This window comes from Kutzneria sp. NPDC052558 (assembly GCF_044547355.1).
Taxonomy (GTDB): domain Bacteria; phylum Actinomycetota; class Actinomycetes; order Mycobacteriales; family Pseudonocardiaceae; genus Kutzneria.
The window spans coordinates 1-56,649 of the sequence record NZ_JBIUAG010000032.1 but is presented as its reverse complement, the minus strand read 5'-3'; the positions used below and the strand labels follow the sequence as shown (position 1 = coordinate 56,649).

Sequence of the window (56,649 nt, the reverse complement as noted above, 5' to 3'; positions counted from 1 at the left end):
CGCCGGAGTTGTTCTTGGTCGTGCCGCCGCAACCGGCCACCAGCAGGGCGGCGGACAACAGCACAATCACCCGCTTCATGGTGTCGCACCTCTCAGACGCTTGGTCACGGCCGGCGCGAACACGCTGGCCAGCAACAGGATTCCGGTCACGAGCTTGACCACCTCGTTGGCGACGTCGTCCAGGATCAGCGCGTCGGTCAGGCCGCCGAGCACGAGCGCCGCCAGGATCACGCCGACGATGCTGCCGCGGCCGCCGAAGATGGACACGCCGCCCAGCAGCACGGCGGTCACCACGTCCAGCTCCAGCCCGGTGCCGTTGTCGGCGCGGGCACTGGCGTACCGCAGGGTGTAGACGATGCCGGCCAGTGCGGCGACCGCGCCGGTCAGCACAAAAAGAACGAACTTGACCCGTCTGACCCGGATGCCGGAGAACCGGGCCGCCTCCTCGTTGGCCCCGATGGCGAACACGGCCCGGCCGAACGTGGTGGCGTGCAACAACAATCCGAACACGACGGCCAGCACCGCGAAAAGCACGATGGAGTACGGGATCCAGGTGCCAGGCACCGGCGTGGTGCCGAACTGCGTGTAGCTGTCCGGGAAATCGGCCACGGCCTGGTCGCCCAGCACCACGAACGCCAGCCCCCGGTACAGCGCCAGCGACCCGATCGTCACGGCCAGCGACGGCAAGCCCAGCCTGGTGACCAGGAATCCGTTGATCGCCCCGCACACCGCCCCGACGACGATCACGAACGGCAGGATGGCCTCCAGCGGCCAGCCCTCGTTCCACAGCGTGCCGATCAGCGCGCTGGACAGGCCCAGCACCGAGGCCACCGACAGGTCGATCTCGGCCGCCACCACCACCAGCGTCAGCGGCATCGCGATCAGCGCCACCACGGCCAGGTCGCTGCCCACGTTGAACACGCCCCGGCCGGTGAGGAACGCGCCGCCGGTGGCCGCCGAGCCGATCACGGCGACCAGCACCAACAGTGCGAACAGCACGCTCTCCCAGCGCAACAACGACTTCACGCGCTGACTCCCCTCGACTGGCGGCGCAACCGGGCCGCCACTCGCAGCGCCACCCCGCGGTCCAGGGCGATGGCCGCGATCAGCAGCGCGCCGGTGATCGCCTGCTGCCAGAACTGCGCGATGTGCACGACCTCCAGCGCGCTGCCGATCGTCGACAGCAGCAACGCCCCGAGCGCCGCCCCGGCCACGGTCCCGCTGCCGCCGAAGATCGCCACGCCGCCGACCACCACCGCCGAGATCACCTGGAGCTCCAGCCCGGTGCCGACCGTCGCGTCCACCGTGCCGTAGCGGGCAACGGCCAGCACACCGGCCAGCCCGGCGACCGTGCCCGACACCAGGAATGCCGTGAACACCCTGCGCCCCACCGGAATGCCGGCCAGCACCGCCGCCTCGGGGTTGGAGCCGATGGCGTACAGCTCGCGCCCGCTGCGGTAACTGCCCAGGTGCAGCGCGGCGATCCCGAGCACCACCACCGTGATGAGCACCAGGTACGGCACGCCGAGCACGCTGCCGCTGCCCAGGTCCAGAAATCCTTCTGGCAGGTTGGCCGCGTTGATCTGCCGGCCGTGCGCCCACATGAAGTCCAGGCCGCGGAACACGCTCAGCGTGCCCAGGGTGACGACCAGGCTCGGCACCTTGCCCAGCCCCACCAGCGCCCCGTTGACCAGCCCGCACAGCGCGCCGACCACGATGCCCACCACGATCGCCAGCGCCGGGTTGACCGCGAACGTGTCGGCGGTGATGAACGCCGACAGCCCCAGCACCGAGCCGACCGACAGGTCCACGTTGCGGGTGATCACCACCATCGTCTGCCCCACGGTCAGCAGCGCCACCAGGCAGGCGTTCAGCAGCAGATCCCGAATCCCCTGCCCGCTCAGGAACAGCGGATTGACGACCGCCGTCACCGCGACCACCACCGCCAAGGCGATCAGAATCCCCAGTTCCCGGATCACACTCACCGCCCCTCCCCCCACCGATGCCAGGAAAGGCCCGATACTGGCGCTGGGTGCAGTGAAAGGGCCTTTCCTGGCATGAACGGCGCCCCCACCCGCCTCGGCACTGACCGTTCGGAAGGCGGCTTTCCTCCACTCGGAGTGGAGGAAAGCCGCCTTCCCGCGAACGGCGCTCTCATCCCGCCGCCACCCCCGTCGCCGCCAGCACGATGCGTTCCTCGTCGGCCTCGGCCCGGTCGAACTCGCCGACCACCCGGCCCTCACGGACGACCAGCACCCGGTCGGCCATGCCGAGCACCTCCGGCAGCTCCGAGGAGATCATCAGCACCGCCACGCCCTGCCCGGCCAGCTCCGACAGCAGGCGGTGCACCTCGGCCTTGGTGCCGACGTCGATGCCGCGCGTCGGCTCGTCCACGATCAGCACCCGCGGCTGCCGGGACAGCCACTTGGCCAGCACGACCTTCTGCTGGTTGCCGCCGGACAGCACGCCGACCGGGTCGGTGAGCCTGGCGAACTTCAGCTGGAGCTTGACCGCCCAGTCCCGGGCCAGCGACCGCTCGGCCGAGCTGCGCAGGAAACCGAAGCGGGACAAGCGGTCCAGCGAGGCCAGGGCGGCGTTGCGTTCGATGGACGCCTCCAGCACCAGCCCCTGCTGCCGCCGGTCCTCGGGCACGAAGCCGATGCCGGCGCTCATCGCCGCCCCCGGCGAGCCGGGGCGGATCCGCTTGCCCCGCACCAGAATCTCGCCGGCGTCGGGCTTGTCCACGCCGAACACCGCCCGGGCGATCTCGCTGCGCCCGGCCCCGACCAGCCCGGCCAGGGCCAGGATCTCGCCGGCCCGGACGTCGAAGGAGACGTCGGTGAAGACGCCTTCACGGGTGAGCCGGCGCACCGACAGAACGGTGTCGCCCGCCTCGACCTCCTGTTTGGGGAACAGGGCGTCGAGGGAGCGGCCGACCATCAGCCGCACCACGGAGTCCGGGGTCTGCTCGGTCAGCGGCCCCGACCACACGAACCCGCCGTCCCGCAGCACGGTCGCGTCCTGGCACAGCTCGAAGACCTCGTCGATACGGTGCGACACGAACAGCACCGCCGCCCCGTGCTCGCGCAGGGCCCCGACCACGCCGAACAGCCGCGCCACCTCGGTGCCGGACAGCGCCGCCGTCGGCTCGTCCATGATGATCACGCGGGCGTCCGAGCCGAGCGCCTTGGCGATCTCCACCAGCTGCTGGTCGGCGATGGACAGGCCGCGGGCCGGCCGCCGGGGGTCGATGTCCACGCCCAGCCGCTCGAACAGCAGCTCTGCCTGCTCGCGCATGGCGGCCGTGTCGACCAGGCCGCCGCGGCGGGTCGGATGCCGGCCCATGGCCACGTTCTCGGCCACCGACAGGTCCCCGAACAGGGTCGGCTCCTGGTAGATCACCGCCACGCCGGCGGCCTTGGCGTCGGCCGGCGAGGCGAAGCGGGTGGGCCGGCCGTCGGCCAGCAGCTGCCCGGAGTCCGGCCGGTGCACCCCGGCCAGGACCTTGATCAGCGTGGATTTGCCGGCGCCGTTCTCCCCCAGCAGCGCGTGCGCCCGGCCTCCGGTCAGCGTCAGCGACACCTCGCGCAGCGCCCGCACCGCGCCGAAGCTCTTGCTGACGTCCGCCAGGGCGACCTCCACCGGCAGCCTCCCCTAAATCGTTTCAACCCGGCACCGCAGGAAGCCTGCCCTCGACCCCCGAAGGTGTCAAGTGTCACAGGGTTGACCAGGGTCTACTCTGATTGAAACGATTCGAGCCCAAAGGGGAAAGAGTGCCGGTCAGCATCAAGGACGTGGCGGCCCGGGCCGGCGTCTCGGTGGGCACGGTGTCCAACGTGCTCAACCGGCCCGACGTCGTCGCCGACGATACCCGGCACAAGGTGCTGGCGGCGATCGAGGCGCTCGGCTTCGTGCGCAACGAGTCGGCCCGGCAGCTGCGCACCGGCACCGCCCGCGCGATCGGGCTGATCGTGCCGGACGTGTCCAACCCGTTCTTCACCGACGTGGCCCGCGGCGCCGAGGACGCCGCCAGCGACGCCGGGCACGTGGTCATCCTGTGCAACAGCGACGAGTCCGCGCAGCGCCAGGACCGGCATCTCCAGCTGCTGGCCGAGCAGCGGGTGCACGGCGTGCTGATCACGCCGGTCGAGGCGGCGCCCGAGCCGGTGCTGCGCCTGCGCGAGCGCGGCGTGTCCGTGGTCCTGCTCGACCAGCACGCCGACGTGGAGGACACCTGTTCGGTGTCGGTGGACCACCGGCACGGCGGCACGCTGGCGATCAACCACCTGCTCGCCGAGGGACACCGTGAGCTGGCGATGATCACGGGCCCGCTGTCCATCGCGCAGTGCCGGCAGCGCCTGGACGGGGCGCGCGACGCGCTCGTGGCGGCCGGGCGGGACCCCGAGGGGCTGCGGGTCATCGAGGTGAACGCGATGAACGTGGTCTCCGGCCGCGACGCCGGAGAGCGGGTGCTGGCCGGGACGCGCAGGCCGGACGCGGTGTTCTGCGCCAACGACCTGCTTGCGCTCGGCGTGCTCCAGGTGATGGTCCGCGCGGGTGTGCGCGTGCCCGGAGAACTCGCTATCGTCGGGTACGACGACATCGACTTCGCGGCGGCCGCCGCAGTGCCCCTGACCTCCGTGCGCCAGCCGAGCCGGCTGCTCGGTCGACGCGCGGCCGAACTGGTGCTGGGCGAGACCCAGTCACCGCAGGAGCACGTCCATCATCACGTGGTGTTCTCTCCCGAACTTGTGGTCCGGGAATCCAGCAGGCGCTTCCGCTGAGCGCCTACTCGAAGCCGCGCATGATCTGCGGCTCGTAGCCGTCCTCGCGGTCGGCGTCCCAGACCAGGCTCTGCTGCGGCAGCTGCGGCTGGCCCTCGTTGTCGTCCTCGCCCCAGTTCCAGCTCCAGGCGCGAGGGCTGTCGTCGATGTCCAGACGTCCCATCGGTGTCACTCCCCAGGTCTCATGTCGTCGGGTTCCTTCACGGTCTCCACTTCGTTGTGGTCTACATCACTGTGCACGAGCGCTTCCCTGGACTCAACCAAGTTTAGGGATCTTCGTCGTGGTTTATAGGGGTTCTCTAGAAGGTTAGCCATGCCTAACCTCCCTTGGGGTGACAGATCCGCCGTTTTACCGGATCTTGGTGTAACGGGCGTCGCCAGATGTATCGAATCCCCAGGTCACGGGGTTACGTGCGGCGGTGCGTCCACGCCATTGGGGCCCTCGCCCGGTCGGCGACCGATCCGGGGGCCCGTTCCGGGCCGCGAGTAAGGGTCGCTGCGGCGATCGGACCGGTCCGCCGGCTCCGCGCGGCCCCGGTAGGGTCGCCGTCGGGGGAACCGAGACGTCCGATCATACAGGCAGTTCCCCGTTTCTCACCTGGGGGAATGTCATGTCCGTGCTGGTGGATCTCGCCGACGAGCTGTTCGAGCGGCAGCTGGATCGATTCCCGCTGAGCGCCAGCCTGATGGGCCTGCCCGGCCACGACCACCGGCTCACCGACTACAGCCGGGCCGCCGACCAGCGGTTCGCCGCCGCCATCGAGGCGGTGGCGGCCCGGGCCCGGGCCGTGCCGGAGGAGGGCCTGAGCGACGCCGACCGGATCACCCGGCGGATCATCGAGCACGAGACCGGGAAACTGCTCGGGCAGATCGAGGGTCGCTGGATCGAGTTCTCGGTCAGCGGCCTGTTCCTCACCCCGGCGGCCGGGCTGCTGGCCCTGTTGGCCGACGTGCCCGTGACCGAAGGTCTGCCCGAACGACTGGCCGCGCTGCCCGATGCGCTCGCCGCGATCGCCCAGCGACACCGGGAAGGCCTGGCCGACGGGCTCACCCCGGTCGCCCATCTCGTCCGGCAGACGATCGACAACCTGAACGCCCGACTGTCCGGAGTGGACGCTTACGCCCGGTCGGAGGCCTGCCGGCCGGTCGTCGCGTCGGCGGTGGCCCCGGCCATCGCGGCGTACCGGGACTTCCTGGCCACCGAGCTGATGCCGCATGGCCGGGACGCCGAGCACGGCGGCGTCTGCTGGCTGCCCGGAGGCGAACGCCGCTACGCCGAGGCCGTGCGCGCGCATACCACCACGTCCCTGACGCCCGACGAGCTGCACCGGATCGGGCTCGACGTGATCGCCGGGCTGGCCGACGAGTACGTCCCGCTCGGCCGGTCGGTGTTCGGCACCGACGACCTGTCCGAGATCTTCCGCCGGCTGCGGGAGGACCCAGCCCTGCGGTGGTCCGACGCCGAGGAGATGATCGCCGCCGCCGACGCCACCGTGCGCCGGGCCGAGGCCGTCGCCCCGGCCTGGTTCCACCGGCTGCCGTCCGTCGCCTGCCAGGTGCTGCCCTATCCCCCGGGCACCCCGGCTTCGACGCCGCCGGCCTACCGGCACGGCACCCTCGACGGCTCCCGCCCCGGCACCTACTACGTCAACACCGCCGTGCCGCACGAGGCCGCCCGGCACAAGACCGAGGTCACGTCGTTCCATGAAGGCGTGCCCGGGCACCACTTCGAGGTCACGCGGGCCGAGTCCCGCGACTGGCTGCCGATGCTGCGCCGGACCGCCTCCGTCACCGCGTACCGCGAGGGCTGGGCCCTCTACAGCGAGCGCCTGGCCGACGAGATGGGGCTCTACTCCACCGACCTGGACCGTCTCGGCATGCTGATGATGGACTCCACCCGCGCCGGCCGCCTGGTCGTGGACACCGGCCTGCACGCGCACGGCTGGTCCCGCCAGCAGGCCATCGACTACCTGCTGGCCAACACCCCGATGGCCCCGCACCACGTTGTGTCCGAAGTGGACCGTTACCTCGCCGTCCCCGGGCAGGCGCTGGCGTACATGGTGGGGCGCCTGGAGTTCCAGCGGCTGCGCCGGCTGGCCGAGTCGACGCTGGGCGATCGCTTCGACATCCGCGACTTCCACGAGGCCGTGCTGGCCGAGGGCCCGGTGCCGATGTCGCTGCTGGCCGACATCGTCACCGGGTGGCTCTCCTAGTCGGCCACGAGCACGGCGCCCCGCAGGCCGACGCCGCGTTCCTGTTGGCGGCGGACGAGCCAGCGGCCGGGGGCGATGCCGCTGCCGCCGTGCTCGGGGTGCACCAGGTAGGCGGGTGCGGTGTTATCGACGACGGCGATGGCCAGGCCGGTGGCGTCGCGGAAACCGTTGGTCCAGTGGCAGGTGCCGACGTCGGCGACGAGGGTGTGCGGGTTGTTGCCGCCCTCGCCGCGGACGAGTTCGACGCCGCTGGGCGGCACCGGCTGCCAGCGGCCGGACCCCCACAGGAGGATCGCGCCGAGCATGTCCAGCGGGATGACGATGAGGTCGCCCTGGGCCTGGAGGCCGTCCACGACCGGGACGGCGACCTCGCGTTCCAGGTGGTCCAGCACGTCGAGGCCGGACCAGCTGAGCAGTTCTGCCAGATTCATGGTGATCACCTTGGGAGAGAAGGGGTTCAGGTGCGGCGTAGCAGCCGCGAGTACTGGGCGCCGGTCAGGCCGTAGGACCAGCCGGCGGCGTCGACGGGGTCGGACAGCCAGGGCGGGACCCGCAGCCCGTACCAGCGGCGGGTGCCGTCCCGTTCGACGGAGCCGTTGACGGCCAACAGGATTCTGTTCCGATCCGACCAGTCTTCGTAGAGGCGCAGTTCGCTGCCGTGGTTGCCGGGGTCCGGCGCCTGCGCGAGCAGCTTCAGGCCGGCTTGTTCGATGTAGGTCGGCCAGCCCAGGTTCTCGATGGCGCAGCGGCGGATCTCGATGTTGCGCTCGGCCGCGATCGCCTCGACGGTCGGGTTCCGCACCGCCCAGGCCGGCACTCTCGTGCCGTGCCAGCAGTGCACCGACCAGCCGTCCGGGAACACCACCGCCGGGCCGGCGCGATCGTGCAGCCGCAACTGGTTGTCCACGGTCTCGGTCCGGATCGCCAGCGGTCGTTCGGAAATCACGCAGCGGCCGTCGCGGGGCCACCACCAGCCGCAGGACCGGGCGATCGTCGCCCACAGCTCCAACTGCTCGATGTGCCTGCGCGCGAAGGGAACACCGCAGACCTGGTGGAACACCTGGTAGTACGCCACCCAGTCGGCGTCCTGCTGGCCGTACCAGTGCAGGCCGTAGCCGGCCGTGAGCTCCTCGCGTATCCGGTAGGCCACCGCCCGGCGCACCGACTCGCCCAGCCTCTTGCGCACCGCATTGTCCACAAGGGACACCTCGTAACGCGTCAGCGGACCATCGAGCCGTTGGCGCATAAGGGAAACGAGACTGGCCAGCCGGCTCTCCAGCGGCCATGGCCCGTCGGACCGCAGCAGGACCGGCGACGGTTCGAGCACATCACCGATCGCGCCCGGCGACGGGATCCACACGAACTCCGGCGGCGGCTCGCCCAGCAGCGCATACAGCCCGGTGATGGCTTCCTCGGCGGCCGACCGGTCCGCGCCGGCCGTGCTCAGCCCATGAGCGAGCCAATCCGACCGCATCTGGGCGATGTCGGACCACACGGTATTGACGGGGATGCGGCGGAACTCACGCCGCGGGTGGCGACTCAACGCGCCTGGGCGAACACGCCCTTTCCATCAGACATGGCACGATCATGACATCACCCCGGATCTCGCGCAAGTGGGTCGGGCGGTCTCTCCCCGGGGACCGCCCGACCGGTTGTCAGGCCGCGAATTCCGTTGTCGGGCCGACCATGTTCGGCGGGCCGGCGGGCCACACGGCGCCCGGGCCGGGGCCGTGCGGGCCGACCTTGATCTTCACCGGGCGGGGGCCGTTGCCGCAGTAGAAGTCGTCGTCGAAGGCGGCCGTGCCGGCGATGCCGGCGCCGGCGGGGGCGATTCCGGTTGCGGTGGCTTGGAATCCGGGCTGCCAGCCGCCGGTCGGGTCGGAGGGCAGCACGGTGACCGCGCCGCTCTTGGACACGTAGGCGACGAAGTTGCCGGCGGGACCGGTGGCGGCGGCGAGCCGGGCTCCGGCCGGCGCGTCGCCGGCGGCCGGGTGCGGAACCGGCGTCCCGGGCGCGGCCGGACGCACCTCGTACACCCGGCCGTCGAGGCCGGTGTAGAAGAGCAGGAGCGTGTCCGGGGTGGCGTCGGACTTCGGCGTCACGGCGATGGGTTCGCCGGGTGTCGCCACGCCCGTGGCCGACAGCACGGCGTCGGACAGCGCGCCGGTCGGGCTCACCCACAGGACGTGCAGCGCGCCGTCGACGTCGATGGCGGCCAGCATGGTCCGCCCGTCGGTGAGAGTGGCCATCGCGAAATCGCCGCCGGGCGGGGCCCACGGCACGATGATCTTGGCCGGCGGTGGCTTCGGACCCGTTGTGCCGCAGGGGTCGATGACCTCCATGAACAACGTGAAGCCCGGCTGCCCCCCGATGGCCAGCCGGAGCTTCCCGTCGGCCGCGGCGGCGACCAGCTTCGCGCCCCTGGGCGCGGCGCCGGGGTCGGTGACCGGGACCGTACCCTGGGTCGGGCAGGTCTTCAGGACCGTGCCGTCGTTGCCGACGGTGAACGCGGACAGGCCGCCGGCCGTGCGGACGGCGGTGATCGGGGCGCCCGGCGGCGCGATCTTCTGGCTCCCGACCGGAATCGTGGTGGCGCCGTTGTCGGAGTCGACGAACGCGGTCACGGTGCCGTTCTGGTCGACGAAATACGCCGACGCCGCCGACGGCACGGCCGCACCGCTGTTCGAGGACAGACCGACCAGCAGGCACAACACCGCCACCACCGCCGCGGACCAGCGACGCGGCCAGGTCTTCCCCATCGTTCCCCCTTCGGCTCCAACCATGTTCGTGGCGGCGCGAAGTCTGTCACCATGCTCTGGACGTCATCTGGACGTCGCCGCCTCGGGGGAGGTCGATCATGGCCGACGCCGCGCCGGACACCCTCGCCGTCCGGCTGCTCGGGCCGCCCCGCGCCACTCTCGACGGCCACGAGCTGCCGTTGGGCTCGCCCCGGCAGCGGGCCCTGTTCGCGGTGCTGGCCATGCGGGCCAACGAGGTCGTGTACACCGAGGAGCTGATCGACTCGGTGTGGGGCGAGCAGCTGCCCGGCGGCCCGACCGGCGGCGTGCACACCTACGTCGCCCGCCTGCGCCGTGTGCTGGAACCCGGGCGCACCAGGCGTTCTCCCGGCCGGATCCTGGAATCGCACCGCGCCGGCTACCGGTTGAACATGCCGGCCGACGGTGTCGACGTCGTGCAGTTCGAGCGGCGCCGTGAGCGCGGCCGCCGGGCCTGGCGGGACGGCGACCTCGGCGCGGCCGAGTCGGCCTTCACGGCGGCGTTGGCCCTGTTCGACGGCATGGTGCTGGGCGGGGTGCCCGGGCCGTTCGCCGAGAGCCAGCGCGACCAGCTCACCGAGCAGCGGCTGGCAGTGGTCGAGGATCGGATCGATGTGCTGCTGGCCCAGCTCCGGCCGGTCGAGGCCGGCGACGAGTTGGTGACGTTGACCCGGGATCACCCGCTGCGCGAGCGGCCGTGGGCCCAGCTGATGCTGGCCCTGTACCGGCAGGGCCGGCAGGCCGACGCGCTGTCGGCGTTCGACCGGGCGCGGGCGATCTGCGCCGAGGAGCTGGGGCTGGATCCGAGCCCGGTGCTGGCCGAGCTGCGCCAACGCATCGTGGTCGGCGATCCGGCGCTGCTCGCACCGCCCGCCGCGAGCCGACTCCCGGTGCGCTGCACGCTGCCCCGGGACAGCGAGGATTTCACCGGCCGGCGCCGGGAAGCCGCCGCCATTCGGGCGCTGGCCGGCCGCCGGCTGGTGTGTGTGCTCGACGGCATGGCCGGCGTGGGCAAGACGACCCTGGCCGTGCGGCTGGCCCACGGCCTGCGCGAACGCTATCCCGACGCCCAGCTCTACCTCGACCTGCACGGCTACGCCAGCGGCACGCGGCCGCTGGATCCGGCCGCCGCGCTGGACAAGTTGTTGCGGGTGCTGGATGTTCCGGCCGCCGAGATCCCGGCCGAGCTCGACGACCGGGCCGCGCTGTGGCGGGCCCGGCTGGCCGAGCGCAAGGCGCTGGTGGTGCTGGACAACGCCGTCGACGCGGCCCAGGTCCGCCCGCTGCTGCCCGGCTCGCCCGACGCCTTGGCCCTGGTCACCTCCCGGCGACGGTTGTCCGGTTTGGACGGCGCCGAGTTCGTCACGCTGGACGTCCTGCCCCGCACGGACGCGGTCACCCTGTTCGGCGCGATCGCCGGCCCTTCGAGACCGGCGGCCGAACCCGACGTGACGGAGAAAGTCGTCACGCTGTGCGGTTTCCTGCCGCTGGCGGTGCAGATCGCGGCGGCGAAGCTCCGGCACCGGCCGTCGTGGTCGGTGAGCCACCTGCTCGCCCGTCTCGACGACGAGCGGCATCGGCTGTCCGAGCTGACCGCCGACGACCGCAGCGTCGCCGCCGCCTTCGCGCTGTCCTACCGCTCGCTTCAGCCGCAGTGCCAACGGGTTTTCCGCCTGCTGAGCCTGTTTCCCGGCCCGGAGTTCGCCCTGCCGGCGGCGTCCGCGCTGGCCGGCCTGGACCGGCGGGACACCGACCTCGCGCTCCAGAACCTGCTCGACGCCCACCTGCTCGACGAGCCGCAGCCGGACCGCTTCCGTCTGCACGACCTGCTCGCGGTGTTCTCCGCTCGCCAGTGCCAGGACGAGGACAGCGACGGCGATCGCCGGGCCGCGCGCACCCGTCTGTTCGAGCATTATCTGTACACAGTGGACAGTGCCGACAACTTCCTTCGCCCGCAACGCATCGACCGCGTTCCCGGGCCGGTCGCCCCACGCCACGCCGACCGGGATCAAGCGCTGGACTGGCTGGACGCCGAGCGGGGCAATCTCGTGCCGATCGTCCGCGCCGCCGCCGAGCACGGTTTTCCCCGCCATGCCTGGCAGACCGCCCGCTTCCTGTGGGGGTTCTACGAGACCAGGGGCCATTGGGCCGACTGGACCGCCACCCACGAGCTCGCCCTGGGCTGCGCCCGCCAGGACGGCGACCTGCTGGCCGAGGCCCGGCTGCTGGTCGGACTGGGGGCCGTCGAACACCATTGCGGCCGCTATGACCGTGCTGTGGAGCGGTATCTGGCCGCCCTGCCGCTCATGCGGGAAGCCGGTTTCCCGGCCGGCGTCGCCGGCGTGCTGAACAATCTCGGGGCCAGCCACCGCCGGGCCGGCCGGCTCGACGACGCCATCGCCTGCCACGAGCAGTCCCTGACGATCTTCGGCGAGACCGGTGACCAGCGCGGGATCGCCTTCGTGCTGGCCAATCTCGGTGAGCTGTACGTGGATGCCGGACGGTTGACCGAGAGCGCCGACTGCCTGCACCGGGCCCTGGCGATGTTCCGGGAGTCCGGATCCCGGCGGCTGGAGGGCGCGGTGCTGGGGACCCTGGCCCGTGGCCACCTGGCCCAGAACCACGTGGACGAGGCCCTGGTCTACGGCGCCGACGCCCTGGCCGCCGCCCGCGACACCGGCGACCGCAACGGCGAGGCCGTCGGCCTGGACTGCCTGGGCCGCATCCACCATCGCGCCGGCCGGACCGCGGATGCCTTGCGGCACTGGCGGGACGCCCTCGTCATCGCCGAGGACATCGGCTCCCCCTTGGTCGAGGAGTTGCGGGCCCGGCTCGCCTGAGGCGTGTCATCGCACGTACAGAAGGAATTCAGACCGGTTGGGCCTACTGGCTCCGGCTCATGCGGAACCGACCGGAAGCAGGACACATATGCGCTTTCGACCACGCACGCTCATCGCGGTGCTCACGGTCGCCATCGCGGCCGCGCTGCTGGGCACCGCCCCGGCCGCCACGGCCGGCCAGGTGGGGCATCCCCACCAGCACGGGCGCAACGACGTCTACATCATGGACGACGACAGCCCGCTCGACACCGGCGACACCCCCAGCCCCGGCGACATCTACCACAGCCCCGACATCTGGGTCTGCGACACTCCGGTGATCTGTCCGTCGCCCGGCGTGAATCCCATTGCCGGGCAGGACAACTACGTCGTCGTGCAGCTGCACGAGTACGGCCCCGGACCGGTGACCGGCAAGCTCAACCTGTACTACACCAACCCGAGCGGCGGCACGATCTGGCCGATCGACTGGATCCAGTTCAACTCCGCCGCGCTGACCGTGCCTGGCGGCGGCATGCTCGTGGAGCTGAAGTGGCCCAAGGTGCCCGGGCCGGGGCACTTCTGCCTGCTGGCCCGCTGGGTCTCCGCCGCCGATCCGATGACCGATCCCGAGACGCCCGACACCGCGTTCAACACCCGGTGGAACAACAACATCGCCTGGCACAACGTGGACATCGTGTCGCTGTTGGTGGGCAAGCCGGACACCCGCCAGTTCCGGCTCGGCAATCCGCTGGACGGCGTGTCCCGCAGCAGCCTGGTGATCACCGCCCCGGACAAGCCGTTCGTCGGGCCCGGCGACCTGACCGTCGACCTCGGCCCGACGCTGTACGAACGCTGGAAAGCCAACGGTGCGGCCGGATCCGGCATCGAGCAGTCCGGCCCGACCCAGCTGCGCATCGTCGACCCCAGGAAGGCCTCGATCGACAACCTCGCCCTCGATCCGGGCGAGCACGCCACCGTCACCCTCACGTTCCTGGCCGAACAACCCGGGGCGTCGACGGTCGTGGTCGACCAGTTCGATCCCAACTACGGCGATCTCGGCGGCGTCCGCTACGACATCACCGTCACCTGACGCTCACGCCAGGGGTGCGGTCGCGACGACCGCACCCCTGGACGTGTTTACGCCGGGTCAGTGAGCACGCTGGTCGCTTCGGGTGAATCCGGTGGGCCGACCGGCAACACGGTCGTGCCCGCCGCCGATGAGGGGATGCGCGATTCGTCCCCTTAGACCAGTACGGCGACTCGATCCGGACGCCGTGGCGGCGCGTGGACCGGGAAGGAGAACGATGTCGGTCGTCCAGGTGATGAGCCTGACCGTCACCCAGGTTGACGTGCTCTACGTGTCGCAGCAGATCAAACGCGATCTCGGGGCCATGCAGGCGAGCTATCCCAGCATCGTCGACTGGAAGCGGATCAACGAGCTCGACCTGTCGTTCAGCACCTTCCTGATCAACGACGCCGTGACCACCATCGGACTGTCCATAGCGGACCCGCAGCAGGGAAACCTGGTGTACCACGAGCTGCGCTACGCCATCTCCTACACCGGCGACGGCGGCCGGGTGGGGCTGGGCGGCCGCGCCATCACGCCGGTGGCGGTGCCGGCCAGCGCCCGGCTCACCGCCTGGGTGCACTGGAGCCAGCGGATGCGCAACCTGCCGCTGGACAAGCAGCGCCAGATCATCCAGGGCACCCGGTGGGGCCTGCCGCGCCCGCCGGGCCAGCCCGGCGGTTTCGTCGGCCGGTACACCGGCGGGCAGCACACGGCGTACAGCACGTACGCCTCCGGGCCACTGGTGGCCGAGGCTGAGGAGTTCAGGCGGATGAGCCGATGACCACCCTGACCCTGGACGTGGCGCTGGCCGGGCGCGGCCCGATGTCGATGGCGCTGCCGGCGCGGGACGTGATCTCCACCAACCTGGTGGTCTCCGAGACCGATGCCAGCCTGCCCACGCTGACCTCGGTGGAGCGGATCAACGGGCGGATCAGCGACTTCGGCATCGTGCTGAGCGACCGGGGCCAGCTCGACCAGCTGGCCCGCGTGGTCAACGTGCACTATCTGAGCACGCCGCCGGCCAACTGGGTCGACACCACCGTGGCGCTGTCCGGGCGCCTGGTCGACAACGAGCCGGACTGGCAGGCCCTGCAAGCGGTTCGGGCGGTGCGCGCGCCCACCCTGCACGCCGCCGACTCGCTGCTGCGCGCCGCGTCCAGCGGCGACCGGCTGGCCCGGCGGCCGGTGGAGACCAAGCTCGTCGACTCGATCACCAGTGCCGTGCGCGCCGAGAAGCCGCTCTGGCAGCGCAACGGGGCCAAGATCGCCCTCTACATCGGCAAGACCCTGCTCGATCTGATCATCACCCAGCTGATCGGCGTGCCGCTGGTGGACATCCTCCGCCACGCGGTCGCCGGGATCGGACCGGTCGCCTGACCATGTTCAACGCCAACAAGTCCGCGATCCAGACCCTGGGCTTCCGGCTGCGCGGCGCCGAACCGGTCGCCCCGGCCGAGCTGCGCGAGGCGATCCGCCGGCAGCTGGACGGCATCCCGATCGAGGCGTCCGCGATCGGCACCACGCTGAAGGTGCCGCTCCCGTCCGGCGGCACGGCCGAGGTGGTGCTCGTCGCCGTGTCGGCGCCGGGCCAGGTCGGCAAGGCGACGGTCATCGAGGTCGACGACATCGCGTCGCCGGCCGCGTCGCCGTCGCAGGTGCCGAGCGCGATCAGCGAGGACCTGAAGCACTACCTGTCCGCCGCCTACATCGCGTCCTGCCGGGACACCAAGGGCATCGAGCAGGCGGAGCGGCGGCTCGGGCGACTGCACGGGGTGCCGGTGACCGACGTGCTCGGCGACGTGGTCACCCGGCTGCGTGGCGACGACTGGTTCCGGGCGTGGGCGGCCAAGCACTACGGAAAGTCCACTGTGGACACACTGCGGGCGGTGCGGGAGAGCACCTCGCTGATCCTGCTGCACGGCGACCCGGGCACCGGCAAGTCGGCGCTGATGCACGGCATCGCGCCGGCCTGCGCCCGCGCGCTCGGGCAGGACACCTTGTTCGTGCAGCTCAACGAAAGGCTGCGCGGACAGGGCATCCAGGGCCGCGCCGGCAGCGAGCTGGTCAACGTCATCGAGACGATCTACCAGGTCGCCGCCCGGCACGGGCTGCCGACCATCGTGTTCCTCGACGAGGCCGACGCCGTGGCCAGCTCCCGCGGCACCGACGACATCGGCTCCGGCGCCCAGGAGAACGTCGCCATCGTGGACGGCCTGATCGTGGCGCTCGACCGGGCCAGCATGCGGTCCGGCGCAAGGCTGGCCTTCGTGATGGCCACCAACCTGGTGGACCGGATCGACCCGGCGGTGCTGCGGCGGGCCGCGGTGTACGAGTTCGACCGGCCGACCGAGGCCGCTCGGCTACGGATCCTCACCGACCTGCTGGGCGACGTGTTCGCCGAGTCGTCACTGCGCCGCGTGCACAAGGCCCTGGGTCGGCCGCAGCGCCCCCTGACTGCGGCCGACATCGTGAACCAGGTGGTGACCCGGGCCGTGCGCGAGGCCGTCGTGCGGGACCAGCCGGTGTCGCTCGACCGCTTGGTGGAGTTGGCCGAGGCAGCCGTCGCCAGCTCGCCCGTGCGGTCCTAGTTGCCCACGCCGCGCGAGGGAGCCCCCTGATAACTCGTGGACGTCCCCGCCCCGTCCACCTATGCTGGCCGTCGACTGAGATCGACTTCTGCCCGGTGATGGAGCCGGCGTGGGGTGCGTGTCCCTACCTCATGCCACTTGTGGACGGTTCCCGGCGATGACCGCGGGTCGGTGAATCCGGACGCCGACGACCCCGTTGCGGTCGCGCCCCGCTTGGCCGCGACGGGACACGTCCATGCCTTCCTACCGCTGCCTGCTCCGCACCCCTGGCGCCGCCGCGTTCTTCTTCTCCGCCGCCCTCGGCCGCGTCGGCATCGCCATGACCAGCCTCGGCCTGGTCTGGCTGGTGCATTCCCGCACCGACTCGTACACCACCGCCGGCCTCGTCACCGCCGGCTTCGCCATCGCCGAGGCCGTGGCCGGCCCCCAACTCGCCCGCCTGACCGACCGCTTCGGCCAGACCCGCGTGCTCCCCTTCGGCGTCTTGGCCCACGCCCTGGCCATCGCCACTCTGGTGACTCTGGTCGCCTTCCGCGCCCCCGACTGGCTCCTGACTTCCGCCGGCGTACTGGCCGGTGGCACCATCCCTCAACTCGGGGCCCTCTCCGCCGCCCGCTGGACCTTCCTCCTGCGCGACTCCCTCCCCTCTGCCTTCGCCTTGGAGGCCTTGGCCAACGAGCTGGCCTTCCTCGCCGGCCCCGCCCTCGTCAGCCTCCTCGGGTCCCTCGGCCACCCCTACGCCGGCGCCCTCTCGGCCGTCACCCTCGTCATCCTCGGCGGCCTGGTCTTCGCCGCCCAACGCCGCACCGCCCCTCCCCCTTCCTCGCCCCGCCTCGCCGGCCAGCGCCGCATTTCCGCTGCCCGTTCCTCTCCGTCCCTGCTACGGCCCAGTTTCGCGCTCCTTGCCGGCGTCAATCTGGCGCTGGGCGGGTTCTTCGGCTCGATGCCGCTCGCCCTCACCGCTTTTGTCCCCGCGCACAGCTCGGCCCTGCTGCTGGTCTCCAGCGCCGCCAGTCTTCTCGCCGGCTGGCTCTACGGCCTCCGCCGCTGGCGCTGGTCCCCCGGGGTCCAGCTGGCCTTCGCCGCCGCGCTCCTGCTGCTCGGCTCCGTGCCGCCCCTCTTCGCCCTTTCCCCTTCGGCGCTGGCCTTTTCCGTCCCGATCACCGGCTTCGCCGTCCCCCTGATCATCGTTCTCAGCTCGGTGCTCACCTCGGCCACCGTCCCCCGCGCCGTGCTCACCCAGGCCTTCGTCTGGCTCGGCTCTGCCAGCGCCGCCGGCTCCGCCGCCGCGTCCGCGCTCACCGGCTGGGCCGTGGACGCCTGGGGCCCCACCGCCGGCTTCCCCGTCGCCACCCTCTCGGCCTTGCTCCTGGTTTGTCTGGCCGGCCTCGGCCTCCGTCCTACTTCTCCCCCGACCGGGCCGCCAGCACCTCGATCCCGGCCAACACCAGATCGATAGCCGCCCCGAACCGGGCATCCGGCGACCCGGATCCCAGCAGCGGCCCCAAAGCCAACAACGCGGGGAAGCGATCGGCTGGCAAGGCAGCCATGTACTCCCCCAACTGCCGGGTGCGTTCGAGGATCTGGGCTTCGGAGAACTCCCCGCTGCGGATGGCGTCGGTCTCGACGGCGTAGGCGGTGCAGTAGAGGCTGAGGACGTCGAAGGCGACGGCGACGTGGGCGTCGGACAGACCCGAAGCGCGGAGTAGTTCCAGGAACACCTCAGCCTGCACAAAGGAAGCCTCGCCGGTGGGGACGATGGTGGCGAGGGCGACGCGGGCGATGCCGTTGTGGGCGGTGAGGGCCCGCACGGTGGCGAAGCACAGCTCACGGAGTTGTTCCGCCCAGCGCCCTGCCTCGACGACCGGGTGCGGGACCTGGGAGAGGACCCGTTCCACGAGCAGCTCCTGGAGCTCCTCCTTGTTGCTGACGTGGGCGTAGAGCGACGCCGCGCCGGTGCCGAGCTCGGTGGCGATGCGCCGCATGCTGAGGGCGGCCATGCCTTCCCGGTCGAGGATCTCGAGGGCGGTGTCGACGATCAGCTCGCGGCTGAGCTGCTGGCGCACGGGCTTGCGCCAAGGGGGTTCCGGAAGTGACACGAGACCACTCTAGTTGACACGAACAGCGTTCGCAGCTACAAACAGTGTACTCCATAACGAACGACGTTCGAAGGTCCAAGAGGGGGAGCGACGATGACGGTGTTGGTGGTGGGAGGCGGCTTGTCGGGGCTGTCGACGGCGATGTTCCTGGCCCTGCACGGGGCCCCGCCGGTGCTGATCGAGAGGCACCCGACGACCTCGGTGCACCCGAAGGCCAGGGGGCAGTTTCCGCACGTCATGGAGGCGCTGCGGGTGGCGGGGGTGGCGGAGCGGGTGACGGCGGCCTCGCCGCCGGACGGGCGGTTCCGGATCATCAGGGCGGTGAGCCTGAAGGGCCGCCTGCTGGAAGAGATCATGATCACGAACCCGGACTTCACCGCGCTCTCGCCGGCGGGGTGGGCGGGGCTGAGCCAGGAGCGGATGGAGCCGATCCTGGCCGACCGGGCCCGGGAGCTGGGGGCGGACCTGCGGTTCAGCACGGAGCTGCTGTCGTTGGCGCAGCACGAGAACGGCGTCACCGCACGGATCAAGGACCTCGAAACCGGTGAGGTGGAAGACAAGGAGTTCGACCACGTCGTCGCGGCGGACGGGCATCGCAGCCCGATCCGGCGGCAGCTGGGCATCGAGCTGGTGGGCCGGGGCTCGCTCGGGCGCGGGGTGGGCGCGCTGTTCGAGGCGGACCTGGACCTCGAACACGACGAATTCCTCTGCTACCTGGTCAATCCGGAACTGCCGGGCGGCGCCGGCGTGCTGGTCGGCACGGACGAGCCAGGCCGGTACGCGGTGGGCGTGGCGGACACCGGCGAGCCGGTCGACTGGGTGCGGGTCATCCGCACGGCGACGGGCATCCCGGACCTGGAGCCGAAGGTGATGACCCTGCCGGACAGCAGCTCGGAGACGGTGCACGGGGTGGCCGAGCGCTTCAGCGATGGCCGGATCCACCTGGTCGGGGACGCGGCCCGGCTGATGCCTCCGACGGGCGCCTTCGGCGGCAACACGGCGATCATGGACGGCTTCAGCCTGGCCTGGAAGCTGGCCATGGTCACGAAGAACCAGGCCGGGCCGGGGCTGCTGGCCAGTCACGACCCGGAGCGGCGGCCCTACTCCAAGATCCTGGCCGACCAGCAGTTCCTGCTGTTCACCCAGCGCGGCCGGCCGGGCCCGGTGGACGACCCGACGCTGCCGGAGCCGGTGGAGCCGGTGAGCGCCCTGTTCTTCGGCTACCGGCAGCTCGGCGGGGCGATCATCGCCGAGCCGGGCGACACGGGCGAGTTGTGGGAGGACCCCACGAAGCCGACCGGGAGGCCGGGGGTGCGAGCGCCGTATGTCAAGCTGCGCAACGGATCGACGACCGACCTGCTGGGCCGTGGCTTCGTTCTCCTGACCGGCAACCCAGCCTACAAAAGCACCAAGCTGCCGGTCGAGGTGCACGTGATCGACGAGCCGGAGTTCTGCCACAAGTACGGCATCACGCCCGAGGGGGCGACGCTGGTCCGGCCGGATTTCGTGATCGCCTGGCGCAGCAGGGGATTCGGCCCCGAGGAGCTGGAAAAGGCCTGGCACACGGTGCTTGACTGCTAGCCATGACGCGACGTGTGCCCCGCTGGCGGGAACTGCGGCCCCTGTTGCAGCCACGCGGCCTGGAGCTGGATCCCGTCAAGCGGGCGCACACGCTGCACGACCTGCGCCGAGCCGCCCGCGGCAGAGTGCCGAAGGCGGTGTTCGACTACGTGGAGGGTGGCGCGGACGAGGAGATCAGCCTGCGGCGCAACCGATCCGCGTTCGAACGGGTCGAGTTCAGCCCGCAGGTCCTGGTCGGCGGCGACGCCGACACCACAACAACGATCCTCGGCCGGCCGGCGGCTCTCCCGCTGATCCTCGCCCCGACCGGCTACACCCGGATGATGCACCACGTCGGCGAGCCGGCAGTGGCGAGCGCGGCAACGGAAGCCGGCATCCCGTACACACTGTCCACAATGGGCACGACCGCGCCGGAAGACCTGCGGGGCGACAACCTCTGGTTCCAGCTCTACGTCTGGCGGGACCGGGGATTCACCCTGGACCTGATCGAACGGGCCCGAACGGCCGGCTTCACGGCGTTGGTGCTGACGGTGGACACGCCGGTCCCGGGCAACCGGGTCCGGGACGTCCGCAACGGCCTGACGCTGCCGCCCCGGCTGAGCCTGCGGACCTTCGTCGACGGCGCGACCAAACCCCGCTGGTGGTGGAACATGCTCACCACCGAGCCGCTGCGCTTCGCCTCGATCGACGGCGACGGCTCGATGGCCCCCTCCGACGTCGGCGCGAAGATGTTCGACCGGAACCTCACCTGGGCGGATCTGGCCTGGCTGCGCGAGGTCTGGGCCGGCCCGCTGGTGGTCAAGGGCATCCAGAGCGTCCGGGACGCGCACAAGGCGGCCGAGTCGGGCGCCGACGCCCTGGTGCTGTCCAACCACGGCGGCCGGCAGCTGGACCGCGGCCCGGCCCCGCTGGAGCTGGTGCCGGCGGTGGCCGACGCGGTCGGCGACCGGATCGAGGTGTACGTCGACGGGGGCGTCAGAACCGGCGCGGACATCGCGGCGGCCGTCGGCCTTGGCGCGAAAGCGTGCCTGATCGGGCGGCCCTACCTGTACGGGCTGATGGCCGGCGGCCGGCCTGGGGTGGCCAAGGCGATCGCCATCCTGCACGAGGAGCTGACCCGCACGATGCGGCTGGTCGGGGCGGCCACAATCAAGGACCTCAACCGGTCCCTTGTACGACTACGGTGAAAGGCGTGCTGATCGACGACCTGCTCAAGGTGCTGCCGCCGGATCGTGTGGTGACTGACCCGGACGTGCTCGGCAGTTACGCCCACGACGAGGCGGAATGGGCCCCGCACACGCTGCCGGCGGCGATGGTGCGACCACGCGGCGCGCAGGACGTGCAAGCGGTGGTCCGACAGTGCGTCAAGCACAAGGCGCCGCTGGTCACGCGGGGCGCGGGCACCGGACTGTCGGGCGGGGCGAACGCGGTCGAGGGCTGCGTGCTGCTGGCGATGGACCAGCTGAACGCGATCAAGGAGATCGATCCGGTCGAGCGGCTGGCGGTGGTCGAGCCGGGCGTGGTCAACGACGACCTGCGGGCGGCCTGCGCCGAGCAGAACCTCTGGTACCCACCGGATCCGGCCAGTTCGCCGTGGTCGACGATCGGCGGCAACACGGCCACCAACGCCGGCGGCGTGTGCTGCGTGAAGTACGGCGTGACCCGCGACTACGTGCTGGGCATGGAGGTCGTGACCGGCACGGGCGAGATCGTCCGGCTGGGCCGCCGCACGCACAAGGGCGTCGCCGGCTACGACCTGACCGGGCTGATGGTCGGCTCCGAGGGCACGCTGGGCGTGATCACCGAGATCACCGTGCGGCTGCGGACAAAGCGGGCCCCGGAGCGCACGGTGGCCGGCTACTTCGACTCGATCGTCGCCGCCGGCGAGGCCGCGGCGGCGGTGGCGGCGGCCGGGGTGGTGCCCTCGGCGCTGGAGCTGGTCGACCGACACTGCCTGCGCGCGGTGGACGCGTGGAAGAACATGGGCCTGTCGGCCGAGGCGGACGTGGTGCTGCTGGGCCGCACCGACACGGCCGGCGAGGACGAGGCGGCGGCCATCCTGGCCTGTTTCGAGCAGGCCGGCGCGACCTGGGCCGCGATGTCCACCGACCAGGAGGAGGCCGACGCCCTGTTCTCGGCCCGCCGGCTGGCCTACCCGGCGCTGGAGCGCCTGGGGCCGGTGCTGACCGAGGACATCTGCGTGCCCACCAACAAGATCGCCGAGATGCTGGGCCGGATCGAGGCCACGGCCGAGCGGCACGACATCCTCATCGCCAACCTGGCCCACGTGGGCGACGGCAACCTGCATCCGCTGCTGATCACGCCGCTGGCCGACGAGGGCGCGCGGCGCCGGGCCGAGGCGGCGTTCACCGACATCATCAACGACGCGCTGGCGCTGGGTGGCACCGTGACCGCCGAGCACGGGGTGGGCCTGCTCAAGCGGGACGGGCTGGTCAAGGAGCTCAGCCCGGCGGTGCTGGACATGCACCGGGCGGTGAAGAACGCGCTCGATCCGCACGGAATCCTCAACCCAGGGAAGGTCTTCGCCTCGTGACCGGATCCGTGGCGAGGTCGCCGACGGCATCCACCGCTTCCTGTCCGTCCCCTCCGCGACCGCGCCCGACGGCGCGCCGCGCGAGCTGGCCACGGCGATGAACACGGCCTGGGTGCGGTTCGCCGAGACCGGCGACCCCGGTTGGGAAACCGGGGTCACCAAGGCCTTCGGCTAGATCAACGGCCGGGGGCCGGCGTCGACTGCGGCGGCGACCACGTGGTCGGCGGGTGGGCCGGCGTGGACTGCGGCGCGGACACGGTGGTCTGCGGGGCGGACTTCGTGGTCTCGGTCGGCGACGAGGTCGGCTGCGGGTACTTGGTGGTCACCGTGGTCTGCGGGGCCGACTTCGTCGTCTCGGTCGGCGACGAGGTCGGCGGGATGACCGTGGTCGGGATCGGCGACGTGGTGACGGTCGAGGTCACCGGGACGGGCTTGGAGGTCGTGGTCGGCGCCGGCGTGCCGCCTGCGGCCGAGGTCGCCGCCATGGCGACCGTGCCGGCCCCCAACACGCTGACGGCGACCGCCGTCGCGACGATGGTCCGGCGGGACCGCAGCACAGCGGGGATACGCATGAGGTGTCCTCTCGATGATCGGGTCTGACACCACTTCCATGCGGCCCGCGCCGGATCTGTTGCACCGACGGCGAAAAATGTTCAGCGCGAGGTGGTCGTCACCGAGTTCGTGGTCATCGGCGGGGTGCTCACCTGCGAATGCTTGGTGGTGCTCGTCGGCTCCGGCGATGTGGCCACCGGCGGCGACGTGACCTGCGGCGACGTGGTCACGGGGGCGGCCGGCGGCAGCTGCGTCGGCTGCGTCCCGCCGCGTTGCAGCAGCACCAGACTGACCACGACCACCGCCAGCACGGCGGCGGCGGTCAGGATCGGGGCGTAGCGGCGGATCGGGCGGCGGGCCTGCGCCCGGGCGCGGATCGCCGGCCCGGACAGGTGGGAGTGCACCCGGTCGGCGCGGGCCGCCAGCAGCCGCCGCAGCTCGTCCTCCTCGTCACTCATTACCCCTCCACGCACGCTCCGACTTCCCCAGGACAGCCCGCAGCGCCGCCAAACCCCGGCTCACGTGGGCCCGCACCGAAGCCTCGCGGACCCCCAGCAGCACGGCGATCTCCGCATCGGTGAGATCCTCGTAATAACGCAGCACCACCGCCGCCCGTTGCTGTCGGGGCAGTTTCCGCAGCTCAGCGGCCAGACGCTGATCGGGCTCGGACCAGCCCAGCTCGACCTGGCCCTCGGGGACCTCGGCCGTCGGCCGGATGTGCCGGGTGCTCCAGCGCCGCCGCCACGACAGGAACTCGTTGGTCACGGCCCGCCGCACGTAGGCGTAGCGGGACCCCTCCAGGGTCTCCCAGCGGGGGTAGACCCGGATCAGCACCTCCTGCACCAGGTCCTCGGCCTCGCCCTGGCCACCGGACAGCAGCGTGGCGTAGCGGACCAGCGCCTGCTGGTGGGAGTGCACGAAGTCATCGAAGGACTGGTCCATCGCCCGGCTAGACGCGCGACCCCGGGCAGGAGTTGCTCACAGACACGCCTCGCTTGCGCTCGGCGCGCCTGCGATCACATGCGCAGTGCTCGATGGTTCGCTCGCAAGCTCGCTCACAGCTCGTCCATCGCCTTGTAGATCCGCTTCTCGGACACCGGGTACGCGGTGCCCAGGGTCTGGGCGAAATAGCTGACCCGCAGCTCCTGGATCATCCAGCCGATGGTCCGCAGCGGCTTCTCCACCGGCTCGCCCGGCGGCACCGCGGCCAGCAGCGCCCGGTACTCGGCGGTGATCTCGGCGATCTCCTCGGTGCGCTGGATGTCGCGCTGGGGGTTCTCCGGCAGCTTGTCCAGCCGGCGTTGGATCGCCTTGAGATAGCGCTCCACGTCCGGCAGCCGCTGGTAGCCGGTCTCGGCGGCGAAATCGGCGTGCACGAGGGCCTTGAGCTGGGCCCGGATGTCGGCGACCGAGACGTCCGGGGCGAACTTGGCCGCCGCCAGCTGCCGCTCGGCGGCGTGGGCCTCGTTGAGCACCCGGCGGACCCGGTTGACCACGTCCAGGACCGTCTCGTTCAGGTCCTGTCGGGCCCGGACCAGCAGCTTCTCGAAGCCGGCCTGGTCGTACGCCGGCCCGCCGCCGTCGGCGACGAGCTTGTCGACCGCGGTGGCGACGCAGTCGGCCAGCAGGGCCGGCACGCCGCCGTGCGGATTGCGGCTCAGCGTCAGCTTCGCGTCGTTGCTCAGGCTGCGGACGATCAGCTTCACCGGGGACGGCAGCTGGAGCAGCAGCAGGCGCCGCGTGCCCAGCACCATGGCCGCCCGCTGTTGGGCGGCGCTGTCCAGCAGCTTCACGTCCACGTGGTCGCCGCGGTCGACCAGCGACGGGTAGGTGGTCACCTCGTAGCCGGTGACGGCCTGCCGGTGCGTGCGCGGCAGCGTGCCGAAGTCCCAGGTCTTGAGGCCGGTGCGCTCGATGTCGTTGGGGGCGGCCGACAACGCGGCCCGCATGGTGGCCCGCAGGTTCTCCTTGATGGCCGCCAGGTCCTTGCCCGCGGCCAGGGTCTGGTCCCGCTCGTCGACCACGTGGAAGGTGGTCTTGAGGTGCTCGGGCACCTGGTCCAGCTGCCAGGCCTCGCGCGGGATGGTCACGCCGGACAGGGTGCGCAGCTCGCGCTCCACCGACTCCAGCACGTGCTGGTCGTTCGGGCCCAGCCGATCGACCACGGCCTTGGCGAAGGTCGGGGCGGGCACGAAGTTGCGGCGGATCTGCTTGGGCAGCGACTTGATCAGCGCGGTCACCAGTTCCAGCCGCAGGCCGGGGATCTGCCAGGCCAGGCCGTCCCCGTCGACCTCGCCCAGCACCGGCAGCGGCACCCGCACGGTGACGCCGTCGTCGCGGCGGCCCGGCTCGAACCGGTAGGTCAGCGGCAGCTGCACGCCGCCCTGGGTCCAGTGGTCCGGGTAGTCGGCCTCGGTGATGCCGCCGGCGCTGTCGTTGACCAGCATCTCGGGATCGAAGGTCAGCAGGTCCGGCTGCTCGCGGCGGGTCTTCTTCCACCACGTGTCGAAGTGCCGCACCGACACCACTTCGGCGCCGACCCGCTTGTCGTAGAAGTCGAACAGGGTCTCGTCGTCGACCTTGATGTCGCGGCGGCGGACCCGGTCCTCCAGCTTCTCCACGTCGTCGAGCAGCTTGCGGTTGTGGTGGAAGAACTGGTGGTTCGTGCGCCACTCGCCGTCCACCAGGGCGTGCCGGATGAACAGCTCCCGGCTCACCTCGGGGTCGATGCGGCCGTAGTTGACCCGGCGCGCGGCCACGATCGGCAGGCCGTACAGGGTGACCTTCTCGGTGGCGATCACCGCGCCCTGCTTGGCTTCCCAGTGCGGCTCGCTGTAGTTGCGCTTGACCAGGTGCGCGCCCAGCTTCTCGGCCCACTCCGGCTCGATCTTGGCCACGGTCCGGGCCCACAGCCGGGAGGTCTCCACGAGTTCGGCGGCCATCACCCACTGCGGCTGCTGCCGGGACAGCGCCGAGCCCGGGAAGATCGCGAACTTCGCGCCGCGGGCCCCGAGATATTCGCTGGGCCCCTTGCGGGGCACGCCCTTGGTGATGACGTCCTTCATGCCGAGGTGGGACAGCAGGCCGGCCAGCAGGGACAGGTGGATGCCCCTGGTGTCGATCTCGCCGCCGTTGACCGAGACGCCCTGGCCCTTCACCACCTGGCGCAGCTGGGCGTAGATGTCCTGCCACTCGCGCACGCGCAGGTAGTTGAGGAACTCGGCCCGGCACATCTTGCGGAACTGGTTGGAGGACAGCTCCTTCTGCTGCTCCCGCAGGTAGTTCCAGAGGTTGAGGAAGCCGATGAAGTCGCTGTCGGGGTCGCGGAACCGGGCATGCTGCTGCTGGGCCTGCTCCTGCTGGTCGGTGGGGCGCTCGCGCGGGTCCTGAATGGACAGTGCGGCGGCGATCACCATGACCTCGCGCACGCAGCCGTTCTCCTCGGCCGCCACGACCATCCGGGCCAGCCGCGGGTCGACCGGCAGCTGGGAGAGGCGCCGGCCGATCGGCGTCAGCTTGTCCTTGTCGAGCGCGCCGAGCTCCTGGAGCAGGCCGATGCCGTCGTTGATGTTGCGGCGGTCCGGCGGGTCGATGAACGGGAACGCGGAGATGTCGCCCAGGCCGGCGGCGATCATCTGGAGGATGACCGAGGCCAGGTTGGTGCGCAGGATCTCGGCGTCGGTGAACTCCGGGCGGCTTTCGAAGTCCTCCTCGGAGTACAGCCGGACGCAGATGCCCTCGGAAACCCGGCCGCACCGGCCTTTGCGCTGGTTGGCCGAGGCCTGGGAGATCGGCTCGATCGGCAGCCGCTGGACCTTGAGACGGTGGCTGTAGCGGGAGATGCGGGCGTTGCCCGGGTCGATCACGTACTTGATGCCGGGCACGGTCAGCGAGGTCTCGGCGACGTTGGTGGACAACACGATGCGCCGGCCGGTGTGCCGCTGGAACACCCGGTGCTGCTCGCCGAAGGACAGTCTGGCGTACAGCGGCAGGATCTCGGTGTTCCGTAGGTCCTGTTTGGACAGTGCGTCGGCGGTGTCGCGGATCTCCCGCTCGCCGGACAGGAACACCAGGATGTCGCCGGGGCCCTCGGCCTGGAGCTCGTCCACCGCGTCGAGAATGGCCTGCACCTGGTCGCGGTCCGGGTCGGCGTCCGGGTCATCAGGGTCGATGATCGGGCGGTAGCGGGTCTCCACCGGGTAGGTGCGGCCGGAGACCTCGACGATCGGGGCGTCGCCGAAGTGCCGGGAGAAGCGCTCCGGGTCGATGGTGGCCGAGGTGATGATCACCTTGAGGTCGGGGCGGCGCGGCAGCAGCTGCTTGAGGTAGCCGAGGATGAAGTCGATGTTGAGGCTGCGCTCGTGGGCCTCGTCGATGATCAGCGTGTCGTAGCGGGACAGCAGCCGGTCGCTCTGGATCTCGGCCAGCAGGATGCCGTCGGTCATCAGCTTGACCAGCGTGTCCTCGCCGACCTGGTCGGTGAACCGGACCTTGTAGCCGACCACCTTGCCCAGCTCGGTGCGCAGCTCCTCGGCCACCCGCTCGGCCACCGTGCGGGCGGCCAGCCGGCGGGGCTGGGTGTGGCCGATCACACCGCGCAGGCCCCGGCCCAGCTCCAGGCAGATCTTGGGCAGCTGGGTGGTCTTGCCGGAGCCGGTCTCGCCGGCCACGATCACCACCTGGTTGTCCCGGATCACGTCGAGGATGTCCTGGCGGCGCTGGCTGACCGGCAGCTCCTCCGGGTAGCTGACGCGCGGCACCGCCGCCACCCGGGCGGCCAGCCGGGCCTGCGCGGCCAGCACCTCGTCGTCGATCCGCTCCAGCGCGGCGCGGCGTTTGGCCTCGTCACGGAGCTTGCGCGCGCCGTCGATGCGCCGACGCAGCCGATGCTCGTCGCGCAGCATCAGCTGGGGCAGGTCGATATGGGCAGCAGTCACCGGTGGCGATCCCAGATTGGTTCTCGTGTTTCGATCTCTCAGCGTAGCCACTCGCGGTTCGGGCACGCGCGTGGATTTCTTCCCCTCCCAGTCTAGGTGACCGGCGGGCCTGCCATGATCTGTCGGTGCCGCATCCCGACAGCACGCTGCTCCGCTCGCTGAACACGGCCATCGACGACGGCCTGCTCGCCGCGCTCGGCGAGGCCCGCCGCGTGTCGCTGGTGCACTTCCCCGACACATCCTCGCCCGGGGACCCCGCCCGCTGGCTCGGCCTGCGCATCGCGCTGCGGCGGCTGGGCGTGCGCGTGGCCTACCAGTGTCTGCCCGAGACCCTGTCGGCCGAGGCCGTGCAGGCCGGTGAGGGTCCGCTGCTGCTGTCCTGCCCGGTCGACGCCGCCGTGCTGGCCTCGGTCGACGTGCCCGTGGTGCCGCTGTTCGACCTCAAGATGCCGCCGCTGCCGCTGGCCCTGGGGGCGTTACCGCGGCTCGGCGCCGTGGACGTCGAAGTGCTCTGGCACGTGGACGGCCGGGCCCTGTCGTGGAGCTCCCCCGACCCCGGCCACAACCCCAAGCACGTCGTCGCCGCCCGAGCGCATGCCGAGCTCCGCTCGCGAGCCGCCCGCGACCCCGAGTTCGCCCGGCGCACCTGGCGGGCCCTGTCCGCGACCTTCGTGCCGCTGGCCAAGGCCCAGGTCCAGCACGCCCTCACCGTGCTCGGCGGCGGGCAGGTGCTCGTCACCGACGACCTGGACGCGCACCTGCTGGCCCTGCTGGCCGGCATCCCCCACGTCGTGCTCGGCGACCTGCCCGGCGGCGTGTCGGACAGCTCCCTCGTCCGCACCGCCCCCGACACCGACACCGCCGGCTCGCTTGCCCTGGAGCTGCTCTAGGTTCGGGCCACCAGGTCGAAGGCCGCCTCCGACCAGCGGGGGAAGTCGAAGCGGAAGCCGGCGTCCTGGAGCCGTCCCGGCACCACGCGCCGGCTCTTGAGCAGCAGTTCGGTGTCCGTACGCAGTGCGAACGCCCCGAGCTCGGCCATCCACCGGGTCGCCGGCAGCCCCGCCGGGACGCCGCAGGCCGCTCGCATCGTGGCCATGAATTCCTTGTGCGGCAACGGGTTCGGGGCCGCCAGGTTGACCGGGCCGTCGAGGTCCTCGCGTTCGAGCAGGAACAGCACGGCCCGGGCGAAGTCCTGCTCGTGGATCCAGGAGACGTGCTGCCGGCCGCCCGCCACCGCGCCGCCCAGGCCGTAGCGGGCCATCCTGCGCAGCACGTCGAACGCCCCGCCCCGGTCCGGGCTCATCACGATCGCCGTCCGCAGCGCCACCTTGCGGGTTGCCGGCGTGGCGGCCCTTTCCTGCGTCTGCTCCCATTTCCTGGCGATGCGGACGCTGTACTCCCAGTATCGCGGCACGCCCGGCTCGCCGCCGCCGATCACCCCGCCGGCCTCGTCGTTGGCCCGGTCGACGCTGTGGGCGTAGATCGTCGCCGTGCTCATCTGCAGCCACACCCTCGGCGGCCGCTCCGCCCGCCCGATCGCCTCCCCCACCACTCGGGTGGAGTCGATCCGGGAGTCCATCATCTCCCTGAGGTTCCCGGCCGTGTATCGGCAGCTCACGCTGCGTCCGGCCAGGTTCACCACCGCGTCCGCCCCGTCCAGCTCCCGGGCCCACGGCCCCAGGCTCCGGCCGTCCCACCGGACGCCTCCCCCGCCCCGGCTCAGCACCACCACCTCGTGCCCCGCCGCCCTGAGCTCACGGCTCAGCATCCTGCCGACATGGCCCGTCCCCCCGGGCAGCACAATCTTCACGAACCCAGACTACTCTAGTTGCAACTAGAACAGTCAGGGTTTTCATTCAGCCTGCCCGATCCCACCGAGCCTCGCGGACGGCGGTGACGGCGTCGCCGACGCGACCGTCAGCAACGGCTGAAAGTCGGCCGTTCTTCACTGTTGATTTTCTGGCGGCCGGACATCGCCCCGTGGAGGAATCCTCGACGGTAGCGTCGTTTTCCGTTCGTAACCCCTGCACGAACGGAAAACACCCATGCGAGCAAACACTCTTCGGCGCATCGGCGTCGCCATGGCCGCCGGCACCGCCATTGTGCTGATGGCCGCGCCGGCCGACGCGGCGCCGGCCACCGCGACGCCGACAGCGCCGGTCAGCCACCAGCAGGTGGCGGGCGCGCAAGCGGGCACGGCCGGCCTGAAGGACGGCTTCATCCAGGCGCACGCCAACATGTTGGGCCGGACGCTGGCGGGGCACGCGGCGCAGGCGACGATCCACCCGTCGGCCGGGACGGCGTTCCTCGACAAGGGCAACAACCAGGGGGCGTTCGCGGCCCAGAGCGTGACGACGGCGCTGCACCCGACCAACAGCGGCACCACGATCTACACGCCGACGCTGTTCCCGGCGGGCGGCTCGTGCATCGAGGTGACCACGGTCTACACGACCTCGGTGCAGGCGGTCGAGGCGTGGGACTGGTGCAACCACATCGACTTCGAGGCGTCGGTGCCGATCAACGCGTCGTTCGTGTCCAAGTACACCAGCGGCGGGGCGTACACGACGGAGATCCTCAAGACCGGCGCGAACACCTGGGTCGCCTATCTCTACAACTACTCGACCAAGGCGTACGACACGCTCTACACCTCGTCGGGCAACACACAGGTCGGCACCACGACGGGATGGGACGTCAACGAACTGTACTCCAGCGTTCAGAGCAACGGGCAGAGCTACGCCTGCACCGACATGGCCGGCAAGACGTTCTCGGCCAACAACATCCAGGTGAACCTGGGCGGCACCTGGACGGCGGCCTCGGCCAGCAACTCCGACACCCGCTACGACACGGGCAACGCGTCCTTCGACTGCCCCAGCCGCAGCTACCAGATGATCAGCCCGTACAGCCACTGGCAGGTCGTCGGCTGATCCGGCCCGGCCCGGCGCGACCCGTAAAACCGCAGGACACAGGGCGTGCCGGGCCGGCACAATACGGGGGAGATGAGCAGCAGACCTCGCGCGATCGCCACCGCCACGGTGGCCATCTGCGACCGCGGTCGGTACGACGCCGGGCACGGCCCGGTGCGGATCACCGTCGACGCCGCCAAGACCCGACTTCATACGCCGGACGAGCCCCTGGCCCTGCCCTCGCCGGGGGAAGCGCTCCCCCGGATCGACGTGACCGACGAGTCGACCCTGCAAGCCACCCGCCGCCTCGGCGGCGATGTCGCGGCGCTGGTGTTCGCCTCGGCCCGCAATCCCGGCGGCGGCTTCCTCAACGGGGCGCAGGCGCAGGAGGAGAGCATCGCCCGTGGCTCGGCGCTGTACCCGTATCTGTTGGCGGCCAAGGACTTCTACGCCCATCACCGGGCCGACCCCGACCTGGCCTACAGCGACCGGGTGATCTACTCCCCCGACGTCCCGGTGTTCCGCGACGACCGGGGCGACTTGCTCGACGCCCCGTACCACGTCTCGTTCCTGACGGCGGCGGCCCCGAACCGCTCGGCGATCCGCGGCAACCAGCCGGACCGGGCCGGCGACATCCCGGCGATCCTGTACCGGCGGGCGGCCCGGGTGTTGCGGGTCGCGGCCGCGCACGGCCACCGGCGGCTGGTGTTGGGGGCCTGGGGCTGCGGGGTGTTCGGCAACGAGCCGGCGGTCGTGGCCGAGGCGTTCAAGGCGGCGATCGACCGGAACCGCTTCTTCGACCACATCGTGTTCGCCGTTCTCGGCGCGCCGACCCTGGCCGTGTTCACCGAAGGGCTCCGATGAACGACATCGCCCGTCTGATCGCCGAGGCCGCGCTGGGCCGCGACCCGGGTCCGCTGGACCGGGCGAAGAGCCTGTCCCACCGGGTTTTCGTCGGCGCGGACGTGGTGGTGAAGCTGATCCACACGGACCGGCATTCCCGGCTGCGGCGGGAGATCGCGCTGGCCCCGCTGCTGCCCGCGGGGATCACGGCCCCGCTGCTGGCCAGCGGTCAGCACGAGGATCTGCGGTACGCGATCTACACCCGGGTCCCCGGCACCGCTCCCGGCCTGCACCTGCCCGACACCGACGCCACCACCGCGCGGAAGCTGGCCGAACAGGCCGTGGCACGGCTCGAACGCCTCCACAACTGGCAACCCGAGTCCACCGAGATCCTGACCGAGGAGCTCGACCACGGCGGCTTCACCGGCCGCGAGCCGTTCCTGGCCGAGATCGAACGCCTGGAGCAGGCCGACCGGGACAAGATCGTCCCGGCCCGGATCGTCAAGGGCCTCAAGGAGATCGCCGACCGCGCCCCGGCACGGGCGGCGGCGGCCGTCCCCGTGCACGCCGACTGCCACTGGGCCAACTGGCTGGCCGACGGCGACACCGTCACCGCCCTGCTGGACTTCGAGTGGGCCCGCCTGGCCGAGCCGTTCGAGGACTGGTTCTTCCTGATCCGCTTCAGCGGCCCGCACATGGCCGCCGTGCTCGACATCGTCACCGAACAGACCGGTCTACCCGCGGACGAGCTCCGCGCCGCCTGCGAGGTCCGCGACGCCAACTACGGGGCCACCGACGTGCGCCTTACCCTCGAAGGCGACCCCGACGCCGGCACCGGCACCCTCGCCGGCCTGGAGGAAATCGTCAACGGCTACTGGTGGTCGAGCAGCAGGGCGTAGACCATCACCCCCGCCCGCAGCCCTCTTCCTCTTCGGTCCCTTGATCATGGCGGCGATGTCATGAAGGGGCCCTTCCTGGCGTTGGGCGAGAGGAACGGTCCCTTGATCTTGAGGGCGGGGCATTGGCGGGAGGCATCGGCCGGTGTGGAGGGGACAGCCGGTGTGGAGGGGACAGCCGGTGTGGAGGGGACAGCCGGTGCGGAGGGATCGGCCGGTGCGGAAGAGGTGGCAGGGCGTGGGAGACGGCTACTGGTGGTCGAGCAGCAGGGCGTAGAGGGTCAACCCCGGTCCGAAGGCCAGCATCACGATCGGCCCGTCCACGGGCAGCAGCCGTTGCAGCACGAGCAGCACGGTGGCCGAGGAGCAGTTGCCGTGCTCGGACAGCACGGCCCGCGAGGCGTCCAGGGCGTCGGAAGGCAGCTCAAGGACGTCTTCGACGGTTTCGAGGATGCGCGGCCCGCCGGGATGCACGGCCCAGCCGGCGACGTGGCGAACGCCGTTGCGGCCGAGGAGGGTGTCCAGGGCCGGCCGCAGGTGCACGGCCAGCACGTCGGGCACCTTGGATGACAGCCCCATCCGAAATCCGAGGTCGGTGACCTCCCAGGTCATGTGGTCGGGGGTCGCGGCGTCGGTGACGGCGACCATGTCGACCACCCGCAGCGAGCCGCCGGGGGTGAGCACGGTGGCGACGGCGGCGTCGCTGAACAGGGCGTGGGCGACGATCTGGTCCCGCGCGATGCCGGCCGGCTGGACGTGCAGCGAGGTCAGCTCCACGTTGAGCAGCACCGCCGGCCGGGAGTGGGCGGCGACGTAGTCGGAGACCGCACCCAAGGCGGGAATCGCGGCGTAGCAGCCCATGTGCCCGAACACCAGTCGCCGCAGGTCGGACGGCATGCCGACATCCAGCGACACGTGCACGTCGACGCCCGGGCTGCCGTACCCGGTGCAGGAGGCGACGGCGAACAGCCCCACCTCCGAGGCGGCCACCCCGGCGTCGGCCAGCGCCGCCGACACCGCCGAGGCCCCCAGCGGCGACGCCTCGGCGGCGTAGCGGCGCATGCGCTGCCCGGTCGACCAGCCGGACACGTCCTCCAGCAGTGGATTCAGCACGGCATGCCGCCGCGCCACCCCCGAGTTGGCGAAGATGCGGGACCCGAAGCCGGGCGAGTCGACGTGTCGCCGGAAGTAGCCGTCCCACAGTTCCCGCTGCGACACGGACGGCGGCAGCGCCCGCCCCATACCGGCGATGCCCACGCCTGCCATAGCGCCTCCTCAGCGACGACGGGTGAAACACGTCACCCCTCCCCCACACTCCCACTTTCCTGGTTCAGTGGCCCATCGACCGCCCGACTGGTTTGATCGTCAGGCACTCGCTGGAAGGAGAGCGGCAATGCGTCCCTGGCCGGGCACCTCCTACCCGCTCGGCGCCTCTTACGACGGCGCCGGCACGAACTTCGCGTTGTTCTCGGAGGTAGCCGAGAGCGTCGACCTGTGCCTGTTCGACGCCGACGGCGCCGAGACCGTGGTGCGGCTGCCGGAGGTGGACGGCTTCGTCTACCACGGCTACCTGCCGGGCATCGGCCCCGGGCAGCGCTACGGCTACCGTGTGCACGGTCCCTACGATCCGGCCAACGGCCTGCGCTGCAACCCGAACAAGCTGCTGATCGACCCGTACGCCAAGGCCGTGGACGGCGCGGTGGACTGGGACGAGTCGCTGTTCGGCTACCGGTTCGACAACCCGGAGGAGCGCAACGACGCCGACTCGGCGGCGCACCTGCCCAAGTCGGTGGTGATCAACCCGTTCTTCGACTGGGCCGACGACCGCCGCCCACGCCGGCCCTACCACGAGACGGTGATCTACGAGGCGCACGTGCGCGGCACCACGATCAACCACCCGTTCATCCCCGAGGACCTGCGCGGCACCTACGCCGGCCTGGCCCACCCGGTGATGATCGAGCACTTCGCCCGGCTGGGGGTGACCGCGGTCGAGCTGATGCCGGTGCACCAGTTCATCGACGACCACCACCTGACCGAGCGCGGCCTGAGCAACTACTGGGGCTACAACACGATCGCCTTCCTGGCCCCGCACAACCGCTACGCGTCGCAGGCCGCGCTGGGCAACCAGGTGCAGGAGTTCAAGGCGATGGTGCGCTCGCTGCACGACGCCGGCATCGAGGTGATCCTCGACGTGGTTTACAACCACACCGCCGAGGGCAACCAGATGGGGCCGACGCTGTCCATGCGCGGCATCGACAACGGGGCGTACTACCGGCTGGTCGACGACGACCCCCAGTACTACATGGACTACACCGGCACCGGGAACTCGCTCAACGCCCGCAACCCGCACACCCTCCAGCTGATCATGGACTCGCTGCGGTACTGGGTGACCGAGATGCACGTGGACGGCTTCCGGTTCGACCTGGCCGCCACCCTGGCCCGCGAGTTCTACGACGTGGACCGGCTGTCGGCGTTCTTCGACATCGTGCAGCAGGACCCGGTGGTCAGCCAGGTCAAGCTGATCGCCGAGCCGTGGGACGTCGGGCCGGGCGGCTACCAGGTCGGCAACTTCCCTCCACTGTGGACGGAATGGAACGGCAAGTACCGGGACACCGTCAGGGACTTCTGGCGGGGCGAGCCGGGCACGCTGGGCGAGTTCGGCTCCCGCATCACCGGCTCCTCCGACCTGTACCAGGACGACGGCCGGCGGCCCTTCGCCTCCATCAACTTCGTCACCGCGCACGACGGCTTCACCCTCAACGACCTGGTCTCCTACAACGACAAGCACAACGAGGCCAACGGCGAGGACGGCAACGACGGGGCCAACGACAACCGGTCCTGGAACTGCGGGGCCGAGGGCCCGACCGACGATCCGCAGATCCTGGCCATCCGGGCCAAGCAGCGGCGCAACTTCATCGCCACCCTGTTCCTGTCCCAGGGCGTGCCGATGCTGTTGCACGGCGACGAGCTGGGCCGCACCCAGTTGGGCAACAACAACGTGTACTGCCAGGACAACGAGACCGCGTGGGTGGACTGGTCGCTGGCCAAGACCAACTCCGACCTGGTCGAGTTCACCGCCCGGATGGCCGCGCTGCGGGCCAAGCACCCGGTGTTCCGGCGGCGCAAGTTCTTCCAGGGCCGGCCGCTGCGCAAGGGCGACGACCGGCGCGACATCGCCTGGTTCAACCCGGACGGCGACGAGATGACCGAGGCCGACTGGGACACCGACTTCGGCCGCGCGGTCGGGGTCTTCCTCAACGGCGACGCCATGGACGAGCTGGACCGGCGGGGCGAGTGGGTCACCGACGACTCGTTCCTGTTGTGCTTCAACGCCTGGCACGAGGTCGTCGACTTCCGGATCCCCGACGGCGAGTACGGCAGCGACTGGCGTGTGGTGGTGGACACCTCGCTGGAGTCCAACGAGGAGCCCGACACCCACCTGGCCGGCGGCTCGACGCTGCCGGTGCCGGCCCGGTCCCTGGTGGTGCTCCAGCGGAGCGCCGAATGATCCCCTCCTCCACCTACCGCGTGCAGTTCGGGCCGGGCATGGGTTTCGACCGGGCCAAGCAGGTCGCGACCTACCTGCACCGGCTGGGCGTCGGCGCGCTGTACGCCTCGCCGCTGTTGCAGGCCACGCCCGGCTCCACCCACGGCTACGACGTCACCGACCCGACCTCGACCTCGGCCGGCCTCGGCGGCGCGGTCGCCCGTGAGGTGCTGCAACACCGGCTTCGCGAGCTGGGCATGGGTTTTGTCGTCGACATCGTGCCCAACCACGTGGGCATCTCGATCCCGCAGGCCAACCCGTGGTGGTGGGACGTGCTGCGCCACGGCCGGGAATCCGCGCACGCCGCCAAGTTCGACATCGACTGGTCCCGCGCGCCGATCCTGGTGCCGGTGCTGGGCGACGAGGACGGCTTGGACCAGCTGACCGTCGACGGCGATCACCTCGTCTACTACGAGCACATCTTCCCGATCGCGCCCGGCACCGCCGGCGGCACGCCGCGGGAGGTGCACGACCGCCAGCACTACCGGCTGGCGCACTGGCGGACCGCCAACACCGACCTGAACTACCGGCGGTTCTTCGACATCACCACGCTGGCGGCGGTGCGGGTCGAGGATCCCGAGGTGTTCGAGGCGACGCACCGCGAGGTGCTGAGCTGGGGCGTGGACGGCCTGCGGATCGATCACCCGGACGGGCTTTCCGACCCCGGCGGCTACCTGCGCCGGCTGCGCGAGGCCGCGCCCGAGGCGTGGATCGTGGTGGAGAAGATCCTGGGCGTCGGCGAGTCGCTGCCGGTGTCGTGGCCGGTCGCCGGCACCACCGGCTACGACGCCCTGCGCGAGGTCTGCGGCCTGTTCATCGACCCGAGCGGCGAGCCGCCGAACCCGAGTTCGCTGCAGTTCCTGGAGGACCACTGCAAGGTGGCCGCGGCGCGCACGCTGCTGCGGGCGGAGGTGCGGCGCATCAACGCGTTGCTGCCCTTCGACGACGAGGACACGGTCATCGAGCTGCTGTCCATGTTCCCGGTCTACCGCAGCTATCTGCCGGAGGGCCGGGCCGCGCTGGAGCAGGCGGCCTCGACGAGTCCGCAGGCGGCCGAGATCGCCCGGCTGATGCTGGCCGATCCGCACGGCGAGCTGGCCACCCGCGTGCAGCAGACCTCCGGCATGGTGATGGCCAAGGGCGTCGAGGACACCGCTTTCTACCGCTACAACCGGTTCGTCGCGCTGAACGAGGTCGGCGGCGACCCGTCCCGGTTCGGCGTCTCGCCGGCCGAGTTCCACGCCGCGATGCAGGCCCGCGAGGCCGGGTCGCCGGCGACGATGACGGCACTGTCCACTCACGACACCAAGCGGTCCGAGGACGTCCGGGCCCGGCTGGCCGCGCTGTCCGAGGTGGAGTTCGAGACCGCGTTCGCCCGGTGGACGCAGGCCCGGCCGCTGCCCGAGCGGTCGCTGACCCGGCTGGGCTGGCAGACGCTGGTCGGCACGTACCCGATCAGCGCCGACCGGCTGCGGGAGTACCTGGCCAAGGCGGCCAAGGAGGCCAAGGTCGCCACCTCCTGGGTGGACGGCAATCCCGAGGTGGACAAGGCCATCGCCGCCTGGCCGGACGACGTGTTCGGCGACGCCGGCCTGATGGCCGAGGTGACCGAGCTGGTCGACCGGATCACCCCGGCCGGCTGGTCGAACTCCTTGGGGCAGAAGCTGATGCAGCTGGCCGGCCCGGGCGTGCCGGACGTGTACCAGGGCACCGAGCTGTGGGACTTCTCGCTGGTCGACCCGGACAACCGGCGGCCGGTGGACTTCGAGCAGCGGGCGGCGCTGCTGGCCCGCGTCGACGACGGCTGGCTGCCCGACATCGACGCCTCGGGCGCGGCCAAGCTGCTGGTCACCACCCGGACGCTGCGGCTGCGCCGGGACCGGCCGGAGCTGTTCACCGGCTACCGCCCGGTGCCGGCCCAGGGTCCGGCGGCCGAGCACGTGACGGCCTTCGCCCGCAACGGGGTGGTGGCCGTGTGCACGCGGCTGCCGATCGGCCTGGACAACGCCGGCGGCTGGCGGGACACCGTGCTCCCCCTCCCGGCCGGCGAGTGGACCGACGTGATCACCGGCCGGCCCGTGGCCGCCAATCCCCTGCTGTCCGAGCTGTTGTCCTCCTACCCGGTAGCCTTGGTGGTGCGTTCGTGACCGAATTCTCCGTGTGGGCCCCGAACCGATCCCGCGTTCGGGTCCACAATGGACCTTCCGTGCACGAGATGACGGCCGGCGCGGACGGCTGGTGGCGGGTCGAGGTGCCCGACGCCGCGCCGGACTACGCCTTCCAGCTGGACGAGGAGCCGGACGAGCTGCCGGACCCGCGGTCCCGCTGGCAGCCCGACGGCGTGCACGAGCGCTCACGCCGCTACGACCACGCCGGGTTCCGGTGGACCGACGACGCCTGGACCGGCCGCCAGCTGCCCGGCGGCATCGTTTACGAGCTGCACATCGGCACCTTCACCCCCGAGGGCACCTTCGACGCGGCCATCGGCAGGCTCGACCACCTGGTCGAGCTCGGCGTGGACTTCGTGGAAGTCATGCCCGTCAACGCTTTCGACGGCCCGTACGGCTGGGGCTACGACGGCGTGCTCTGGTACGCCGCCCACGACCCGTACGGCGGCCCCGACGGCTTCAAGCGGTTCGTGGACGCCTGCCACAACCGCGGCCTGGCCGTGCTGCTGGACGTGGTCTACAACCACCTCGGCCCGTCTGGCGCCTACCTCGACCGGTTCGGCCCCTACTTCGCCGGCGAGACCATCTGGGGCCCGACGCTCAACCTGGACGGCCCGCAGTCGGACCAGGTCCGCCGCTACGTCGTCGACAACGCCTTGTCCTGGCTGCGTGACTTCCATGTGGACGGCCTGCGGCTGGACGCCGTGCACGCCCTGTCCGACCGCCGGGCGACCCATCTGCTGGAGCAGCTGTCGTCCGAAGTGGACGCGCTCTCCGTCCACTTGCGACGGCCGCTGAGCCTGATCGCCGAGTCGGATCTCAACGACGCCAAGCTGGTCACGCCGCGCGAGGCCGGCGGCTACGGCCTCCAGGCCCAGTGGAGCGACGACCTGCACCACTGTCTGCACGCGACACTGTCCGGCGAGCGCCAGGGCTACTACGGCGATTTCGGTTCCCTGCAAGCGCTTGCGCACACGTTGACCGGCGTGTTCTTCCATGCCGGCACCTGGTCGTCGTTCCGCGACCGCCACCACGGCCGCCCGGTGAACACGCTGACCACGCCCGGCCACCGGTTCCTTGGCTACCTCCAGAACCACGACCAGATCGGCAACCGGGCCACCGGCGACCGGCTGTCCGACACGGTGTCGCCGGGCCTGCTGGCCTGCGGGGCGGCCATCGTGCTGTGCTCGCCGTACACGCCGATGATCTTCATGGGCGAGGAGTGGGCGGCGTCCACGCCGTGGCAGTTCTTCGCCTCGTTCCCGGACCCGAAGCTGGCCGACGCGGTGCGCACCGGCCGTCGCAAGGAGTTCGCCGACCACGGCTGGGCCGCCCAGGACGTGCCGGATCCGGTGGACCCGGCCACGTTCGAGCGGTCCAAGCTGCGCTGGGACGAAGCCGGTACCGGCCGGCACGCGCAGATGCTGGCCACCTACCGGGCGCTGATCGCGTTGCGGCGCGGCCGGCCCGAGCTGGCCGACCCCCGCCTGCACGAGTTCACCGTGGACGTCGACGAGGCCAACCGCGTGCTCGTGCTGCACCGCGGCGGCCTGCGCGTGGTGTGCAACCTCGGCGGCAACCACATCGAGGTCGCCGGCACGGTGCTGTTCAGTTCGGCCGAGCCCGGCGGCCCGGAGTCGGTCACCGTGGTCGAGGTGTCAGCCGGCGGTTGACTTGATGCGCCGCCGGTCGGCCGAGATCACCGCGCGGCGCTCGTTCTCGCCCATGCCGCCCCAGATGCCGTAGGGCTCCTGCACCTGGATCGCGTGCCGCAGGCATTCGGCGCGCACCGGGCACGAGTAGCAGATACGCTTGGCGTTGGCCTCCCGCGCCTGCCGCGCGGTGCCGCGCTCGCTGTCCGGATGGAAGAAGACCGCGCTGTTGGCGCCGCGGCAGGAGCCCAGGCGCTGCCAGTCCCAGTTCTCCGAGACCGGGGTGGGCAGCCGGTGCACATCGGTCATAGCGCGCCTCCTCGTGCGAACTCGTCCGCACTCTGGTACCCGTCCCCGACGTGGCCAAACCCTCAGGTTTGGTGATCTCCCCCATCCGGGTACCCCGGCGCCGTGGACGAAGTGAGATTCGGCCCGGAACTGCTGGACCGGCTGCTCAAGCACCTGGTCACGGCCGTTCCGGGCTGTGACGGAGCCGGGGTGAGCACGTGCTCACGGAGCTTGCGCGCGATCGGCGTTGCCGCTGAGCACGACGTCGAGCAGTGGCAAAGCGGCGAGGGACCGGTGGTGGCCGCCGCGTCCGGCGAGGAGACGCTGGTCCGGGCCATGCCCGACGGGGTGACTTGGGTCACCGCGGTGCCGGGCAGCTGGACCGAGGAGGGGCCGTCGGTGCTGTCGGTCTACACCGACCACGAGCCCAAGGAGGACGACCTCCGGGTCATCGACCAGGTCGAGCCGCTGCTGGCCACCGCGACCGCCGTGATCGAGTTCTGCGCCGACGAGGTGCTGCGGGCCGACCAGATGGTGGAGATGGTGCAGAACCGGCGGCTCATCGAGCAGGCCAAGGGGCTGCTGATCGGGGCCCAGCGCTGCGACGCCGCGGCGGCGTTCCGCACGCTGGTGCGGTCCAGCCAGCACTTCAACGTCAAGCTGCGGGACCTGTCGGCCGCGCTGGTGGAGGTGGTCGGCGGGACGCCGGTCGCCGACCAGGAGCCCGGTGTCGGGCCGGTGACCGCGCCCCCGGAGCCGGCCATGCGGGCCGCGAGGATGACCTGGCAGGCGCTCGGTTGATCAACGCGACCCGGACTCGTGCGCTACGGTTGGATCCGCAGTGGTTGAGCAACCAGCCGCCGCGTTCGAGTCGGTGCCATGTCCCGACAGGTGCCCCTTCCCACTCCACGTGAGGAACTGTGACCGAGAACAGCAGCAGCAGCGCGCTCCCCATCGAGGTGGTGCTCGACCGGCCGGCTCCCGGCGTGGTCGTGGCCTCCGTCAGCGGGGAGCTGGACATGCTCACCGCGCCCCGCCTGCGGGCCGTCGTGACGGCCGAGCTGGCCGACTGCGCGGTGTTGGTGATCGACCTGGCCGGCGTGTCCTTCCTCGGCTCGGCCGGGCTGGCCGTGCTGGTGGAGGCCTCGCACGAGGCCGAGCGGCAGCAGGTGGAACTACGGGTGGTGGCCACCGGCCGGACCGTGCGGCGGCCGCTGGAGATCACCGGACTCGATGAGGTGTTGACCACGTTTCCCACCCGGGACGACGCGGTCGGCGCGCCCGGCTGAGATCAGGGGGGAACAATGGCCGACGTAGACGTCGACGGCACCGAGGTGACAGTGAGCGAGCACGAGTCCAGCACCAACGACAAGCCTCTGCCCGGGGCCGATGTGGAGGTGCGCATCGCCGCCGCGCCCGTGCACCTGTCGGTGCTGCGCGCGGTGGCGGCGGACCTGGCGATGCGGGCCGATTTCACGCTGGACGCGATCTCCGACCTGAAGATGGCCGTGGACGAGGCGTGCTCCGAGCTGATCTCGCGGTCCGTGCCCGAGGCGGAGCTGGTGTGCCGGTTCACCGTGGAGCAGGAGCAGATCCACTTCTCGGCCGAGGCCCCGACCACCTCGCTCACCCCGCCCAGCCGGGAGAGCTTCGGCTGGCGGGTGCTGACCGCGCTCACCGACGCCGTCAACACCTGGGTCGTGCCCGGCCCCGGGGACAGTCATGTCCTGCGCTTCGATCTGGTGAAGAAGCGATCCGACGCGGTGGCTCTGTGACTGAGCTTGCGAAGGAGCCATTCACCACGGCGGCGTTCTCGGTCGCAGACTCGCCGAGCGCCAGCGAGGTGGGACTGTGACTCGATCTTCTGAGCACGCCACCAACGACTACGCGCACCTGGATCCGCTGCTGCGGGAGCTGGCCGGCCTGGACGCCGACGACCCGCGGCGCACCGAGCTGCGGGACCAGCTGGTGACCGAGTTCCTGCCGGTGGCCCAGCACATCGCGCGGCGCTTCGGGCAGCGCGGCGAGCCGCACGACGACCTCGTGCAGGTCGCCACCGTCGGCCTGATCAGCGCCATCGACCGCTTCGACCCGGAGCGGGGCAGCGACTTCCTGTCCTTCGCCGTGCCCACGATCATGGGCGAGGTGCGCCGGCACTTCCGGGACACCAGCTGGTCGGTGCGGGTGCCGCGGCGGCTCAAGGAGCTGCACCTGGCCATCACCGCCGCCACCAACGAGCTGTCCCAGCACCTCGGCCGCGCGCCGACGCCCAGCGAGCTGGCCACACACCTGGGCATCAGCAAGGACGACGTGTACGAGGGGCTGGAGGCGTCCAACGCCTACCGCAGCTCCTCGCTGGACGAGCTCCTGGTCGGCACCGACAAGTCCGTCTCGCTCGGCGACGCCCTCGGCGACGAGGACCCCGAGCTGCTGGGCGTGGAGAACCGCGAGGCGCTGCAACCGCTTCTGCAGCAGCTGCCGGAGCGGGAGCGCACGATCATCATGCTGCGCTTCTTCGGCAACCTCACCCAGACCCAGATCGCCGACCGCATCGGCATCTCCCAGATGCACGTCTCCCGCCTGCTGGCGCGCACCCTCGTGGAGCTCCGCAAGGGTCTGCTCAACGAATAGCGCCGATCATCAGGTCCCAGAAGCGGTCCACGTCCAGTCCGGTCGCGACCAGGGCGTTGGGCTCGCGGCCGGTGACCCGGTCCAGGTCGACGACGGTGGCGCCGCGGGTGTGCGTGCCGGTGAGCTCGATCTCGACGTTGACCGGGCGGGCGGCGATGATCGTGGGGTCGATGACGGCCGCCACCGCGACCGGGTCGTGCACGGGCGGGCACTCGAAGCCGAAGTAGGCCCGGTAGGAGTCGGCGAAATAGGTCAGCAACTCGTGGCACACCCGGGCCAGCGGCGTGTTGATGTCCCGGATCCGTTGCAGCACTTGAGGTGTGGCCAACGCCCGGTGGGTGACGTCGAGGCCGCACATGGTGATCGGCAGCCCGGAGCGGAAGACGACGTCGGCGGCCTCGGGGTCGGCCAGGATGTTGAACTCGGCCAGCGGCGCCATGTTGCCGCGGCCGGTTGAGCCGCCCATGAGCACGATGCGCTCGATGTTCTCGATGCCTTGGCGCACAAGGGCGGCGACGTTGGTCAGCGGGCCGGTGGCGATGACGGTGGTCGGCTCGCACAGCACATCGGACGCCAGCTGAAAGGCGGTGCGGGGATCGGCGTCGACGGTCGGCGGCGGGAAGTCGGGGCCGTCCAGGCCGCTCTCGCCGTGGATTTCCCCGGCGTACAAGGGATCTTGCGCCAGCGGACGGTCGGCGCCGGCGGCGATGGGCACGTCGGTGATGCCGGCGACGGTGCACATCCGGCGGGCGTTGAGCGTGGTCCGGGCCAGCGTCTGGTTGCCGGCCACCGTGGTGATCGCCCGCAGGTCGAGGCGGCGCGCGGCCAACAGGATGGCCAACGCGTCGTCATGGCCGGGGTCGCAGTCGAGGATCACCCGTGTGGTCATGCCCCCATGGTCCCAGTCACCGGCCGCCGGTAGATGTTGGCCCGGTACGACACCGCGAATCCCAGGCGCTCGTACAGGGTGAAGGCCTTGGTCGGGCTGGACGTGTTCACGCCCAGCCCGACCGCCTTGCGCCCCAGCCGCGCGTTGGCGGCGATCGCCGTGGACAGCAGCGCGGCGGCCAGCCCGCGCCGGCGGTGGTCCGGATGCACCCCGAGCCACTTCACCCAGCCCTCGCCGGTGTCCTCGGCGTGATCGGTCGACAGCAGGGCCCCGGCCAGCTCGCCGTCTTCGGTCACGGCCACCAGGCACTCGGCCAACGCGAGGCTCGCGGTCGCGGCGTAGTCGTGGCTGTCGCCGAACGCCGCGCGCAGGATCTCCACGCAGGCCGGCAACTCCTCGGCTTTCATGGCACGAACGGCAGTGCCGGCCGGCGGCTGCTCGTCCCCGGTCAGCGGCCGGGACATCCGCGCGTGCTGGCGGTAGAACACGAAGCCGGCGTCCGCCAGGACCCCGATGTACTGCTCCTCGGCCGGCAGCGCGCCGGCCTCGGCCGTCACGTCACCCGGCGCGCGCTCGGCGACCCGCCCCACCAGCAGGTCGATCAGCGTCGCCTGCACCGACGGGCCCTCGCCCGGCCGGGCATAGGCCTCGCAGAACCAGTCCTCCGGCGTGAGATGGCCCCAGCCGACCAGGCGGCCGTCGCCGTCCCGCACCAGCCAGGAGTCGGCCGCCGGGTCGAACCCTGGTCCGGTCAGCGCCGCCGTCACGTCGTCGGCGGTGTAGTCCGGGTAGCCGATCGCGGCGATGTCGCTGGCGTGCACCAGTTCCAGGATCTCTGTGACGTCGGCCAGCGACGGACGCCCGGTCCGGTACCCCTCGGGAAGCATGGGGGCAGTGAATCCCCTGGCCGCGCGCCCGTCCAACCAATAACCCCTTCGGGCAGACCGATCACGGCAACTGCACCCCGCACGAGCCGTCGGCCCGCAGCCGCGCCGCGTCCTGGCCCGGCGGCGCGCCGAACAGCTCGCGGTACTCGCGGCTGCTGGCCATGGACGTCCGCTACTGATAACGATCGGCCAGGTAAGCGTTTGCCACCTGCGCGTCGATCTCCACCGGCACCGGCACCACACAGCTGGTCTCGTCCACCCGACCACGGGCAACGGCCTCAAGACACCGGGCCTGCAAGGCAAAGCCGAGATCCATCGACTCGATGGAGTTGCCCAGCGCCCGCGGGCCGGCGAGGTTGACCATGTGTCCCTTGGCCACCAGGTGGATCCGGCGGCCGTCCGCGAGTTCCAGGGTCGCCAGGTCGTCCTCGCGCTCGCGGACGGCCGCCCCCGGCGTGTCGAGCAGGCCGTCGACGTCGATCTCCACCGGGAAGTGCCCGGCGTTGGCCAGGATCACGCCGTCCCTGAGCAACGGCAGATCCCCGGCGGTGATCACCCCGCTGGCCCCGGTGACGGTGATGATCACGTCCGCTGTGGACAGCGCGGTTTCCCTCGGCGGGGTGTCGAAACCGTCCAGATGGGCCCGCAGCCGGGTGACCGGGTCGGCCTCCACGACGGAGACCTTGGCGTGCGCGCCGCGGAAGTTGTCGGCGACCCCGCGGCCGCACGCGCCGTAGCCGACGACGGTCACCCGCTGGCCGTTGGTGACCCGATTCGTCAGCCGCAGCAACGATTCCAGCACGCTCTGGCCGACCGCGTGCTGGTTCTCGGCGAACTGCTTGATCGGGCTGTCGTTGATCACCAGGATCGGCCGGCGCAGCCGCTCGCGCAGCCGCTCCAGGCGCATCCGGCCCGATGTCGTCTCCTCGGTGCCGCCCCGCAGGCCCGGGTACGGGTCCTCAAGGTACCGGGCGAACAGGTCGCCGCCGTTGTCCAGCAGCAGATCCGGCCGCCTGGCCAGCAATTCCCGTTGGTACCGGCCGTGTTCACCCTCGTCCCGGGTCTGCGCCCCGATCACCGTGACGCCTTCGGACCGGAGCACCTCGACCGCCGCCGGCTGGGTGCTGTTGAGATTGCCGGTCGCCACCACCTCCGCGCCGCCCTTGCGCAGCGTCGTCAGCAGCGCCACCGTCTTGGCCTCGAGGTGGATCCCGGCGCCGATCGTCACCCCCTCGAACGGCCGCGTGACCGCGAACTCCGCGCCGATCGCCGTCAGCAGCCGGCAGTGCTGTCGCGTCCAGTCGATCCGGGTGGCCGTCGCCATGGGCGGGTCCTCACTGTGGGAGTACTACGTAGTACGTGGCAAGCTAGCACGAACCGTCGAGGGAGCCCACCGTTGCCCAGTCGCAGGTCCGTGACCAGCGTCGATGTCGCCCGCGCGGCCGGCGTCTCGCAGACCACCGTGTCCCTGGTGTTCTCCGGGCGGGCCGCCGGCCGGGTCTCCGACCGCACCCGGGCGCTGGTCGAGTCCACCGCCGCCGCCCTCGGCTACGTGCCCAACGCCCCCGCCCGCGTTCTGCGCGGCGGCCGGCCCCAGGTGCTCGCCCTGGCCGTGCCCGACGTCAGCAATCCCTACTTCGCCCGCGTGCTGCTCGGGGCCGAGCAGGCGGCCCGCTCGGCCGACATGGCCGTGCTGCTGGTCGACACCGGCTCCGACGACGACTGGGCCGGCCGCCTGGTCTCCATGAGCAAGGTCGGCATGTTCGCCGGCGCCGTCGTCTACGCCGAGGCCGCCCCGGTCACCGCCCGCCTGGCCGCCGACCTCGACCACGTCGTCTTCGTCGAATGCCCCGATCCCGCCGGCCGGTCCGCCGTCGACATCGACATCGCCGCCGCGCTGCGCGATGTCGTCGCCCACCTGCACGACCTCGGCCACCGCCGCATCGGCCACGCCCAGGCCGCCGCCCGTCGCCGCACTTTCCAGCTACGGCAACGCTTTCTCACCTCGGAGCTGCGCCGCCACGGCCTCACCCCCGCGCGCTACCGCTCCCCCTTCGACATCGACGAGGCCACCCTGCTGGCCGCCCGCTTCCTGCGCCGCACCGACGTCACCGCCATCTTCTGCGACGACGACATCCTCGTCGCCGCGCTGTATCGGGCCTGTTCCCGGCTGCACGTCGCCATTCCCGGCGACCTCTCCCTGATCGGCTTCAACGACGTCGACCTCGCCCGCTACCTCTCCCCCGAAGCCACCTCCGTCGCCATCCCCGCCGAATCGCTGGGCCGCATGGCCGTCGAGGCCCTGCTGTCCGACATCGCGGGCGAACCGCCCACCAGGGTCACCGCCCCGCTGACCCTCAACGTCCGCGGCTCCACCGGCCCGGCCCCGAACTGACCGGCCGTGTTCCCTGACCGCCAGGAAACGGTTTCCGGCATTCGAGTGAACCGACGCGATCGCAGTCACACGGCCGACGGTTTCTCCGTTGGACCTCCAACGGAGCGCGGCTTCCCGGCACGGCGGGTCGAAACACTTGGGGAGACAACAGTGTCAACCGCAGCGGTGCCATTCGTCCGCAGACGCTATCGCGACCGGCGGAGGGGACTCTCCGCCAACACGTCCCGCAGCGATCCGCTGCTGACCCAGTTCGCCTACCTCAACCAGGACATCTGCTCCATGGCGCCCACCGCCGTCTACTCCGCCGGCCGCGGGGCCGACGCCGGCAACGCCGACACCGTCTGGAACAAGGCCGTCACCCCGGACGGGACCAAGGCATCGTGCTGACCGGCTGTCTGATCATCGTCTGCGGGCTGCCGGGCAGCGGCAAGACCACCCATGCCCGACGGCTCGCGGAGCAGCGGGGTGGCGCTCGGCTGTCTCCCGACGAGTGGATGGACGCGCTGGGCGTGAACCTGTGGGACTCGGCGATGCGCGACCGGGTGGAGAAGCTGCAATGGTCGCTGGCCAAGGACCTGCTCCGGGCCGGCGTGACCGTCATCGTCGAATGGGGAACCTGGAGCCGCGCCGAGCGGGACGCCCTGCGCGTCGAGGCCAGAGAGCTGGGCGCCTCGGTGGAACTGGTCTACCTGAATGTCCCGCTCGATGAGCTGTGCCGGCGCATTCACGGCCGCAACCATGAGGATCCGCCCATCACGCGAGCCGACCTCGAGGCATGGAGCCTCGTCTTCGAACCGCCGGACCAGACGGAGATGCGGCTCTACGACTCGGCCTGACTCGCGTCGGCGAGAATGCCGTCGAGGATGGTGGCGGCCTCCTCGTCGCCGCGGGCGCAGGTGACGAGGGTCTTCCACAGGGCCCAGCCGCGGGCGCGGGCCCAGGTGGCATCGTCGACGGCGAGCCGGCGGCGGAAGGCCGCGCGGGCGGTCGGGGTGAGCAGGGTCCAGGCGATGGCGAGGTCGCAGGAGGGGTCGCCGACGCCGCAGGTGCCGAAGTCGATGACGGCGGACAGGTCGCCGTCCACGAGCAGGAGGTTGCCGGGAGCCATGTCGCCGTGGAACCAGGTCTCCACGCCGTCCCAGGGGGTGTCGAGCGCGGAAGCCCAGATCTCGCGGGCCAGTGGCACGTCGATGTGGCCGTCCAGGGCGGCGAACGCCCGCTGGACAAGGGAATCGAAGGTACGCAGCGTGCCGCCCCGGAACCAGTTGTGCGTGCCCGGTTGGGGACCGTCGGCGGCATCGATGCGCTGGAGGGCAGCCAGGAAGGCGGCCAGGTCCAGCGCGAAGCGAACGGGGTCGGCGATGCGGTCCGGACGGGCGGCCGAGCCGGGGAGCCATCGGTAGACCGACCACGGGAACGGATAGTCGGCGTCGGGCCGGCCCTGGGCCAGCGGGACGGGGACGGGAAGCGGCAGCCGGGGCGCGAGGGCCGGCAGCCAGCGTTGCTCCTTGGCCACGGCCAGGGCGTATTCGGCGGCGCTGGGCAGGCGCACCAGCATCGCCTCCCCGAGGTGGAATGTGAGGTTGTCCCAACCACTTTTGGCCACGGGCCGAATCGGCAGCCCGGCCCACTGCGGGAACTGGTCGGCAATCAGCCGTCGCACCTGCGCGGCGTCGACAGTGATGCGTTGCGGCGGCGGACCAAGGCTCAAGGCGGCATCCTTGCTAGACATGGAAAGCGTGAACGATACGACGCCGCCGCCCCGCATCGAACCGTTTTTCCCGGACAGATGCGGTCAGGCGGCGCTGGACGAGTGCGCGGCGCTGGTGTTGGCCAGCCGGGCCGTGGACTGGCCGGACGTCCCGCAGCACGCGACCGCGGAGATGATCGTCAGACGGATGCGCGATCCGGATCCGGGCGAGGGCGAGCGGCTGCGCTGGGCCGCCTATCTGGACGACCGGCTGGCCGGCTTCCTGCGGCTCATCGTGCCCGAGCAAGGCGCCGAGGGGGCGGTGGAGATCACCGTGCATCCGGACCTTCGCCGTCGCGGCGTCGGCTCCGCGCTGCTGCGCACCGTCCTGCCCGTGCTGCGCGACCGTGGCCGCACCATCATCGAGGGCTGGTGGATCGCCGCCGACGGAGTCGGCGAACGATGGGCCGTGGAGCGGGGATTTCGCCGCACTCACACCACCGTGATCCAGGATCTCGCGCTGCCGCAGGCGGACGTGTCCCGTTGGGCGGCCGGAACCCCGGCCGGCTATCGGACAGTTCAGTGGATCAATCACGCGCCCGAGGACCTGGTCGCGTCCTACGCCACCGCCCGCCGGGCGATCGAGGACGCCCCGCTCGGCGACGCGGTCTTCGAGTCCCCGGCCTGGACCGTCGAGCGCATCCGCCAGATCGAGACGGAACAGGCCGAGTTGGGGGTCGAACAACGCGTTGTCGTCGCGGTGCACGAGGAGTCCGGGACGGTGGCCGGCTTCACCGAACTCGAGCTGTACCCCGCCGACAGACAGGTCGCCAACCAGTACGACACCGCCGTGCTGCCGGCCCATCGCGGTCACGGCCTGGGCCTGCACATCAAGGCGCGCATGGCCTCGTGGCTGCGAGCCGACCATCCCGAGATCACCCGCGTCACCACGTCCACCGGGGCCGAGAACACCCACATGATCAGGCTCAACACCGCGCTCGGCTTCGTCACCTCCCGCACCATGGCCGTGGTGACCGGCGAGCTCGGTCACATCGAGGGCAGCCGCGGGCTCATGAGGGAGAGCCTTGACGACGGGACGGTGTGACCGATGAACGAGACCGAGTGGCTGGCCGAGCGGTTCGAGCGGGAGCGGACGCGACTGCGAGCGGTGGCCTATCGGATGCTGGGGTCGGTGACGGAGGCCGATGACGCGGTGCAGGACGCGTGGCTGCGGCTGAGCCGGGTCGATTCGGGTCAGATCGACAACCTGGCCGGCTGGCTGACCACGGTCGTGGCCCGGGAGTGCCTGCACCAGTTGCGGTCCCGTCGGCACCGCAAGGAAGACCCGTGGGCCACGCACCGGCCGGAGCTGCTCGTGACCGAGGAAGGACCGGAGCAGGAGGCGCTCCTGGCCGATTCGGTGGGCCTCGCGCTGCTGGTGGTGCTGGAGCAGCTCACGCCCGGGGAGCGGTTGGCGTTCGTGCTCCACGACCTGTTCGACGTGTCCTTCGCCGAGATCGCCGACATCATGGGCCGCACTCCCGCCGCCACCCGCCAGCTCGCCAGCCGGGCGCGGCGGCGAGTGCACGGCGCGGAAATCCCACGGCCGGAACCGGATCTGGCTCGCCAGCGCAAGGTCGTCCATGCCTTCTACGCGGCGGCGCGGGCGGCGGATTTCGACGCGCTGGTCAAGGTCCTCGATCCGGAAATCGTGCTGCGAACCGATTTCGGCGGCACGCGGCCGCCGACCGTCGTGCACGGCGCGTCGGCGGTGGCCAAGCAGTCCCGCGCCCCGCAGGGCGGCCAGCTGCGCCCGGTGGTGGTCAACGGCGCGATCGGCGCGCTGATCACCCACGGCGGGCAGCCGTTCTCGGTGATGGTCTTCACCGTGGCCGACGACCGGATCGTCCGCATCGACGTCATCCGCGACACCCCGCGTGTCCGCGCGGTCATGGACCGGACCTAGCGAACGGGGCCCGGCCGCCCGGGCCCCGCCCCCCTCACCAGTACTTGGCCGTGGGCCGCACCTCTACCGCACCACCCATGCGGGCCTGTGGGATACGTGCCGCGATCCCGACCGCGGCCTCCAGGTCCTCGGCCTCGACCACCAGGAACCCGCCCACCGCGCTGGTGGCGTCGCGGAACGGGCCCTCGCTCCGGACGGTCGAGCCGTTCTCGACCCTGACCGTCGTCGCGTCCTTGGGCAGGCCCAGCGGCGGCCCGCCGGCCACGTTCTCCATCGCGCTGACAGCCGCCCAGTCGGCGTAGGCCGCCTTCTTTTCCACCGCCGACACCGACTCCGCCCCGGGTGTGCCCGGCAGGGGATACGTGCCGTGGTGGATCACCAACACGAACTGCATTCCGTCCTCCTCAACAGGTACGTGTACCCATGAGCCCCGTCGCCGCGCCGATGTGACAGCACCGGCTCAGGCGATGCGGATCCGGTGCGCCAAGGCGGTGTAGCGGCGGCCGGTGGAGGGGGTGCGGACGGCCTGCTGGATGGCCCGGCGGGACCCGACCAGGACGACGAGCTTCTTGGCCCGGGTCACCGCGGTGTAGAGCAGGTTGCGTTGCAGCATCATCCAGGCGCTGGTGGTGATGGGGATGACCACGCAGGGGTATTCGCTGCCCTGGGAGCGGTGAATGGTGATGGAGTAGGCGTGCACGAGTTCGTCCAGTTCGCCGAACTCGTAGTCGACGTCCTCGTCCTCGTCGGTGCGGACGGTGAGGGTCTGGTCCTCTATGGACAGTGCGGTGACCACGCCGACGGTGCCGTTGAAGACGCCGGCGACGCCCTTGTCGTAGTTGTTGCGGATCTGGGTGACCTTGTCGCCGACGCGGAAGACGCGGCCGCCGAAGCGGCGTTCGGGCAGGGACGGCTTGGACGGGGTCAAAGCCTCCTGCAACGACACGTTCAGCGCGCCGGCGCCGGCCGGGCCGCGGTGCATGGGGGCCAGCACCTGGATGTCGCGCCGGGGGTCGAGCCCGAACTTGCGGGGAATGCGGTTGGCCACCACGTCGACGGTCAGGGCGGCGACCTCTTCGGTGTCGTCCTGGGCGAACAGGAAGAAGTCGGGCAGGCCGTCGGTCACCGGCTGACGACCGGAGTTGATCAGGTGCGCGTTGGTGACGACGCCGGACTGCTGGGCCTGGCGGAAGATCTGGGTCAGCCGGACCCGGGGCACGGGCTCGGCGGCCAGCAGGTCCCGCAGCACCTCGCCGGCCCCGACACTGGGCAACTGGTCGACGTCGCCGACGAGCAGCACATGCGCCCCCGGCGGCACGGCCTTGAGCAACTTGTTGGCCAGCAACAGGTCCAACATGGACACTTCGTCGACGACAAGCAGGTCGACGTCCAGCGGACGGTCCCGGTCGTAGGCGGCGTCGCCGCCGGGCTTGAGCTCCAGCATCCGGTGCACGGTGGCGGCGTCCACCCCGGTCAGCTCGGCCAGCCGCTTGGCCGCCCGGCCGGTGGGGGCGGCCAGCATCACCTTGGCGTTCTTGGCCTTGGCCAGCATCACGATCGACCGCACGGTGAAACTCTTGCCGCAGCCCGGTCCCCCGGTCAGCACCGCCACCTTTTCGGTCAGGGCCAACCGAACGGCCTGCTCCTGCTCGGGCGCCAAGGTCGTGCCGGTGGACCGCTTCAACCAGTCCAGGGCCTTGCCCCAGTCCACGGACGCGAACGAGGGCATACGGTCCACATCGGACCGAAGCAGCCGTGAGAGCTGGTTGGCCAGCGAGATCTCGGCCCGGTGGAAGGGAACCAGGTAGATCGCGGCCGGATCGCCCTCGAAGATCTCCTCCCGGACCACGCCTTCCTCGTCGACCAGTTCCCGCAGGCAGTCGGTGACCAGCGTGCTGGGGACCTCCAGGATCTCCACCGCCTTGGCCACGAGCTCGTCCTGCGGCAGAAAGCAGTTCCCGTCGCCGCTGGCCTCCGACAACGTGAACTGGATGCCGGCCTTGACCCGCTGCGGACTGTCGTGCGGGATGCCGACGGCCTTGGCCAGCGTGTCGGCGGTCTTGAAGCCGATGCCCCACACGTCGGCGGCCAGCTTGTACGGCTCCTCCTTGACCACCCGGATCGAGTCGTCCCGGTAGGTCTTGTAGATCCGCACGCCCAGCGAGGTCGACACGCCGACCTCCTGGAGGAACAGCATGACCTCCTTGATCGCCTTCTGTTCCTCCCACGCGCCGGCGATCAGCTTGGTGCGCTTGGGACCCAGCCCCGGCACCTCGATCAGCCGGCCCACGTCGGTCTCGATGACGTCCAATGCGGTCAGCCCGAAATGCTCGACGATCCGGTCGGCGATCCGCGGCCCGATCCCCTTGACCAGGCCCGATCCCAGGTAGCGCCGGATGCCCTGCACGGTGGCCGGCAGCACGGTGGTGTAGGAGTCGACGTGGAACTGCTTGCCGTACTGGGGATGGCTGCCCCACCGGCCGCGCAGCCGCAGGCTCTCCCCCGGCTGCGCGCCCAGCAGCGCTCCCACCACCGTGAGCAGGTCACCGCCGCCGCGGCCGGTGTCGACCTTGGCGACGGTGTACCCGGTCTCCTCGTTGGCGAAGGTGATCCGCTCCAGCGAGCCCTCGACCACGGCGTAGCCATAGGACTCGCCGGACATCGATCAGGCCCAGCCCGGCATCGGGTAGGCGGCCAGCAGCTCGGCGATCTCGGCCGCGGTGGCGTCGACCACGGACTCGTCGCCGTCGGCGGCCGCGGTCACGACCCGGTCGATCCAGGCCGCCAGCTGCGGCATCTGCTCGACGCCGAGGCCGCGGGTGGTGATGGCGGCCGTGCCCAGGCGGATGCCGGACGGGTCGAACGGCTTGCGCGGGTCGAACGGCACCGTGTTGTAGTTGAGCTCGATGCCGGCCCGGTCCAGCGCCTTGGCCGCCGGCTTGCCGGCGACGTTCTTGGACGTCAGGTCGATCAGCAGCAGGTGGTTGTCGGTGCCGCCGGAGACCAGGTCGAAGCCCCGCTCGGACAGCGCCTCGGCCAGTGCCTTGGCGTTGGCCACGATGTTGTGCGCGTACGTCCGGAAGTCGTCAGTGGCGGCTTCCTTCAGCGCCACCGCGATGCCGGCGGTGGTGTGGTTGTGCGGGCCGCCCTGCAAGCCCGGGAACACCGCCTTGTCCAGCGCGGAGGCGTGCTCGGCGTCGGACATCAGCATCGCGCCGCGCGGGCCGCGCAGCGTCTTGTGCGTGGTCGTGGAGATCACGTTGGCGTGGCCCACCGGCGACGGGTGCGCGCCGCCGGCGATCAAGCCGGCGATGTGCGCGATGTCCGCCGCCAGCACCGCCCCGACCTCGCGGGCGATCTCCGCGAACGCCGGGAAGTCGATCGTGCGCGGGATGGCCGTGCCACCGCAGAAGATCACCTTCGGCCGCTCGGCCCGGGCCAGGTCACGCACCTCGTCCATGTCGACGCGGCCCGTCTCCTTGGTCACGCCGTAGCGCACCGCGTTGAACCACTTGCCGGTCGCCGAGACCGTCCAGCCGTGGGTCAGGTGCCCGCCCGAGGGCAGGCCCATGCCCATGACCGTCTCGCCCGGCTTGAGGAAGGCCAGGTAGATCGCCAGATTGGCCGGCGAGCCCGAGTAGGGCTGCACATTGGCGTGCTCCACCCCGAACACGTCCTTGGCCCGCTGCACGGCCAGCTGCTCGATCGGGTCGATGAACTGCTGGCCCTCGTAGTAGCGCTTGCCGGCGTAGCCCTCGGAATACTTGTTGGTCAGCACCGTGCCGGTCGCCTCCAGCACGGCGGTGGAGACGTAGTTCTCGGAGGCGATGAGCCGGATCTTGTCGTGCTGGCGCTTGGCCTCCGACTCCACCAGTCCGGCCAGCTCCGGGTCGGTGGCGGTCAGTGCGGTGAGTGCGGGCTGATGCATCGTCGAACTCCCCTGTGGTGCGGTTGTGGCAGCTGACACCCAGGCGCGCGACGCCACCGTTCTCCGAGTCGCTCCCCGGTGGTCGATTCCACCCCATCACGCCAGTCGCGACGCTGGATCATCCTAGTGGGGCCGGCCAGTGTTACGGCGTCGAGGTCGGGGTCGGGTCGGGGGTCGGGGGGAGCAAGGGCGTGGCTTGGTCGGTGTCGGTGGGTGGGGCTGCGCTTGGGGGTCCTGCCGGGCTCAGGGGTGGGGGCATTGTTCGGTTTGGGGGGTGGGTGGATCGTTTTGGGTTGGTGGCGGCGGGGTGAAGTCTGATTGAGGGGTGAGGGGGCGTTATCCAGCTGACTCCGGGGGCAGTTTGGTTAGTGACTCCGGGTGGATTTTGCGCGGAGACCTCTGGGCGATGGCGTATCAAGGCGCTATCGGGCAGGCTCCGCCTGCCTCGATACGCAAGAAGCTTATGCCATCGCCCCCCTCCGCGCAAAATCCACCCTCCGGAGCGTGGAGGTGTAGATGATTGTTGCCGTGGTGCTTTGGGTGGGGTCGTGATGCTGGTTGTGGGGTCGTCGTCTCGATTATGCATGAAACACAGGTTCACCCGTTAGTGGTTCGATTTGGATCTTGACCGGGAGTATTCTAGGAGGCATGGAAGAAATCACCCGAGAGCTGGAGTCCACTGAGCCTTCGGGAGCGATGCTGGACCTGCTCCTCGGCGCGGATCTCTCCACCCTCACACCCGAGCAACAAGTCACCGCATTCGTCATGGCCCGCAAGATCACGGCGGTTGCCGACCACGCTCGGCTGTGCATTCTTCGGAATTTCGACGACCTGGCCGAGATGTCCACGGCCACCCACGAGTCGGAGCAGTCCCTGTTCCGCCAACAGGAGCGCGCCGAGGTCCTGGACCGGCTGCCTCGGCTGTGTGAGCAGCTGCGGCGCGGGGAGATCGACCTACGCCGGGTGGAGACCGTGGACGAGCGGGTGGTCCACCTCGACCCCGCCACGATCCCCCAGATCGAAGACCAGCTGGTCGAGGTCGCCGCCGAGCTCACCCGCACCCAACTCGCGCGCCGGACCACCAAGCTCGTGGCCGAGGCCGATCCGCTGGGCTACGAGCAGCGCCGCCAGAAGGCCCGTGACAAGGAACGCCGGATCGAGTTCTACCCCCTGCCCAACGGCATGGCCGAACTCCGCATCCGCATGTCCGCGATCGACGCCCGGCAGTGCTACGACATCGCCACCGCCGACGCCCGCGCGCTGTGCAAGGACTGCCGCACCACCGACCAGAAGCGAGTCGACGCCTTCCTGGACCGCTTCCTCGGGTACGGCATCGACCGCACAGTCCAGGTCCACGTCACCCTCTCCATGGAAACCCTCATGGGCTTGACCGAGGACCCGGGCCTGCTCGACGGCTACGGCCCCATCAGCGCCGACTCCGCCCGCGAGCTCGCCATGCTCGGCCCGTGGCGTGGGGTCCTGCTCGATGAGTATCAGCGAGCCGCCGCGATGGCCACCCACCTGTACAAGCCCCCGGCCCGCTGTCGGGAGTTCACCAAGCTCCGTGACGGCGGCACCTGCTGCGCCCCCGGCTGCATCAACCCCATCCAGGAAATCGACCACACCATCCCCTGGCCCCAAGGCAAAACCAACCCGGACCAGCTCAAGGGCTACTGCCAACACCACCACCACCTGAAGCACGGCGACCACACCGTCACCCTCGACGACGACGGCACCCTGCATTGGGTCACTCCCCAGGGCCGGCACTACACCACTCAACCCCACCAGTACTGACCACGACCCGCCCCGAATACCGCCCACCGCACCTGTTCTTTGACAATTCCACAGCGAACCGAAACACCCCCTCCAACAACACAAAGCCGGCAACCTGCGAAAGCGACCGGCAACACAGACTTTCCACTTCGACAATCGGAGGGTGGATTTTGTGTGGAGGGGGGCGATGGCATAAGCTTCTTGCGTATCGAGGCAGGCGGAG

At 71.0% G+C, this 56,649-nt stretch carries 51 protein-coding genes and 1 riboswitch (1 of these 52 only partly in view); of the genes, 28 read left to right on the top strand and 23 right to left on the bottom strand.

Annotated elements, in window-relative coordinates:
- The 4 genes from rhaS to ACIG5F_RS39210 form a co-directional block, all read right to left on the bottom strand.
- On the bottom strand, positions 1-79 hold the 5' portion of the coding sequence (gene rhaS / locus ACIG5F_RS39225; protein ID WP_396525135.1) for a rhamnose ABC transporter substrate-binding protein. Its footprint begins 974 nt before the window's first position; the window shows 79 of its 1,053 coding nt (coding positions 1-79); its start codon is at positions 77-79; the stop codon falls past the left edge of the window.
- Positions 76-1,026 (bottom strand): ABC transporter permease, encoded by a 951-nt coding sequence (locus ACIG5F_RS39220; protein WP_396525134.1) that lies wholly within the window; start codon positions 1,024-1,026, stop codon positions 76-78. The genes rhaS and ACIG5F_RS39220 overlap by 4 nt, the downstream gene beginning before the upstream one ends.
- The gene (locus ACIG5F_RS39215; protein WP_396525133.1) at positions 1,023-1,985 is read right to left on the bottom strand and encodes an ABC transporter permease; all 963 of its coding nucleotides are present in this window, start codon (positions 1,983-1,985) and stop codon (positions 1,023-1,025) included. The genes ACIG5F_RS39220 and ACIG5F_RS39215 overlap by 4 nt, the downstream gene beginning before the upstream one ends.
- Positions 1,986-2,154: 169 nt before the next feature.
- The gene (locus ACIG5F_RS39210; protein WP_396525132.1) at positions 2,155-3,642 is read right to left on the bottom strand and encodes a sugar ABC transporter ATP-binding protein; all 1,488 of its coding nucleotides are present in this window, start codon (positions 3,640-3,642) and stop codon (positions 2,155-2,157) included.
- 131 nt (positions 3,643-3,773) lie between these two features.
- Here ACIG5F_RS39210 and ACIG5F_RS39205 point away from each other — a divergent pair, with 131 nt between their 5' ends.
- Positions 3,774-4,784: a LacI family DNA-binding transcriptional regulator gene (locus ACIG5F_RS39205; RefSeq protein ID WP_396525131.1), complete on the top strand. Its 1,011-nt coding sequence runs from the start codon at positions 3,774-3,776 to the stop codon at positions 4,782-4,784.
- Between the two features lie 4 nt (positions 4,785-4,788).
- On the opposite strand, the gene ACIG5F_RS39200 is transcribed toward ACIG5F_RS39205, so the two are convergent.
- Entirely contained in the window at positions 4,789-4,947 is a 159-nt protein-coding gene (locus tag ACIG5F_RS39200) for a hypothetical protein (protein WP_396525130.1), read from the bottom strand.
- A gap of 448 nt (positions 4,948-5,395) precedes the next feature.
- Here ACIG5F_RS39200 and ACIG5F_RS39195 point away from each other — a divergent pair, with 448 nt between their 5' ends.
- Positions 5,396-6,997 (top strand): DUF885 domain-containing protein, encoded by a 1,602-nt coding sequence (locus tag ACIG5F_RS39195; protein WP_396525128.1) that lies wholly within the window; start codon positions 5,396-5,398, stop codon positions 6,995-6,997.
- Here ACIG5F_RS39195 and ACIG5F_RS39190 read toward each other — a convergent pair.
- From ACIG5F_RS39190 to ACIG5F_RS39180, 3 genes are all read right to left on the bottom strand, one after another.
- Complete coding sequence (locus ACIG5F_RS39190; protein ID WP_396525127.1) at positions 6,994-7,428, bottom strand: hypothetical protein; 435 nt, start codon at positions 7,426-7,428, stop codon at positions 6,994-6,996. The two genes, ACIG5F_RS39195 and ACIG5F_RS39190, sit on opposite strands and share 4 nt — an antisense overlap.
- 26 nt (positions 7,429-7,454) lie before the next feature.
- Entirely contained in the window at positions 7,455-8,492 is a 1,038-nt protein-coding gene (locus ACIG5F_RS39185) for a DUF6745 domain-containing protein (protein ID WP_396525126.1), read from the bottom strand.
- A gap of 160 nt (positions 8,493-8,652) precedes the next feature.
- Entirely contained in the window at positions 8,653-9,756 is a 1,104-nt protein-coding gene (locus tag ACIG5F_RS39180; protein WP_396525125.1) for a hypothetical protein, read from the bottom strand.
- A gap of 98 nt (positions 9,757-9,854) precedes the next feature.
- Between ACIG5F_RS39180 and ACIG5F_RS39175 the strand changes: the two genes are divergently transcribed.
- The 6 genes from ACIG5F_RS39175 to ACIG5F_RS39150 all read left to right on the top strand — a co-directional run bounded on the left by ACIG5F_RS39175 (position 9,855) and on the right by ACIG5F_RS39150 (position 17,706).
- On the top strand, positions 9,855-12,614 hold the full coding sequence (locus ACIG5F_RS39175; protein ID WP_396525124.1) for a BTAD domain-containing putative transcriptional regulator: 2,760 nt from the start codon (positions 9,855-9,857) through the stop codon (positions 12,612-12,614).
- An 88-nt stretch (positions 12,615-12,702) separates the two neighbouring features.
- A complete protein-coding gene (locus ACIG5F_RS39170; RefSeq protein ID WP_396525123.1) occupies positions 12,703-13,680 on the top strand; it encodes a hypothetical protein in 978 nt (325 codons plus the stop codon).
- A 214-nt stretch (positions 13,681-13,894) separates the two neighbouring features.
- On the top strand, positions 13,895-14,440 hold the full coding sequence (locus ACIG5F_RS39165) for a hypothetical protein (RefSeq protein ID WP_396525122.1): 546 nt from the start codon (positions 13,895-13,897) through the stop codon (positions 14,438-14,440).
- Positions 14,437-15,036 (top strand): hypothetical protein, encoded by a 600-nt coding sequence (locus ACIG5F_RS39160; RefSeq protein ID WP_396525121.1) that lies wholly within the window; start codon positions 14,437-14,439, stop codon positions 15,034-15,036. The genes ACIG5F_RS39165 and ACIG5F_RS39160 overlap by 4 nt, the downstream gene beginning before the upstream one ends.
- A 2-nt stretch (positions 15,037-15,038) precedes the next feature.
- Entirely contained in the window at positions 15,039-16,247 is a 1,209-nt protein-coding gene (locus tag ACIG5F_RS39155; protein WP_396525120.1) for an AAA family ATPase, read from the top strand.
- A gap of 235 nt (positions 16,248-16,482) precedes the next feature.
- Positions 16,483-17,706, top strand: coding sequence for an MFS transporter (locus ACIG5F_RS39150; RefSeq protein ID WP_396525119.1), 1,224 nt, complete (start codon positions 16,483-16,485; stop codon positions 17,704-17,706).
- On the opposite strand, the gene ACIG5F_RS39145 is transcribed toward ACIG5F_RS39150, so the two are convergent.
- Positions 17,648-18,346, bottom strand: a complete 699-nt coding sequence (locus tag ACIG5F_RS39145) for a TetR/AcrR family transcriptional regulator (RefSeq protein ID WP_396525118.1) — start codon at positions 18,344-18,346, stop codon at positions 17,648-17,650. The two genes, ACIG5F_RS39150 and ACIG5F_RS39145, sit on opposite strands and share 59 nt — an antisense overlap.
- A gap of 93 nt (positions 18,347-18,439) precedes the next feature.
- Here ACIG5F_RS39145 and ACIG5F_RS39140 point away from each other — a divergent pair, with 93 nt between their 5' ends.
- The 3 genes from ACIG5F_RS39140 to ACIG5F_RS39130 are packed head-to-tail and all read left to right on the top strand — an operon-like array spanning position 18,440 to position 22,481.
- Complete coding sequence (locus ACIG5F_RS39140; protein ID WP_396525117.1) at positions 18,440-19,927, top strand: FAD-dependent monooxygenase; 1,488 nt, start codon at positions 18,440-18,442, stop codon at positions 19,925-19,927.
- Positions 19,928-19,929: 2 nt separating this feature from the next.
- Positions 19,930-21,114 (top strand): alpha-hydroxy-acid oxidizing protein, encoded by a 1,185-nt coding sequence (locus ACIG5F_RS39135; protein WP_396525116.1) that lies wholly within the window; start codon positions 19,930-19,932, stop codon positions 21,112-21,114.
- A 5-nt stretch (positions 21,115-21,119) separates the two neighbouring features.
- Positions 21,120-22,481: an FAD-binding oxidoreductase gene (locus ACIG5F_RS39130; RefSeq protein ID WP_396525115.1), complete on the top strand. Its 1,362-nt coding sequence runs from the start codon at positions 21,120-21,122 to the stop codon at positions 22,479-22,481.
- Between the two features lie 176 nt (positions 22,482-22,657).
- Here ACIG5F_RS39130 and ACIG5F_RS39125 read toward each other — a convergent pair whose 3' ends face one another.
- The 4 genes from ACIG5F_RS39125 to hrpA all read right to left on the bottom strand — a co-directional run bounded on the left by ACIG5F_RS39125 (position 22,658) and on the right by hrpA (position 27,970).
- Positions 22,658-23,053 (bottom strand): hypothetical protein, encoded by a 396-nt coding sequence (locus tag ACIG5F_RS39125; RefSeq protein ID WP_396525114.1) that lies wholly within the window; start codon positions 23,051-23,053, stop codon positions 22,658-22,660.
- An 81-nt stretch (positions 23,054-23,134) separates the two neighbouring features.
- The gene (locus ACIG5F_RS39120) at positions 23,135-23,491 is read right to left on the bottom strand and encodes a hypothetical protein (RefSeq protein WP_396525113.1); all 357 of its coding nucleotides are present in this window, start codon (positions 23,489-23,491) and stop codon (positions 23,135-23,137) included.
- Complete coding sequence (locus tag ACIG5F_RS39115; protein ID WP_396525112.1) at positions 23,484-23,975, bottom strand: SigE family RNA polymerase sigma factor; 492 nt, start codon at positions 23,973-23,975, stop codon at positions 23,484-23,486. The genes ACIG5F_RS39120 and ACIG5F_RS39115 overlap by 8 nt, the downstream gene beginning before the upstream one ends.
- A 113-nt stretch (positions 23,976-24,088) precedes the next feature.
- Positions 24,089-27,970: an ATP-dependent RNA helicase HrpA gene (gene hrpA, locus ACIG5F_RS39110; RefSeq protein ID WP_396525111.1), complete on the bottom strand. Its 3,882-nt coding sequence runs from the start codon at positions 27,968-27,970 to the stop codon at positions 24,089-24,091.
- Positions 27,971-28,095: 125 nt separating this feature from the next.
- Here hrpA and ACIG5F_RS39105 point away from each other — a divergent pair, with 125 nt between their 5' ends.
- Positions 28,096-28,860, top strand: a complete 765-nt coding sequence (locus tag ACIG5F_RS39105; protein ID WP_396525110.1) for a hypothetical protein — start codon at positions 28,096-28,098, stop codon at positions 28,858-28,860.
- Here the strand turns inward: ACIG5F_RS39105 and ACIG5F_RS39100 are convergent.
- Positions 28,857-29,780, bottom strand: a complete 924-nt coding sequence (locus tag ACIG5F_RS39100; RefSeq protein WP_396525109.1) for a TIGR01777 family oxidoreductase — start codon at positions 29,778-29,780, stop codon at positions 28,857-28,859. The genes ACIG5F_RS39105 and ACIG5F_RS39100 overlap by 4 nt on opposite strands.
- 235 nt (positions 29,781-30,015) lie before the next feature.
- Here ACIG5F_RS39100 and ACIG5F_RS39095 point away from each other — a divergent pair, with 235 nt between their 5' ends.
- From ACIG5F_RS39095 to ACIG5F_RS39085, 3 genes are all read left to right on the top strand, one after another.
- Positions 30,016-30,894, top strand: a complete 879-nt coding sequence (locus ACIG5F_RS39095; protein WP_396525108.1) for a hypothetical protein — start codon at positions 30,016-30,018, stop codon at positions 30,892-30,894.
- A 72-nt stretch (positions 30,895-30,966) separates the two neighbouring features.
- Positions 30,967-31,737 carry a TIGR02452 family protein gene (locus tag ACIG5F_RS39090; RefSeq protein WP_396525107.1) on the top strand — a complete coding sequence of 257 codons (771 nt, stop codon included), beginning with the start codon at positions 30,967-30,969 and terminating at the stop codon, positions 31,735-31,737.
- Entirely contained in the window at positions 31,734-32,615 is an 882-nt protein-coding gene (locus ACIG5F_RS39085; protein ID WP_396525106.1) for a phosphotransferase family protein, read from the top strand. Before ACIG5F_RS39090 ends, ACIG5F_RS39085 begins: the two co-directional genes overlap by 4 nt.
- 246 nt (positions 32,616-32,861) lie before the next feature.
- On the opposite strand, the gene ACIG5F_RS39080 is transcribed toward ACIG5F_RS39085, so the two are convergent.
- Complete coding sequence (locus ACIG5F_RS39080) at positions 32,862-33,878, bottom strand: type III polyketide synthase (RefSeq protein WP_396525105.1); 1,017 nt, start codon at positions 33,876-33,878, stop codon at positions 32,862-32,864.
- 127 nt (positions 33,879-34,005) lie between these two features.
- Between ACIG5F_RS39080 and glgX the strand changes: the two genes are divergently transcribed.
- The 3 genes from glgX to treZ are packed head-to-tail and all read left to right on the top strand — an operon-like array spanning position 34,006 to position 40,000.
- On the top strand, positions 34,006-36,120 hold the full coding sequence (gene glgX / locus ACIG5F_RS39075; protein ID WP_396525104.1) for a glycogen debranching protein GlgX: 2,115 nt from the start codon (positions 34,006-34,008) through the stop codon (positions 36,118-36,120).
- On the top strand, positions 36,117-38,306 hold the full coding sequence (gene treY / locus ACIG5F_RS39070; RefSeq protein ID WP_396525103.1) for a malto-oligosyltrehalose synthase: 2,190 nt from the start codon (positions 36,117-36,119) through the stop codon (positions 38,304-38,306). Before glgX ends, treY begins: the two co-directional genes overlap by 4 nt.
- Entirely contained in the window at positions 38,303-40,000 is a 1,698-nt protein-coding gene (treZ, locus tag ACIG5F_RS39065; RefSeq protein ID WP_396525102.1) for a malto-oligosyltrehalose trehalohydrolase, read from the top strand. The genes treY and treZ overlap by 4 nt, the downstream gene beginning before the upstream one ends.
- Here treZ and ACIG5F_RS39060 read toward each other — a convergent pair.
- On the bottom strand, positions 39,986-40,288 hold the full coding sequence (locus tag ACIG5F_RS39060; RefSeq protein ID WP_396525101.1) for a WhiB family transcriptional regulator: 303 nt from the start codon (positions 40,286-40,288) through the stop codon (positions 39,986-39,988). The genes treZ and ACIG5F_RS39060 overlap by 15 nt on opposite strands.
- A 102-nt stretch (positions 40,289-40,390) precedes the next feature.
- Between ACIG5F_RS39060 and ACIG5F_RS39055 the strand changes: the two genes are divergently transcribed.
- The 4 genes from ACIG5F_RS39055 to ACIG5F_RS39040 all read left to right on the top strand — a co-directional run bounded on the left by ACIG5F_RS39055 (position 40,391) and on the right by ACIG5F_RS39040 (position 42,898).
- Complete coding sequence (locus tag ACIG5F_RS39055) at positions 40,391-41,068, top strand: ANTAR domain-containing protein (RefSeq protein ID WP_396525100.1); 678 nt, start codon at positions 40,391-40,393, stop codon at positions 41,066-41,068.
- Between the two features lie 119 nt (positions 41,069-41,187).
- Positions 41,188-41,556 (top strand): STAS domain-containing protein, encoded by a 369-nt coding sequence (locus ACIG5F_RS39050; RefSeq protein WP_396525099.1) that lies wholly within the window; start codon positions 41,188-41,190, stop codon positions 41,554-41,556.
- A gap of 15 nt (positions 41,557-41,571) precedes the next feature.
- Complete coding sequence (locus ACIG5F_RS39045; protein ID WP_396525098.1) at positions 41,572-42,042, top strand: hypothetical protein; 471 nt, start codon at positions 41,572-41,574, stop codon at positions 42,040-42,042.
- 76 nt (positions 42,043-42,118) lie between these two features.
- A complete protein-coding gene (locus tag ACIG5F_RS39040; protein WP_396525097.1) occupies positions 42,119-42,898 on the top strand; it encodes a SigB/SigF/SigG family RNA polymerase sigma factor in 780 nt (259 codons plus the stop codon).
- On the opposite strand, the gene ACIG5F_RS39035 is transcribed toward ACIG5F_RS39040, so the two are convergent.
- The 3 genes from ACIG5F_RS39035 to ACIG5F_RS39025 all read right to left on the bottom strand — a co-directional run bounded on the left by ACIG5F_RS39035 (position 42,888) and on the right by ACIG5F_RS39025 (position 45,998).
- Positions 42,888-43,787, bottom strand: coding sequence for a nucleoside hydrolase (locus tag ACIG5F_RS39035; protein ID WP_396525096.1), 900 nt, complete (start codon positions 43,785-43,787; stop codon positions 42,888-42,890). The two genes, ACIG5F_RS39040 and ACIG5F_RS39035, sit on opposite strands and share 11 nt — an antisense overlap.
- Positions 43,784-44,674, bottom strand: coding sequence for a GNAT family N-acetyltransferase (locus tag ACIG5F_RS39030; RefSeq protein WP_396525095.1), 891 nt, complete (start codon positions 44,672-44,674; stop codon positions 43,784-43,786). The genes ACIG5F_RS39035 and ACIG5F_RS39030 overlap by 4 nt, the downstream gene beginning before the upstream one ends.
- Before the next feature lie 172 nt (positions 44,675-44,846).
- Complete coding sequence (locus ACIG5F_RS39025) at positions 44,847-45,998, bottom strand: adenosylhomocysteinase (RefSeq protein WP_396525094.1); 1,152 nt, start codon at positions 45,996-45,998, stop codon at positions 44,847-44,849.
- A 72-nt stretch (positions 45,999-46,070) separates the two neighbouring features.
- Between ACIG5F_RS39025 and ACIG5F_RS39020 the strand changes: the two genes are divergently transcribed.
- The 3 genes from ACIG5F_RS39020 (at position 46,071) to ACIG5F_RS39010 (ending at position 47,905) form a co-directional block, all read left to right on the top strand.
- On the top strand, positions 46,071-47,069 hold the full coding sequence (locus ACIG5F_RS39020) for a LacI family DNA-binding transcriptional regulator (protein WP_396525093.1): 999 nt from the start codon (positions 46,071-46,073) through the stop codon (positions 47,067-47,069).
- 150 nt (positions 47,070-47,219) lie between these two features.
- Complete coding sequence (locus ACIG5F_RS39015) at positions 47,220-47,456, top strand: hypothetical protein (protein WP_396525091.1); 237 nt, start codon at positions 47,220-47,222, stop codon at positions 47,454-47,456.
- Positions 47,450-47,905 (top strand): AAA family ATPase, encoded by a 456-nt coding sequence (locus ACIG5F_RS39010; RefSeq protein ID WP_396525090.1) that lies wholly within the window; start codon positions 47,450-47,452, stop codon positions 47,903-47,905. The genes ACIG5F_RS39015 and ACIG5F_RS39010 overlap by 7 nt, the downstream gene beginning before the upstream one ends.
- Here ACIG5F_RS39010 and ACIG5F_RS39005 read toward each other — a convergent pair.
- Complete coding sequence (locus ACIG5F_RS39005) at positions 47,890-48,801, bottom strand: aminoglycoside phosphotransferase family protein (protein ID WP_396525089.1); 912 nt, start codon at positions 48,799-48,801, stop codon at positions 47,890-47,892. The genes ACIG5F_RS39010 and ACIG5F_RS39005 overlap by 16 nt on opposite strands.
- Between ACIG5F_RS39005 and ACIG5F_RS39000 the strand changes: the two genes are divergently transcribed.
- A complete protein-coding gene (locus ACIG5F_RS39000) occupies positions 48,800-49,864 on the top strand; it encodes a GNAT family N-acetyltransferase (protein WP_396525088.1) in 1,065 nt (354 codons plus the stop codon). The two genes, ACIG5F_RS39005 and ACIG5F_RS39000, sit on opposite strands and share 2 nt — an antisense overlap.
- Positions 49,865-49,867: 3 nt before the next feature.
- On the top strand, positions 49,868-50,725 hold the full coding sequence (locus ACIG5F_RS38995; protein ID WP_396525087.1) for a sigma-70 family RNA polymerase sigma factor: 858 nt from the start codon (positions 49,868-49,870) through the stop codon (positions 50,723-50,725).
- A gap of 34 nt (positions 50,726-50,759) precedes the next feature.
- Here ACIG5F_RS38995 and ACIG5F_RS38990 read toward each other — a convergent pair whose 3' ends face one another.
- The 3 genes from ACIG5F_RS38990 to glyA all read right to left on the bottom strand — a co-directional run bounded on the left by ACIG5F_RS38990 (position 50,760) and on the right by glyA (position 54,653).
- Complete coding sequence (locus tag ACIG5F_RS38990; protein ID WP_396525086.1) at positions 50,760-51,119, bottom strand: YciI family protein; 360 nt, start codon at positions 51,117-51,119, stop codon at positions 50,760-50,762.
- Between the two features lie 66 nt (positions 51,120-51,185).
- Positions 51,186-53,387, bottom strand: a complete 2,202-nt coding sequence (locus tag ACIG5F_RS38985) for an ATP-dependent RecD-like DNA helicase (RefSeq protein ID WP_396525085.1) — start codon at positions 53,385-53,387, stop codon at positions 51,186-51,188.
- Between the two features lie 3 nt (positions 53,388-53,390).
- Entirely contained in the window at positions 53,391-54,653 is a 1,263-nt protein-coding gene (gene glyA, locus ACIG5F_RS38980) for a serine hydroxymethyltransferase (RefSeq protein ID WP_396525084.1), read from the bottom strand.
- Positions 54,654-54,683: 30 nt separating this feature from the next.
- A riboswitch (ZMP/ZTP riboswitch) is annotated at positions 54,684-54,772 on the bottom strand.
- Positions 54,773-55,301: 529 nt separating this feature from the next.
- On the opposite strand from glyA, the gene ACIG5F_RS38975 reads away from it, so the two are divergent.
- On the top strand, positions 55,302-56,447 hold the full coding sequence (locus ACIG5F_RS38975; protein WP_396525083.1) for a DUF222 domain-containing protein: 1,146 nt from the start codon (positions 55,302-55,304) through the stop codon (positions 56,445-56,447).
- Positions 56,448-56,649 lie beyond the last annotated feature (202 nt).

Coding starts and splice junctions, on each gene's coding strand:
- ACIG5F_RS39025 (WP_396525094.1), bottom strand. CDS start 45,998: ATGGCGACGGCCACCCGGATCGACTGGACGCGACAGCACTGCCGGCTG.
- ACIG5F_RS39095 (WP_396525108.1), top strand. CDS start 30,016: ATGCGAGCAAACACTCTTCGGCGCATCGGCGTCGCCATGGCCGCCGGC.
- ACIG5F_RS39190 (WP_396525127.1), bottom strand. CDS start 7,428: ATGAATCTGGCAGAACTGCTCAGCTGGTCCGGCCTCGACGTGCTGGAC.
- ACIG5F_RS39150 (WP_396525119.1), top strand. CDS start 16,483: ATGCCTTCCTACCGCTGCCTGCTCCGCACCCCTGGCGCCGCCGCGTTC.
- ACIG5F_RS39175 (WP_396525124.1), top strand. CDS start 9,855: ATGGCCGACGCCGCGCCGGACACCCTCGCCGTCCGGCTGCTCGGGCCG.
- ACIG5F_RS38985 (WP_396525085.1), bottom strand. CDS start 53,387: ATGTCCGGCGAGTCCTATGGCTACGCCGTGGTCGAGGGCTCGCTGGAG.
- ACIG5F_RS39180 (WP_396525125.1), bottom strand. CDS start 9,756: ATGGGGAAGACCTGGCCGCGTCGCTGGTCCGCGGCGGTGGTGGCGGTG.
- ACIG5F_RS39165 (WP_396525122.1), top strand. CDS start 13,895: ATGTCGGTCGTCCAGGTGATGAGCCTGACCGTCACCCAGGTTGACGTG.
- ACIG5F_RS39200 (WP_396525130.1), bottom strand. CDS start 4,947: ATGGGACGTCTGGACATCGACGACAGCCCTCGCGCCTGGAGCTGGAAC.
- ACIG5F_RS39115 (WP_396525112.1), bottom strand. CDS start 23,975: ATGGACCAGTCCTTCGATGACTTCGTGCACTCCCACCAGCAGGCGCTG.
- ACIG5F_RS39135 (WP_396525116.1), top strand. CDS start 19,930: ATGACGCGACGTGTGCCCCGCTGGCGGGAACTGCGGCCCCTGTTGCAG.
- ACIG5F_RS39120 (WP_396525113.1), bottom strand. CDS start 23,491: ATGAGTGACGAGGAGGACGAGCTGCGGCGGCTGCTGGCGGCCCGCGCC.
- treY (WP_396525103.1), top strand. CDS start 36,117: ATGATCCCCTCCTCCACCTACCGCGTGCAGTTCGGGCCGGGCATGGGT.
- ACIG5F_RS39045 (WP_396525098.1), top strand. CDS start 41,572: ATGGCCGACGTAGACGTCGACGGCACCGAGGTGACAGTGAGCGAGCAC.
- ACIG5F_RS39060 (WP_396525101.1), bottom strand. CDS start 40,288: ATGACCGATGTGCACCGGCTGCCCACCCCGGTCTCGGAGAACTGGGAC.
- ACIG5F_RS39155 (WP_396525120.1), top strand. CDS start 15,039: ATGTTCAACGCCAACAAGTCCGCGATCCAGACCCTGGGCTTCCGGCTG.
- ACIG5F_RS39195 (WP_396525128.1), top strand. CDS start 5,396: ATGTCCGTGCTGGTGGATCTCGCCGACGAGCTGTTCGAGCGGCAGCTG.
- ACIG5F_RS39140 (WP_396525117.1), top strand. CDS start 18,440: ATGACGGTGTTGGTGGTGGGAGGCGGCTTGTCGGGGCTGTCGACGGCG.
- ACIG5F_RS39160 (WP_396525121.1), top strand. CDS start 14,437: ATGACCACCCTGACCCTGGACGTGGCGCTGGCCGGGCGCGGCCCGATG.
- glgX (WP_396525104.1), top strand. CDS start 34,006: ATGCGTCCCTGGCCGGGCACCTCCTACCCGCTCGGCGCCTCTTACGAC.
- ACIG5F_RS39005 (WP_396525089.1), bottom strand. CDS start 48,801: ATGTCTAGCAAGGATGCCGCCTTGAGCCTTGGTCCGCCGCCGCAACGC.
- ACIG5F_RS39170 (WP_396525123.1), top strand. CDS start 12,703: ATGCGCTTTCGACCACGCACGCTCATCGCGGTGCTCACGGTCGCCATC.
- ACIG5F_RS38975 (WP_396525083.1), top strand. CDS start 55,302: ATGGAAGAAATCACCCGAGAGCTGGAGTCCACTGAGCCTTCGGGAGCG.
- ACIG5F_RS39080 (WP_396525105.1), bottom strand. CDS start 33,878: ATGGCAGGCGTGGGCATCGCCGGTATGGGGCGGGCGCTGCCGCCGTCC.
- ACIG5F_RS39090 (WP_396525107.1), top strand. CDS start 30,967: ATGAGCAGCAGACCTCGCGCGATCGCCACCGCCACGGTGGCCATCTGC.
- ACIG5F_RS39125 (WP_396525114.1), bottom strand. CDS start 23,053: ATGCGTATCCCCGCTGTGCTGCGGTCCCGCCGGACCATCGTCGCGACG.
- ACIG5F_RS39030 (WP_396525095.1), bottom strand. CDS start 44,674: ATGCTTCCCGAGGGGTACCGGACCGGGCGTCCGTCGCTGGCCGACGTC.
- glyA (WP_396525084.1), bottom strand. CDS start 54,653: ATGCATCAGCCCGCACTCACCGCACTGACCGCCACCGACCCGGAGCTG.
- ACIG5F_RS39085 (WP_396525106.1), top strand. CDS start 31,734: ATGAACGACATCGCCCGTCTGATCGCCGAGGCCGCGCTGGGCCGCGAC.
- ACIG5F_RS39000 (WP_396525088.1), top strand. CDS start 48,800: ATGGAAAGCGTGAACGATACGACGCCGCCGCCCCGCATCGAACCGTTT.
- ACIG5F_RS39035 (WP_396525096.1), bottom strand. CDS start 43,787: ATGACCACACGGGTGATCCTCGACTGCGACCCCGGCCATGACGACGCG.
- ACIG5F_RS38995 (WP_396525087.1), top strand. CDS start 49,868: ATGAACGAGACCGAGTGGCTGGCCGAGCGGTTCGAGCGGGAGCGGACG.
- ACIG5F_RS38990 (WP_396525086.1), bottom strand. CDS start 51,119: ATGCAGTTCGTGTTGGTGATCCACCACGGCACGTATCCCCTGCCGGGC.